Here is a 57,671-nt window from a genome sequence, read left to right as displayed (position 1 = left end):
GAACTGGCTATGGAAATGTGGCGCCGTAATGATATGATACGCTTTGGACAGTTTGAAAAATCCTGGGGCATTAAAACAGATGCCAACCCCGCCAAGCGGATTTTCCCGATCCCAAGACCCGAAATGCAGTTAAACCCCAAGCTGATACAAAACCCTGGGTACTAACAGCCAATATTTTAATCCCCCAGTCTTGTAAAGATTGGGGGATTAATCTTATTATTAGCTTTGAAACTTCCACTATTCAAAAGATGAGATCAATACTATTTATTATTTTTTCGGTACTGCTGGTTAATTCGGCAGAGGCAAAAAGCGGCATTATCAATATTAAGAAGGTTGGTGCCGTAGCGGATGGTAAAACAGATAATGCGGTTTATATCCAAAAAGCAATTGATATGGCCGGTAAGGCCGGCGGGGGTACAGTATTGATACCAGCAGGTACTTTTATTACAGGAGTTATTCATTTAAAATCAAATGTTGAGCTGCGCTTAGCCGCGGGAGCGGTATTGCTGGCATCGGCAAAACGAATAGTATACGGCCCTGGCAAGGCTTCTCCATTAATTTGTGCCGAAGGACAGCAAAACGTATCAATTACCGGCAAAGGGATTATAGATGGCAATGGTGATGAATTATTAAAGGATATCTATAAAATGCTAAAAAGCGGCACTTTAAAAGATTCGGAATGGCAAACTTATAATGATTGGCACCAGATGCGCCCTCAGGAAGATAACCGGCCTAAGTTGATCTTTTTCGAAAAATGTGATAAAGTAAGTATTAAAAACATCACTATTAAAAATGGATTGTGCTGGATACAGGATTACAGAAACTGTACCAACATGGTTGTTGATAGCATCCGCGTTGTTAGTAACACATTTTTAAATAACGATGGAATTGATCTTGTTGACTGTAAAAACGTAAAGCTTACCAATAGTTTTTTCAATGTTGCAGATGATGGGATTTGCCTTAAATCTTCAGATCCTCTTGGCGCCTGCGAAAATATATATATAGCCAACTGTAAAATTCGCTCAAGCGCGAGCGCCCTCAAAATGGGTACAGCATCATTTGGCGGCTTTAAGAAAATAACCGTTCGTGGCATCTATGTGTATGATACTTTCCGGTCTGCCATCGCCATTGAATCTGTAGATGGGGCTGTTATTGAGGATATTGATATACGTAATGTAACCGCAAAAAATACGGGGAATGCCATATTCATCCGCCTGGGTAAACGCAACAAGAAAAGCCCTCCGGGTAAAATTAGTAATGTATTTATAGCAAATGTGAAAGTTGAAGTGCCTGCAGGAAAACCGGATGCAGGATATCATATGGAAGGGCCGGCCGAGTTGTTTCCTCACAATATATTTCCATCCTCTATTATGGGTTTGCCAGGTTTTAATGTAACCAATGTAACCCTTGAAAATATTGATATCAGCTATAAAGGCGTTGCAAAAAAGAGTATAGCTTATTTCAATGCAGATTCCCTGATCAAAGTACCCGAGAAAAGCGGCGATTACCCTGAGTTTTCGATGTTTGGAGAACTGCCTGCTTCTGCCTTTTATGTAAGGCATGCCGAAGGTATCACATTTAAAAATATGCGGATAAATCATGTCGGCGAGGATTTCAGGAGCCCATTTATTTTTGATGATGTAGATAAGTTAAATCTTAGTAAAATAAATGTGATCAACTCAAAGGTGGTTCCTGTGATTATTTTAAACAACGTAAAACACCCTTCACTAAACGACCGGTTTATGACCGAGGCTAAAAATACACTTATAAAATAACCTGGCTTAAGGTTATATAATGATGCATTGGCCCCAATAATCGCCTACCACCATGAAAAAAATATACAAGCTTAAATATTTACTTGTTGCCTTTATTTGCTGTATTTCAGCAAAAACAAAAGCACAGCTAAATGTTAATTCATCTTATGCGCTTATCAGCAGGGTTATTCCGGCACATGCTAAAATGTTTGTGGTTGAGGCATTGGAAAACAATAATTCCAAAGATGCTTTTGAGGTTGAAGGAGCAAAAGGAAAAATAATTTTAAGGGGTAATAATGGCGTTGCCGTAGCATCGGCATTATATTACTATTTGAACGAATACGGCCATTGCCAGGTAACGTGGAATGGTACAAATCTGAATTTACCTCAACAACTCCCCGTTCCTGATCATAAAACAAGAAGAAACAGCCCTTATGATTATCGCTACTATTTAAACTATTGTACCTACAGCTACAGTATGAGTTGGTGGGACTGGAAAAGATGGGAAAAGGAGATAGACTGGATGGCAATGCACGGTATCAACATGCCACTTGCTATTACCGGCCAGGAATATGTTTGGAACAAGGTTTACACAGACCTGGGCTTTAGCGGGGCCGATATGCAGAACTTTTTTAGCGGACCTGCTTACTTTGGCTGGTTTTATATGGGGAATATAGATAAATGGGGAGGCCCTTTACCGCAAAGTTGGATAAACGGCCATAAAGACCTGCAGTTAAAGATATTGAAAAGAGAAAGAGAATTGGGTATAAAACCGGTATTGCCCGCATTTACAGGGCATGTACCTGCCTCATTTAAAACACGGTTTCCGCAGGCAAAGCTTAAAAAAACTAACTGGAAAAACGGATTCGAGGACACCTATATACTGGATGCTAAAGATCCCCTTTTTGCAGAAATTGGTAAACGGTTTATTGAAGAACAAACCAGGATATATGGATCAGATCACCTTTACTCTGCAGATACGTTTAATGAGAACGAACCGCCTTCCAATGATCCTGCGTTCCTGTCAGAATTAAGCGCGAGGGTTTATGATGGGATGAAAGGCGCCGATCCTAAGGCCGTTTGGGTTATGCAGGGCTGGTTGTTTTTTAGCGACAAGGAGTTTTGGCATGATGAACAGATAAAAGCTTTGCTGAGTGCTGTGCCCAATGAGCACATGATCATCCTGGATCTGAATACTGATTTTGAACCGATATGGAAGCGTACCAATGCTTTCTATGGCAAACCATGGATCTGGAATATGCTTCATAATTACGGTGGTAATATCAGTTTATTTGGCAGGATGGATGCCGTAGCAAAACAGCCTGCAACAGCCTTGCATGATCCGCAATCAGGTAAAATGGTGGGGATAGGTTTAACGATGGAAGCAATTGAACAAACGCCTGTTTTATACGAGTTAATGATGCAAAATACCTGGCAGGATGTACCTGTTAACCTTGATGAGTGGTTGCCCGGGTATATTTATAATCGTTATGGCATGCAAAGCGCCGATGCGCTGGAGGCCTGGAAGGTATTGAGAGGAACGGTGTTTAATGGAAAGGATATTCGGGATGGTGCGGAATCAATCATTACCGGTCGGCCTACGCTTGATTCTGCTGCAGTTTGGACCCGCACAAAATTAAATTACCGCCGTGCAGATCTGCTTCCCGCCTGGGATAAATTAATTTCAGCCGCCGCGGTTTGCCAGAATAGCAGTGGTTTTAATTACGATCTGGTAGACCTGACGCGCCAGGTATTGGCAAATTACGCCCGACCCTTGCAGGTTAAATGGCTTAAAGCATACCAGGATAAAGACATCGGCGCATTTAATAAAGCGGCTGCTGATTATTTAGCATTGATTACTGATATGGATAAACTATTAGCAACCAGAAAAGACTTTTTGTTGGGGCCATGGATAGCAGATGCCAAAAGCTGGGGTACAAACCCCGAAGAAAAAAAGCTTTATGAACGCAACGCACGCAACCTCATCACGCTTTGGGGGGATAAAAATAGCCCATTGCATGAGTATTCATGCCGGCAATGGAGTGGTTTACTGAATGATTTTTATAAAGTGAGGTGGCAGAAATTTTTTGAGGTGCTTAATAAATCAATAAGTACTAACAAAGAACCGGATCTTAAAGCGTTTGATAAAGCGATAAGTGAATGGGAATGGAGCTGGGTTAACACAAGTAAAAGCTACCCTGTTCAGGCTGCTGGCAATAGCGTAGTTACGGCAGAATTGCTGTATAAAAAGTATAGGAAAGTAATGGCCGAAGATTTAAAATAAGAATATCATGAACAGGAACGTTGAACCTGGTAAAGTAGTTAATAAATCGAAGCCGGCCCGCTTAATGTCGCTTGATGCCTTACGGGGTTTTGACATGTTTTGGATCATGAGCGGCGAAGGAATTGTTCACGCCCTGGCAAAAGCAACCGGATGGCCGCTGTTTATGTGGATGTCTGGCCAGTTGCACCATACGGTATGGAATGGCATAACTTTTTATGACATGATTTTTCCCCTGTTTTTATTCATAGCGGGCATCTCTATGCCTTATTCTATGAAAAATAAAATCAACCAACATGGGGTCAATGATATCCTGCTTTTACCTTCCAAAGTAAAATGGGGGATCTATAAATCCATGATCAGACGCACTATAATTCTGATTTTTTTGGGTATGGTGGTCAATGGTCTTTTAAAATTCAATGGATACGAAAATATTCGCTTTGCAAGCGTATTGGGCAGGATAGGTCTCGCCTGGTTTTTTGCCGGCTTGATCTATTTGAATTTTAATTTGAGGGGGCAGGTTATTTGGTTCGGTGTTTTATTACTGGGTTACTGGGCGGCTATGACCCTCATTCCTGTTCCGGGGTATGGAGCAGGGGTATTAACGATGAACGGCAGCCTGGAGTCATATATCGATCGTTTACTACTACCTGGCAGGCTTCATGATAAAGTTCATGATCCTGAAGGGATTTTATCAACTATCCCCGCCATCGGAACGGCGCTAATGGGGATATTCACGGGGCAGTTTTTAGAACAAGAATCCACTGACTGGCCAATGTGGAAAAAGGGAGTGGCTCTTTTTTTTATGGGATTGGCCTGTATAGCTTTGGGTTTATTATGGCAAACAGTTTTCCCTATCAACAAGCGACTTTGGACAAGCTCCTTTGTTTTATATGTAGGGGGATGGAGCCTTATGCTTCTTTCGGTATTTTATTTGGTGATTGATGTTGCAGGATATCGTAAATGGGCGTTTCCATTTGTAATTATAGGCCTAAACTCCATACTCATTTATCTTGCATCAGAGGGGATGGTTGATTTTCAGCATACAGCGAACTATTTATTAGGCGGCGTGGTGAAAATGGCTCCTGAAAAATGGCGTGCGGTATGGTCGGCATCGGCCATCACTTGTACGCAAATAGGTTTGCTATACTTTTTATATCGATCTAAATTATTTTTGAAAATTTAGATCGATATAGTGGGTACATCATTCCTTCATTCCACTTTTAACTAAGGGAATCACCTTGGTTCCTATCAACTCAATGGCACTCATCAACTTTTCATGAGATAGTCCGGCGTTATCCATCTGGAATGTAAACCTCGAAATACCACCCAGCGCCTCACTATGCCGCAATATCTTTTCAGCAACCTGTTCCGGGCCACCTACAACCAAAACACCTTTCGGACTGATCAATCCGTCAAACTGCGGCCTCGTTACCGGCGGCCAGCCACGTTGCCTGCCCAGTTTGGTCCAAAGTTCCGCGTAGCCGGGGTAATATTCGGCAATTGCTTGTTCCGTGCTGGCTCCTACATATCCCGGCGAGTGCAAACCCACTTTCAATTGCTCGGGTTTAAACCCGGCCCGCGCGCCGGCTTCCCTGTACAAATCTATCAACGGGCGGAAACGATGGGTTTCGCCGCCGATAATGGCCACCATTAATGGTAAACCCAGGGTCCCTGCCCTGGCAAAAGATGCAGGTGTGCCGCCAACCCCAAGCCATACGGGCAATTGAGGTTGTAGCGACCGCGGATAAACAGGCAGGTTATCAAGTGCCGGCCGAAACTTACCCGTCCATGTCACAAACTCATTGTCGCGGATCTTTAATAGCAGGTCCAGCTTTTCTTTAAAAAGCGCGTCATAATCATCAAGGTCGAAACCAAAGAGGGGATAGGCTTCGATAGAAGAACCGCGGCCAACAACCAACTCGGCCCTGCCTTTAGAAATGAGATCCAGCGTTGCAAAACTTTGATATACCCTTACCGGATCAGCAGCGCTTAAAACCGAGACCGCGCTGGTTAATTTTATCCTGCTAGTTTTTGCTGCTGCTGCTGCGAGGATAACAGCGGTTGCCGAGTCCAGAAACTCTTTTTTATGATGTTCGCCGATGCCAAAAACATCCAGGCCAACCTCGTCCGCAAATGTTATCCTTTGCAGCAATTGCTCCATAGCGTCAACACTGCTCAACCTGTTGCTTTGGTTTGTGCCATACATTGCTGAAGCAAAACTGTCTATTCCTATTTCCATTATTTTAGTATTTAATTGGCATTGCCTTTTTATCCTATTTCAACCTTGCAGCCTTACCTATACCCTAAAGTAAGTTAATAGTGCTAAGTAACAAAAACAATAATAAAATGGACAAGGCCTTAGTAGCAGGAGCGACGGACCCCTTTAGCTCAGCCATGGCAACCACACAACGTCCTTTTTTTACATGCGAATTTTTGAAACTTAATTATTGAGTTTCTTGCTTATGTTATTCATTATCAATAGATTTATTGAACCAAACCTCTTCTCATGAAAACGTTTTTTACAAAGCTTCTCCGTTGGATCACGCCAAATTTCAGGTTGCTGTTTTTGCTTTTTACTGCCGGGCTTTTTATAACAGCCACGCTTACCCAAAAGGATAAGTACCTGGTCATTACAGCGCATGCGCCCAAGGCAATCTTATCCTGGGAAACCAATTTAAACAATTTGGACAGGGATAAAATGTTAAAGGAATGGGGTATAACCTACAAAAACCTACTCGTGTATAAAAATACCGATACACCAAGGGTAGTAAAGGTAACCGGGCTTGAAACGGTGATTGCCCAAAATCAAGCCGACTATGCCTTTATAATATTTTATGTTGGCTTTTTATTGTTGTTAATTTCCCGTTTAATTCGGGTAGAAGGTTACAGCCTCAGGTTTAATTGGCTATTTATCGCTTTAGCGCTTTTTACTGTTTTAGGTGGCATTCTTGACTACATAGAGAATTTTGGAACATCCAAAATAGTCCATCTGTATATGGCAAACCCCAAAAATCCATTACCTGATGCAAGTATAGTTGGGTATCCATCCCGCTTAAAATGGATATTACTCATAGCAGTAGTAGCCATTATCCTTTGGCAGTCTATTATTCTCGATCTCGCTTTGTTATGGCTCGGAATGATCACCAATATTCTAAAAAAAGGAACACAACTATTTTGGCGTTGGAGGGTGATGCTCTTTACCTTATTGATTGTGTTTGCATTGCTTTATATCAGCGATCAGGGACAGGATCTTTTACTTTCTTTAAATGCCGAAAAATTGGGCGTATACCTGTTCCTGTTTTCTACATCCATTATCGCTTTGTTATGCTGGTATTTACCTAAAATTCTTGAGTATGACGGAGCAATGAATTATGTTCAATTCTTTTTTAAATCAGTCGATTTTAAGGTAGATCCGCTAACCCACAAAAGGCCAAAGGCCGAAGTAGATTTGAGCCGCCTGCTTGGTGCAGCCGGTTTTCTTATTCCGGCGGTAGGGATTTTCAAAGTTATGGACAATTACCACATGGACTATTGGTTTTCGGGTATACCTCCTTTGGCTATATTTCTGCTGATGTTGATTGTGTACAGGATTATTTTAGAGCATCATTGGATAGATGGTTTTTATAAGAATACTAACGGCGAGATTAACTGGATAAAATATGGCATAACCATAATAGTATTGTTCATTCCGATGGTTATTTGGGGGATGGATAAAAATAATACACAACCTTATGCCATTGTTCATCTTGCTTTAGACTTAATCATATTATCAATTCTTTTTTTAATCACAACCACCTTGCGCACCTGCAGTGGTATTATTAAAAAATGGCCAATTGCACCTTTTATCACGTTAACTGGCCTGGCTTGCCTGGCGTTCTTTATCGCCTGTAATTTTCCGTCATTTCTGGCCAGGTTTATTTACAGCTCAAGGTTTTATACCATGCCCTTCGTGTTTTTCGCGGTAGCCGGCTACTTGTTATTCTTTACCTATTTGCTGTTTATCGGAAAAAAAACGGGCGTTACCTGGATAACCATTTTATTGGTTATCACTTTTATCGGTGCTTCAAGCAGCGTAACAAATTACCATGGTATAGCAGTTTTAACAGATACAACTCATTGCAAAACTAAAAATGGAGTTGATACATCCTGCGTGAAAACAGCCGACTCCTTAAATACTTATGCCGAAAAGTGGCTGCGTGGAAGAGAACAGGAAATAGACAACTATTATAAACAGTATAAAAAGAGTTATCCTGTTTATTTTGTGAACGCGCATGGCGGGGGAGTCCGCGCAGCGGTTTGGACAACCATGGTAATAGGCACATTGGATAAAGAGATGCGGGCCGATACCGGGAAATTTAATAAATTGGGTTTTCAGCATTATGCATTTTCTTATTCCGGCGCTTCGGGTGGTACTGTTGGGTTAATGTTGTTGGATGCGTCAAGACATGCTCACCTAAAAGACCTTGCTAATGACCAGTTTTTTTATCCACACAATTCATGGTCCTTATATGGTACAGATAATTTAACATCAGATATTATTGCCTTGTTGGGCCGCGATATGGTTTATTCCAGTTTTGGATTATCGGGCATACCCGATAGGGCAAGGCTAATGGAAATGGACTGGGAACAAAATGCTTTACATCGTAACATCGATTTAAAACTACCATTTATGTCTATGTGGTATGATAGTAAAACGGAGCTTCCCTTACTGTTTTCAAATACCTATGATATTCCATCCGGGAATAAAGGAATTATAGCCCCGGTGTTGTTAAATTCAAAAGACTTTCCGTCGGCTATATTCCTGGAACAGGAAATTCCCGGCAGGGGGGATATGCGCGTAAGTACTGCAGGGTTTCTGAGTGCCAGGTTTCCTTATGTAAGCCCCACAGCCAAATTGAATAATAACAGGCATTTTACAGACGGAGGTACTATTGAAAATTCAGGCGGAGAAACCTCCCTGCAAGTGATAAAAGTGTTTGAGAGCGTACGGGCAAAATTGATAGCCGACAATCACCCTATACTCAAAAATATAAGCATCAATATCTTGGCGCTACCTAACAGTATCGCCGGTATAGAGTCTCCTGTATACGACAAAAATTTTTATGAACCACTCGGGCCGCCATTGGGCGCACTTAACGTTGGAAGTGCAAATAGTGTTAGGGCAGAATTAATCAACTGCCGGTTGCCAACAAAAACCAATGGATATACCTACGTAAGTTTTCAGCCTTCGGCGTACAAATTTAATGGAAAACCATTCTGGCCTGTGCTTCCCTTAGGGTGGCAGATATCGAATGCCGCCCTTGAAGCGCTGGAACATAGTGCAACCATGCCTTCGTCAAAATTGGATACCATATTTAAACGGTTTGGGGTGAAAAGGATCAAGCATTAGACTTTCAACTTCATCCTTCACTCAAAAATTGACGTTTTAAACAAAGTATATTGACGTTTTAAACAAAGTTGCTTCATGGAGGTATGGTTAATTTTGTCTTATAAAAAATTTAAAAGATGAAATTAACAGACAATTACAACGGGGCTTTACAGCAACCCATAAATTCCGGGTTGGGCGCAACATCCTCCGTGCACGATGTTATAAAAGGAATTGATCTTAATGGTAAAACAGCTATCGTAACCGGCGGATATGCTGGTATAGGATTGGAAACAGTGAAAGCTTTTGTAGCTGCGGGTGCTCAAGTAGTTGTACCGGCCCGGGATATCCATAAAGCTGCAGGCAACTTAAAGGGCGTGAATAATGTGACGATTGAGGAGATGGATCTTATGGACCCGGAATCTATAAATGCATTTGCAGAAAAGTTTCTTTCTACAAATGATGCCCTTCATATCCTTGTTAATAATGCAGGTATTATGTGGGTGCCATTGCAACGTGATAGCCGGGGTTATGAATCGCAGCTTTCTACCAACCATTTGGGGCATTTTCAACTAACGGCAAAACTTTGGTCGGCATTAAAAAAAGCAAATGGCGCCCGGGTGATTAATGTATCCTCATACGGCCACCAAATGGCGCCCTTCAATTTTGATGACCCAAACTTCACTAACCGGGAGTATGAAACATTACAAGGTTACGGACAATCCAAAACAGCCAATAATCTTTTCACGGTTGAACTGGACTATCGTGGCAAAGCTTTTGGCGTACGGGCTTTTTCCTTGCATCCCGGATCGATAATTGGTACCGACCTTGGACGTGTTGCTCCTATGGCTTTATTTCAGCAAATGGGCACTCATGATGCCAACGGAAATATCTTTCCTGAAGTAGCAGTTAAACTTAAAAATGTTGCGCAGGGAGCAGCAACGTCTGTTTGGTGTGCTACCAGTGCACAGTTAAATGACATTGGCGGTGTATATTGCGAGAACGCGGATATAGCTGAACTGGATGAAGGAAACATTGAACATAATTATGATGATCCTTTATCCCTGAGAGGGGTAAAGGCATATTCGGTTGATGCTGAAAACGCGAAAAAACTATGGTCATTATCCGAAGAAATGACGGGTGTATTATTTCCCGCTAATTGATAGGTACTGACCATGCAGATTTGGTTAACAAGTCGAATACATTATTCGGCTCGTTTTATTTTGTAAATTTACTGTTGAATCAATGGAGTTTGAAACAAAATATATTACTGCCGATATTAAGCTTTCGGAGTTTAATGGCAAGGCCTTTAAAACAGAGGTGATGTTTGAGCATCATATGCTGGTTTGGTTCATTTCGGGCGAAACAAAAATTATCCAGGCTGATGCAAGCTTTATTTTCAATGCAGGTGATGTTTTTCTTATTCCCCGTAACCAATTGGCTACTGTTATCAATTATCCAAAAGATGGGCACCCGCACAAGGCTGTTGCCATGCATCTTACCAAAGAGAGGTTAACGGACTTTTACGCCAGGCATAAGGCGATTGGCAAGGTACAGCCGCTTAAAAAAGTATATAGGTTTTCAAAGCATCCATTGTTGGAAAGTTGCCTTGCATCGCTGATCCCTTATTTCGACCTGGGCGAAAACCTCCCTTCAGATATAGCCGCGATTAAAATTGAAGAAGCTATCAGCATATTAAGAACAATTGATAAAAGTGTGGACGGTTTACTCGCTAACTTTGAAGAGCCGGGTAAAATAAACCTCACCGATTTTATGGAGCGCCATTACATGTTCAACATGACATTGGATAGGTTCGGGTATCTTACCGGCCGCAGCCTGGCAACTTTCCGGAGGGATTTTAAAAAGGCCTTTAATACAACACCACAAAAATGGCTGACAGAAAAGCGGCTGGAACTGGCGCATTACCACATAGCAGAAAAGCAACGAAAACCCATTGATGTTTATGTTGAAGCAGGTTTTGAAAATCTTTCCCATTTTTCATACGCGTTTAAAAGTCACTTTGGGTATCCACCCAATACCTTGCTTAATAAAATAACATCATTAAATAAAACTTTCTGATTAACAGTTTGTTAAATGGGTAGATCGATTTTTAGATATGGTCTTGTAAAATGAAAACCCACTTTGTCGCATTAACGCCAGTTGCGGAAAGTTTTATCAATGAACAAGCAGTTGCGGAATAAAACTACCGGATTTTAGTTTTAAATTACCGGGGAAATGTATTGGCCGTTTTTTTGAATTTTTAGTTGCTCAATACAACAAATTGGAATATTGCTTGTTGCGTTTATCATGTCAGAATCTCATCCGATATTTTTGCCCATCCCTTTGGTAGGAAACAAGGGGGAGTATACCAATAATTATTTGGCAAATATTTTATATAATGAATTGCCTGTCGCTGTTTATACTTGCGACAGTTTGGGCTATATTACCTCATACAATATAGCCGCAGAAAAACTTTGGGGCAGAAAGCCTGAAATTGGTAAAGATCTTTGGTGTGGTTCCTGGAAAATATATTATTTAAACGGGAAGCCTATGCCGCTTCATTTGTGTCCGATGGCCCGGACGCTTAAAGAGGGCGTTGCCATTGAAGGCGAAGAGATCATAGTAGAACGGCCGGATGGTACAAGAGTTAAAGTAAAACCCTGCCCGGCCCCTGTTTTTAATGAAGCGGGCATTTTAACGGGTGCTATAAATACCCTGATTGATGTAACACGATTAACCGAAGGAGAAGAAAAACAGGCTATGCTTGCTGCTATCGTCAACTCTTCTGATGATACCATTATCAGTAAAACATTGGATGGTATCATTACCAGCTGGAACCCGGCGGCGGAAAGAATGTTTGGTTTTACGGCAAATGAAGCCGTTGGTAAGCATATTTCACTGATCATTCCTCCTTCCCGTATCAAAGAGGAAGAATTTATTATCGGACAAATAACCAAAGGAAATAAATTAGATCATTTTGAAACTATTCGTGTAGCGAAGGACGGCCATGAAATTCCAATCTCCATAACGGTCTCGCCGATAATAGGGAGTGGCGGCAAGGTTATTGGCGCCTCAAAAATTGCACGTGATATAACGGAAAGAAAAAAAGCTGAAGAAAAACAGTCTATTCTGGCTTCAATTATTGATACTTCTGATGATACTATTCTGAGTAAAACATTAGGGGGGATCATCACCAGCTGGAACCGGGCGGCCGAAAAAATGTTTGGTTATACAGAAGCTGAGGTGTTAGGTAAACATATCTCCCTTATAATACCGCCAGTCCGCATGGGCGAAGAAGAATTTATAATCGGCGAAATTATCAAGGGGAACAGAGTTGATCACTTCCAAACCATCCGGATTGCAAAGGATGGCCATGAGGTCCCCATTTCACTATCAATATCTCCAATAACAGACAGCACCGGAAAAATCATTGGTGCCTCTAAAATTGCCCGTGACATCAGCGAACAGCAGGCTGGTCATGAGGCCACGCGGACCTATACCAAACGATTGGAGGTCATCAATACGATAATAGAAACCATTTCGGAAGAACTGGACCTGAATAAGATCATACAAAAAGTAACCGACGCAACAACCGAGCTAACCGGTGCGAAATTTGGCGCGTTCTTTTATAATACCGTTGATGCGAAAGGCGAATCAATGATGTTATACACACTTTCGGGTGCGCCTAAGGAAGCTTTTGAAAAATTTAGCATGCCCCGCAATACAGCCGTTTTCAATCCAACTTTCTCTGGGCATGGTGTTGTAAGATCAGATGATATTACCAAAGATCCCCGTTACGGGAAGAATACCCCTTATCATGGTATGCCTGAAGGGCATTTACCCGTTGTTAGTTATTTGGCGGTGCCGGTTATTTCCAGGGGAGGGGCTGTTATAGGCGGTTTGTTTTTTGGACATCCGGAGCCTGGGAAATTTACAAAAGAACATGAAAATCTTGTATCGTCTATCGCAGCGCAGGCTGCCATTGGTATAGATAATGCCAAATTATACGAGGAAGCTAAGGTTTTGAATGATAAAAAAGATGAATTTATTGGTTTAGCCAGCCACGAATTAAAAACGCCGTTAACAAGCATAAGCGCATATTTGCAAATTCTCCATCGTTTAGAAACCAACGAAAACAGCAAGAGGTTTGTGGATAAGACAATGCACCAGGTAAAGAAACTTATAACCCTGGTAAATGACTTGTTGGATGTATCTAAAATTGAAGCAGGAAAAATGCAGCTGGCCACAGAAAAATTTGAGATAAAAACTGTTGTGGAGAATGCCATTGAGCTGATACAACAATCCAACATCAATTACCAGATCATATTGGAAAGTAAAGTTCATAGTTTAAAAATAAACGGAGATCCTCATCGGATTGAGCAGGTACTCATTAATTTGCTGACCAACGCCATCAAATACTCACCAAAAGCAAATAAGGTGGAAGTATTTCTCAGCAATACAAAAGATCAGGTAACAATTGGTGTAAAGGATTACGGATTGGGTATTGCCGCAGATAAACTTTCGCAAATATTCTCCAGGTTTTTCAGGATTGAAGGTAATGACCCTGGTATATCAGGATTGGGCATAGGACTATATTTAACTAGCCAAATAGTCGACAGGCACAACGGTAAAATATGGGCTGAAAGTGAACTTGGGAAAGGTAGTACTTTTTGGGTTACGCTTCCTATTTAGAGGACGTGAGCTGAGAATATTATGAAAATGATTACAAGGGGCGGGCATGTTGAATGTCTGCCCTTTGTTGTTGTATGGTAAGCCGGTGATCCTTATATTTTGCACACCACGACTGTCGCAATCAGTGCGATCATGACGGTGAAGAACCAGAAAGTTGTGTTGTTTTTCATAATCTAATTTACCTGTTTAAGAGAGGATTATGGTCAGGATTGTGTCAAACCCTTCCCCTGATATCTATTTTCATTTCTTGGGGATGATTGAAAGGAAGGAAGTAAGGATTCACCGGCGGACTTAGTTTTCGGACAAACGGGGCAGCGGAACTCTGGGATCCGGTTACCGGAATTTACAGAGCCGGTGACGATTCAACATAGAAATATAAAGTAACTTCATAGCTTTGAATTAGAGACTCAAACAATGGTTTTACAGCCAATTTATACAGTTAGTAAATAAAAGTAGATCGATAACCACCCTATCAAATAACAGTACCCAATATGAAAATAAAACTAATACTTGCATCCATTTTATTGTGCTTTACGTCGTTTAAACCGGTTGAAACTACATGGACTGCCATTGGTGATTCGATTACTTACCTCAATGACCACCTGGACGAAACTGGAAATAGGGTGACCAAAGGGTATCTGACCAGGGTAGTAGAGCAACTGCCAAATATCAAATACATTAATCAGGGGCATAATGGTTGGACAGCTATTGGAATAGCTAAAGAAATTGACAACCTGGGGCTCAAAAAAACAGATGTTTATTCGGTTTTACTGGGCACAAATGATTGGTGGGCTGGGTTACCATTAGGTAATCTTGATGATTATAAAAATAATACAGGACTTAATACCGTATGCGGCGCTTATCGTATCATCATAAATAAAATAAGGTCGTTAAATCGAGATGCCAAAGTTATACTCATTACGCCATTGCAGCGGGGCGATTTTATTTACATAGCCGACAGTCATAATAACGCCACCGGGTCATATAACGCCAAAAATGGTCAGGAACTTTCGCAATTTGCCACGGCTGTGAAGGAAATAGGCAGCTATGAACATTTTAAAGTTGTAGACCTCTATAATAAAAGCGGTATAAGGATAAGTAACGTGGTGAAATTTAAAAGGCTGAAAGATCCCTTGACAGGAAATTATAAAAATTACAAATATCCTGATTATAAAGGGATCACTTTTAATCCGTCGACAGATGAATATCCTTATCCCCCCGAGGCAATTAATTATACCTACGATGGTCTGCATCCATCTGATAAGGGAAATAAAAAAATTGCCGATATGTTATCTAAAGAGATAATGGAAAACTAATCTGAATAGTTTCAATAGATTGGATTCACGCCCGGATGCTTAACTCATCAGAGCTTTAGTTTGTTTCTGGTTTTAATCGCATCTGTTAATACTTCAGGATTGCCGTTAACAACTCAGATCGGATGTTTCGTGAGAATTTGATATTTATAGTTTTTGGAAAAAACTGCAAATCTCATGGCATGCTTTTACTGTTCCATTTTCACCATTTATTTCCCCGGCAACTTGTTTTGCCGCAAGTGTATAATTGGGGTTTTTCAAGAGTAGAAGGAGTTGTTGTTGCAGATTTTTAACGGTTAGATTTTCTCTATAAATAACTTCACCCATGCCCAATCTTTTTACCCGGAATACATTATCTGGTTGATCATGGCTAAAAGGTACTCCTATCATTGGTTTTCCTGCCCGCATAACTTGAGCTACTGTTCCAATACCACCCTGATTGACTATTACAGAACATTTGCCAAACGCTTGATTAAATGGAATATAGTCGCTAACATAAACGTTTGAATCAAGATCAGAAGGGATATTTACATTATTATTCCCTTTTAAGATAACTGCACGGGTATTTATACCCTTTAGGGCTTCAAAGCAGATTTCGTAAAAATCTTCTGCTGTTTGTACTGCTGCCGTTCCCAATGTAAATAATATGGGCTGCTCACCTTCGTTAAGGAATGACTCAAGGGCCAGATTAACTGAAGAGTTATCATAAAAACAAAAGCCGGTAATGATATTATTTTGTGGCCAATCCGGTTGTTTTTTGGCAATAACAGATGAAAACAGGGAGAGTGTTAAATAAGGCGAGTGCAATTGTTCGAAAACCGGATCTCGGCCTTTAGGAAGTTTCAATTGTTTTCTAAAGGTATCAACAGGTTTGCCCCAGGATTTAACTACTTGCTTTGTTATATTGATAAACAATTTATTTGCCCCTCTGCCCAATTGAGGTAAATGTTGAAAAACAGGCGAAATCGGAAATACGGGTGGATCATATGATGATAAATAAATATTGGGCGATAGCGCACAGGATATCCACGGCATTTTTAACTTTTCCGCCACGATTGGCCCGGCATAGCAAATAGAATGTGTGATTAATAAATCTGCGGTTGATGCTATGGAAATTAAATCTTCATAGCTTTCTTCAATATGCCCGTAAATTACTTCTTTGATTATAAATTCACCGCCTCGTTTTAAATCCATCGCTTTTTTGGCGATTTCTTCATTATTAATATAATCAGAAAACAATGGCCTTACGAAATGAAAAGATAACCCGGTTTTTTCAACCGTGTCTTTATAAATATCACTTGTAGCAATTATTACGTCGAACCCGAGTTCTTTTAATTCTAATCCAATTGACAGGTAGGGGTTAAGATCCCCTAACGAACCAAAAGTGTAAATTACTATTCTCGACATATTAGATATATTATAGGCAAAGGTTTTTATTTAAAATCGAGCATTCTAAACACCTAATATATTAATATATCTACGCTTTTTTCACATATCACCATTCAAAAAGCTACTTTCAATAATTTTCACATATGAGCATACATTGCGGGTACTGGGGAGGCGCCCAGCTCCCCAAATCTATGCATATTTCTCTCCAAACTTACTCTTCATACAAGCTACAACCTGTTTAACGCCTTGCTGCTGATCCACGTTACCACAAAAAAATCCCGATCATTATAAATAACCGGGACTAAATTATTAACAAGACAAAACTAAAGCCCAAAGCATAAATACCATTGCTTCGGGAATAAAAGGGGCATAATAAAATAATAAATTTTAAGCCCGGAACAACTCTTCGATGCTATCTTTCGATGTTTGATTAATTTTTTCCATGTGGTATAAACATGAATATCAAAATCATAATTGGTATAATTACAACGAAGAATACATTTCTAAGTTGTACCGTATCGGCGTCACCGAGGATAACTGCTTTAAAAGATTTTGCCAAAGTTTTCATTTTATTTAATTAGTTTAAGTTTTAATATTTAAAAAAGTAGAGGAGGATTTTTCCAACTGCCAATTACAATTGAAACGAAATAGGTTCTATTAATTGCCGTTATTGAACTTTGCTATTGGTATTCACAGATTACGCCGGTTAGCATCTGCATTTAAGGCATTATGTATGCTAAGCTTGCGACGCCATATTAATTGCGACAGGTTTTCAGAGGGATAGCTTAACGAAGAAATTATAAAAAAAAGGGGAATGCAGGATTTGTTCTTAAATGAGATTAATACCCTGGCTAAGCAAGTTTGTTCTTATTAGGGAGCGTCTATAATTAATCTTTTATAAAGTCTGTTCTTTTATTTTTTCAATTATTGAAGTTGATGAATACCCCTCAACCAAATCAATTGTTTTTACCTCTCCGCCATTTGCAATAACCATTTCGGCGCCTACTATATTTTCAATTGAATAATCAGCGCCTTTAACCAATATATCGGGCATTAATGTGCTGATTAAATCAAGAGGCGTGCTTTCATCAAATATTACCACCGCATCCACAAAAAATAAGGCGGCTAATAAAGCCGCACGGTTATTTTGATCGTTTATTGGCCTGTCATTTCCTTTAATAAGTTTTACTGATACATCTGCATTAAGCCCTATAACCAATTTATGACCTAATTCTGCAGATTTAGCCAGGTAAGTGATGTGGCCAATGTGTAGAAGATCAAACACACCGTTGGTGAAGACAACTTTTTTACCTTCGCCCTGCCAATACTTTATTTGTTTTTTGAGTGGGGTAATTTGGCTTATTTTATCAAGTAATGTTTTTTCAATACCAATTTTCATATTCTAAAGATTGTTTTTGCCAGAAGTTGGTTGGTAACCTTCAAATATTTTTTTTAGGGCCACGGTAGTCATAGGTTTAATTATATAATCTTTAACAAAAGTATATTTCTTGGATTGTGATATTTCGTTGGGGTCAATTGATGAAGAGATGACATATACCAGTATTGATTTGCTGAATTTTTTATGTGCTTTCTCAAAATGTTCTAAAAAATCCCAACCATTCATGATCGGCATATGCAAGTCAAGAAATATAATATCGGGTAGTTCATCGGCATTATCCTTGTTTTTGTCTAAAAAATCAAGGATCGTAAAGCCATTATCACTATGTTTTATCTTGTCAAGATCCAGAGAGATATATAGTTTCAGCATTCTATTCACGATAAAATGCTGAATCGGTTCATCATCTATGATTATTAAATTCACATAATTTAGGTTAGTTAGGTTTAATTATTGAACTATTCGTATTGGTTTTTAATTACGTAACCTAATTCCTTTAACACTCTTTCCTTCTGGAACAAGGTAATATCAGATGTTACCATATCATTAACCAGCATTTTTAAATCATACTTAATCCTCCAACCTAATTTTTCAATAGCTTTGGTAGGGTCGCCAATTAAAAGTTCAACCTCGGTGGGGCGAAAGTAAGCTGGGTCTACAGCAACTACTTCTTTTCCAATTTCAACTAAGTAATCTATATTGCTGCAAGAGGTTACGTATCCTCTTTCATTAATACCTTCTCCTTTAAATTCAATTTCAATACCAACTTCATTAAAGGCCATTTTTACAAATTCCCTTACAGCTGTGGTTATACCAGTTGCAATAACATAATCTTCAGGTTTTTCCTGTTGCAAAATCAGCCACATAGCCTCAACATAATCTTTGGCATGTCCCCAGTCACGGCGGGCGTCAAGGTTTCCCAGAAATAGTTTATTCTGAAGCCCAAGTGCAATTTTTACAACTCCGCGGGTAATTTTGCGCGTTACAAATGTTTCTCCGCGAAGTGGACTTTCGTGGTTAAAAAGTATCCCGTTGCAAGCAAACATGTTATAAGCTTCCCTGTAGTTGACGGTTATCCAATAGGCGTATAGCTTAGCTACAGCATAAGGTGAGCGTGGGTAAAACGGTGTGGTTTCTGATTGTGGAACTGCCTGCACTAAACCATAAAGCTCTGAGGTTGAAGCCTGGTAAATTTTGGTCTTTTTTATAAGCTGAAGTATTCTTATAGCTTCTAAAAGCCTAAGTGTGCCAATTCCATCTGCATTTGCCGTGTATTCCGGCGTATCAAAACTAACTTTAACATGCGACATCGCACCCAGATTGTAAATCTCATCAGGCTGCACTTGTTGTATAATCCGTATCAGGTTTGTGGAGTCTGAAAGATCTCCGTAATGCATGATGAAATTTCTGTTTTCGTCATGCGGATCCTGGTACAAATGATCAATGCGTTCGGTGTTAAATAGCGAACTACGCCTTTTTATTCCATGTACCTCATAGTTTTTTGATAGTAACAATTCGGCAAGGTAAGCACCGTCCTGGCCGGTAATACCTGTAATTAGGGCAATTTTCTTCACTGTGATTTGATTTAGATTTAATGAATTATAGGTTTTTTGACGAAGCGGGTTGCCTATTCCAAATGAAATTTGGTTTAGTGCCGGGATTTTAAATAATATAAAATTTAAGCGGGGAGTAAGGGTGTAACTTATAAAGTTATACCAATACAATAGATGCAACCAACCGAATGTGGTATTAAAATTAAGGCGTAATTAAGTTATAGTTTTCAACCCCATAATGGTGATAATGGAGTGGTTTAAACCGGGAATTACCTGACTTTCTCGATATGCAGAAGGTTTTTTGGTCTGGAAAAAGAAATTTCAGACTCACTAAACAAGTAGTTTGAAGAAGAGTATTCATAAATCTTAACATCAGTTAAGGATACTGTTATAACATCCTTGCTTTCTGTAAATGATACTACTGAACCATAAAAAGTAAGGTCACGCTCTATGTCTGTCACATAGATTTTGCCATCGATGGGTGAAGTCATTACAGAAGAACCATTAAATGAAAAATACGGATACCGTTCCACTTTTTGTTTTTTTTCTGTATACGTACCATCCAGCCAATGGTTATACTTTTTATTAGATATTTTAATTTTTTTTCTGATGCTTTTTTTGATTTCTATATATGCTTACAAAACACGTAGCTAAAATTCATAAAATCACTTTAATTCCAGGTACTCAAGCGATTGACGATCTTCTTCATTGACCTTTATTGGTCGGTCCTCTAAAATGCCGAGGATCTTTTTAAGTATGCTATTTTTATTTAAATGGTTCTCGGCATATATTCGTCCATTTGATTTTACAAGGGAGTTATCAAGTGTACAACATGATAGAATTGCATTTTCAAGTGATCTTAAATTTTCCGATGGTATAACTACACCCATCCTGTTATCATTTATAATTTCAAATAAATTTGTTCCCGGTTCGGCTGTAACTAAAGCCAGGCCGCCTACTGCTAATATGGTTGTTAATTTTGATGGCATAACCAAATCGCTTGCGCTCTTTTTTTGAAGAACCAGGTGTATATCAGCCATGTTTAAAAAATTATTGAACATATCGGGTTCCTGTAAAGGCACAAAATGTACATTATGGAGTTTCATTTCCCGGGCACTTTCTATAAGTTTTTCCTTATAAGGCCCGGTACCGCAAATTACAAACTTTATAAAGCCCGATGATTCAAGTTGTTTGGCAACTTGAAGTATACCATCCAATCCTTGTTTTTCACCAATACTGCCAGAGTATAATACTATTTTATCTTTTGGATTAAAGCCCCATAGTATTTTCAGTTCGGCGTTATCATATAAGGGACAATAAGTGGCTGTATCAACCCAATTAGGGAAAAATAGTATTTCCTTGTCTATTTTGTTTGATACTTTTTTTAACATCCCGGCAGATATGGTACTTACAAAATTTACTCTTTGCATAATTTGCTTTTCAAGTGCAAAAAGAGCTTTGAACGCCGCCTTTGATTTAAGTATTTCCAGATCGCGGGCTGCTTCTATCTGTAAGTCCTGGATATGATAAATTATTTCACCTCCTTTAAAAAAACGATATATCAGCGCCAGAAAACCTAAATGAAAGGGGGGAGCTATGCAAAAAATATAATCTTTTTTTGGCTTAAATAACAGGTAAATAATCATTACCAACGACGATAGAAAGAAACTGAATTCCTGAATAAGTCGTTTTAAGCCACTTGGCTGTTCGGGAACGTACATGGGGCATCGGTAAATATGTAATTTACCGTTCTTTAACGTCTCTCTTTTATAAAATCGGTTTTTATAGGGCTTTTGTATTTTCCAGTATGGATAATATGGAAAAGCGGTCACTGTAGTACAATAAAAATTGTTTTCAATAAGCCAATCAACCATTTCACCTGTGTATTTCCCTATGCCGGTAAGTTCTGGTGAAAAATTAATTCCTATTATAAGCACACTTTTTTCTTCTGGGGCCAACATGTCTAATAATTTTAAAAGTGTTATTGAGTATTATGATATTGTTTATTTTGTTTGGGAAAACAGGTGAAATCACGCTGATTTTTTTGCGAGGCACATCAAAGAGAGCGCACTTGCATTGGCATATGGATTTCTTCCGGAAAGTAAGTTGCCTAATTGGTATTTAAGTTCAGGCAAACCTTTTTTTCCAGCTAATACTTCCTCACCAAGTTCATGGTTATGCGGGAAAACGCTTACACGAAAACCAAGCGGTTCAAGTGTATCAGAAAACAGAGCGTTGGAAACGCCATGCCCTGGTTTGTGATGAATTTCGCAGGCCAATCCCCAAAATTGCTGGCTCTGCGTTTTATGAAAGCCTCGACCGGTGATCCTGTATATTAATTTTCTGCTGTTCCATAGTAGTTTAGCTATACCCTGGTAATCCCATGCGCTTAATTGCGGGTCATGGTCTGTTATCAATATTCCACCGGGTTTTACTAAACGTGCTGCCTCTGCCAAAACAGCACCCATGTTTTCGCAATGGTGCAGTGCGGCGTTTAAGGTAACAACATCAGCAAATCCGGATATAAAGGGTAGGGAAGTGGCATCAGCCAATACACTGGTGTATCCCAGGTCATTTGCTAATTCAAGTGATTTTGGCGCAACATCAATACCGATTAAAAGCTTTGGTTTACCTTTTAATGTTGCATAAATATTCCCTGGTCCACAACCAATATCCACAACAATTTTATCATCCCAACTCCCTATGGCGGCCAACCATCTTCTTTTAAATGAATCGCTCCGGTGGCAGTAGGTTAAATATTCTTCGGCCCACTCAGGCTCATTAAAATAATATGCATTGGCTTTTATTGCCTCTGATATTTTATCAATAGTAAATTCAATATATTTATCATGGTGTGTATAATTTGCACCTGCTTTTAAAAAAGAAGTAATTGGTAAAACCTGGTACGCTTTCATAATTTAATTGGATTAGGTTTATGAACTGAATTTATTTTTTGTAACTCTTTCTATAACTGTTGCGTATAATGGTGTAGATTATTTACAAATCCCGGGGCGAGTCTTAGATGTGTAAATGGCTTTAAAAAAACTGGATGACGTGTAATACTTGGATAGATAACAGCAAAAAAAATAGGTTATGCTTTACTTTAAGGGAGACTTATTTAAGTTCCAGCTTTATTGAAATTTCTTCTTTTTGAATTGGAGGGATAGCTTTTATCTTATCTTTTCGTTTCAATAAAACCTCTCTCATTTTTATTGTAATCATGTGTTCATAAAAAGAGAGGTTTACGCAATATATTAATCCGGGTAAGCCTTCAATAAAACCTAAGTTGAAGACATAAGCCTGTATAAATCTTAGCAATGGCCAACCGGGCACTTTACTGAGCCATGATTTAAGTGCCGGGTTACGCGAACTGCCATGCTTGCTGAAAATGTTTTTAAATGGCGGCTGGTTATCCAAACGGGCAATAGCTTCCAATGTTGAATAGCGATTGTGACGTTCTATCCAATGCGACCATCCTTTTGAAAAACCAAAATGAAGATATGGCTCTTTTAAATATTCAACTTTGCCAATTACCTCATCTTCTTTTTGGCCATGACCAAAATCGGTATAGTTTACCCTGCCTTTTCTTATAAGTCTTAATTGCCATTTAGGAAAGTTATCTGAGTTTTTAAGCCATTTTCCTTCAAGCATCATTTTCCAGCAGCAATAGAAGCCCGCAATATCATCACCAGCGTTGTTGATAGCGGTAAGTACCGCTTTTTTAAATTCGCTGGTGGCCACTTCATCCGCATCTAAAAAAAGTATCCAATCATATTTGATTTTAATATTTTCAAGTGCAAAGTTTCGCTGTTTTCCAAAACTCTCAAATGCGTTAACTGACAACTTTGCTCCGTATGATTTTGCAATTTCACAGGTCTTGTCTGTGCTTAATGAATCAAGAACATGTATATCATCTGTCCATGTTAATGATTTTAAGCATATAGGAAGGTCAGTTTCCTCATTTTTTGTTAGAATTATTACTGATACCATTTTTTATAAAATTGAATCAAAGGATATTTTAAAATTTTCTTTTTTAGGAATGTTAAGATTTGTAGGAAGACCGGTTAAGTGCTGAGCCAACCGTGCCGCAAAAGCCCCTAAAATAAAAGTGGGATTAGCCTGGCCTGATGTTGGAAAAACAGAACTGCTACATACATATATGTTATTAGTACCCCATACTTTTAAATTTTTGTCAACAACACCCATATCCGGTGAATCGGCAATTCTTGTAGTTCCGGACTGGTGAAGACCATCTTTTGACATCTTTTTAATTGCTCCAGGTAAATCCTCTTTACTAAACCAATAACTTAGTTCGCCGCAATTACAATCCTTTAACCATTTATCAAGTGCCTCGTGTAGTTTTATTACCGAGTCAACATCGGCAACTGTAGGCGAGTAGTTTATAATTAAGCTTTCACCATCTGATCCAAGTTTCATATAGTTGCCTGCAAAAGGGATCTGCTCTGCGTGAAAATGAAGTGCATATGTATTTTGCGGACTATACAGAAATATCCCCGGTAGTTTACGCTTAAGGCAATATCTTTTATAAAATATGGATGCCGGTTTTAAAAGTGAGTTTGGCAATCCTCGTACTATATTACCTAAATGTGCAGGTACCTTGTTTACTTTGCCTTTGGTGATGGAATGTGCTATAGCCGGCGGCGCTAATTTTTTGCCCAGTACCGGCGTTATCATCGCCATGTACATGAATGACATTGCCCCGCTTTTATGTTTAGGGTCAAAATATAAAGGGTTATCAAGCCAGATAGCTGTATTTAATAAATTGTTTTCTTTTAGAAACGTTGTATCAAACTGAAAGCGACGCCTGGTATATGAACCATCAGTATCTCTTGAAAATGAATAATCGGTTTTTTTAGGATCGCCCGAAAAGCGTACAGAAGCTATTTTTCCGGATATATGCCCCTGGTAATATTTACCCAAAGCAAAAGGCGGGGCTCCTAATTGTTTAAATAATTGACTGTTACGTAGTAGTATACGAGTGCTTTCCTGTGCTCCGGCAGCAAGTATAAATCTGCCTGCAATTATCTTTTTTAGTTTTTGTGTTTCAACTTCCCTAATTATTAAAAAAGAGATGTTATTGTTTTCATCAGGTTCGGCAAAGTCCCTCGCTTCAAAGCCTTGTAAAACCGATAAGTTTTTTTGCGCTTCAATATCGGCGCTATAACGTTTTCCAAATCGGGTTGGCATACTGTAACGTTCCAGTACGGCATCTGTAACTATACCCTGTTTAAAACCATCGGCAATTGGTTTATGATTTAGATTTGATGAGCCAGGAAAGGTAAACTCTGGTTTGCCGCATTCAAAATATTTAGCGGCAACAGGTACATGAGCCTTAATTTCTTCAAATATGGATTCGTCCCAGGTGCAGTTGCCGTTTAAAATAGGCCGGTCAATAAAATCAATGTCATCATACATAACACACCTGCCGCCCCAGGTGGCTGATGTGCCCCCTAAGCCTTTGTTTGTACACTCGGATGGAATATGGTGATTTTGCTGATTTTTAACGTGTATTGATTTATCGAGATTGTTTTCACCAGATTGTTGTGGGGAGCCATATTCAACTAATAGAACACTGTTTTGTGGATTTAGGCGAGCGTACTCTAACGCGACAATTATACCGGCGGGGCCGCTCCCTAAAATACAGATATCATAATCTGGCAGAAGATTGTTTGCGTTCATACCTATGCTTCTTTTAATGGGGCTAAAAAATTGGTTCGCTTTTTAAGTGGTATTGCCGGGTGACCTCCATAAACCGTCCATGGCTCCAGGTCGCGTGATGTTACGGAAGCGGCTCCTAAAACACTGCCCTCCTTACAATATACACCAGGCAGCACTACTGCCTTTGAACAGATCCATGTATAGGGGGATATAACTATTTTCTTCATGATATAGGTAAAATCGGCCGTATTATAATCATGAGTTGCTCCGCATAAATATGAATTTTGCGATAGGATAGCGTGATGACCCAAATAAACTCCTCCGGGATTATAGATCTCAACACCGGGGCCAATGGTTACTATTTCTTCGGTTTCCAACAACCATGGGGCCCATATTTTACAGGAGGGATAGATAAAGTTTTTTTCTCCCAGCTTACCTCCGAATGCCCTTATTACTAAAACACGCCATTTATGCATTGGGTTGGGGGTCCATCTGCATAATATAATCCAGGTTATGTTCCAGGCAAACCTTTTTAATTTATTACCGAACGAAAATACAGGACGTAAATATCCATCCTCACTATCCGTGCTGTGGTATGAAAGCATAAGTAAATTTTTGTTTTATTTGATTAGTAGCTTAGGCTTGTTTTAAAAACCTCCTGAAAACGGCTTATAACCGTGCTTACCGCAAAATGCTTTTCATAACAACGGCGGGCGTTATATCCCATTTTTTTCTTATCTGTTGCAGATAGTTTATTCCACTCGTGCAGCAATTTGTAGGTTCCCTCATGAGTATTATCGGCAACCAAAGCTCCACCTGTTTCTTCAATTTCGCGCCAGATGTTTACCTGGTTGGATATTAAAACTGGCTTATTACAGGTTAACGCTTCAACTACGGCAATACCAAAATTTTCCTGGTGACTTGGAAGTATAAAGGCTTCACAACCATAAAATGCTCCCCATTTTGCCGCTCCTGTTAACATGCCCGGAAAATGCACCAGTTTATTTAGTAAAGCCGACGCCAATACTAATTGCTGTAATTGTGTTCCGTATATAGTATTCAATCCCGGGCCGGCAATGATAAGTTTGGGTATAGTATTTGGTTTGCCTTCGCCAGTACGAGCAATTTGATGCTCAACCATTTTTTGATAGGAATTAATCAATAGATCAACGCCCTTTTTTTCATTGATCCTACCTAAGAAGAGTAAATAAGGGCTGTCTTTTATATCAGGAAATTTACTGTTATAAGCCAATGTCATTGCGGTATTGTAAGCTGGGGGCGCTTCAACCCCCAGCCCTACAACAGTCTCCATTTTAGGTGTATATGGCCAGAAAGGCTCACGTGCAAGATGAAGCTCAGTTTCGCAGGTAAAAAGTATTTCATCGGCTTTATTGATAGTGTTTTTTTCAATTAAGCCCCAATAAACAACATTTCGTAACGCTTTTATTTTACGGCCTTTAGCACGTTGAAAATAGGGGTCGAGCATCCCGTGTGGCATAATTAACAACCTTGGTAATTTTACCGCGGGCACAGTTTTTTTTAACCTGCCAAAGGCTTTGGTAACCGCGTAACTGTGATAGAGCCAAAGACCGTGAACTATAACTACATCAAAACGCGCAATGTTTTCTATAAGCCAGGGGAGTAATTTTTTGCTGTAATACCATGCGTTTTTGGCTGGCCCTAATGCATGCTGTATATAGTGCCCGTTACTGTTAAAAATAACCTCGTCCAAACAAACCACTTCGTTATCAATCCCCGATTCCTGTAAACCACCGGCAATTATTCTTACTGCTTCGCAAACGCCTCCTGTTTTAGGATCCATACTGCTTATAACATGAAGTACTTTCATATCTATAAACTAATTGGTAAAACGGCGTTAACTTTTGTTTTTTTCATATCCACAATTTCCATTACCGCTTGTTTAACTTCGTTTACTGTTATTGATAGGATGCATTTTTTTTGCTGAACGGAACATACTTCCAATCCGCAACCGGCACATTCCGGTAGTTTGTAAAGTATTTTATTATTATTTCCCCTTGGAAACCACTGGCCGGGCATATTCCGTGCGGAGTAGATACCAACACATGGGATGCCGGCGCAGGCAGCCAGGTGTATCGGGCCGCTGTCATGACCGATAAATAATTCAGCTTTTTTTAGCAATGCGGCAGATATTCGGGGTGTGATTTTGCCACATAAGTTAACTCCATCTCTACCCCATGCTTTAAGGCACTCTTCGGCCGCATGTTCATCATCTTCGGCACCCAGGATAATTAATGTCCAATTTAATATTACTCCTGAAAGTTGCGCCAGTAATGCTTGCCAGTTATCAATACCCCAATCATTTGCCTGGTTTTTGGTCCCCAACGATATAGCAAAAACCGGCTTTCCCTGGGCCATTACATCAATATATTTGTTTGCAGCATCAGTTTCGGTTTTTTTAAGATGGAGATCCCAATTATTAGGATCATTAAAATCAACATCGCCTAATACTTTTATTCTCCTGGCTAATCTTTTAGCTTCCCATTCGTCTATTCCCGTTTGGGGATCAACGCAGATCTCAAAGTCTTCCTTTTTTAAGCCATCAAACCCAATAAGGTTAGTAATGCCGGCAGCCCTAAAAAACAAGCTGTCTCTAAATAGCGCTTTTTTTGAACGGGTAGGGGTAATGCTTACTACAGTATCAATTTTAAGTGCCCGTATTTGCCTGATAAGATTAAAAAGTACGATGATACTTCTTGTGCCAACCGGGTAATTTATAGTACGGTTAAAAAAGTATTCAGTTCCTAAAATAGTTTCTATGGCTGCTGCTTTAGTCATTACCGGCTTATTGGTCAGCAAAGTAATATCTGCAAGGGGAAATGAATTCTTTATTTTATGGAAGCTGGGTAAAGCCATGATGGTATCACCAAGGCTGCCAAGGCGGTAAATAAGTATCCTGTTGTTTTTTGAAATACCCATATAATGTTTTTATTATTAATGCTTTAAGCTTTAAAAACTGGGACTGATACTTAGCCGGCTAAATGCTCTGATAATCCATGTCGGCTTTTTCAAGCCAATCTTCAAGCTCATTGTACATCACGGGGGCGGTACCAACATGAGCAACCACACAACCCGCGGCAGCGTTTGCCAAACGGGCGGCTTCCGCAGCATTTGCGCCGCTTGCCAATGCCGCTGTTAATGTTGCTATAACGGTATCACCGGCTCCGGATACATCAAAAACCTGGCGGGCAACTGTAGGTAAATGTTCCACTACTTCGCCGCGATGGCTTATAGCCATGCCATCGGCTCCCAGTGTTACTATCAAAATTTCGGGGTTGTAAATATCATGTATGCGTTTGCATATTTTTTCGAGCGGATATTTTTCACCGGGCGAAGGTTCTGGCAGTTCGGCAAGTTCCAGCGCTTCTGATCGGTTTGGAGTTAATAACCCAACTCCCCGGAATGAAAGACGGCGGGCTGGTTTTGGATCAACAGCTACCAGTAAATCAGGAAGTGTTTTGGCTATTTTTAATACCGAATCCATTAACGACTGGGTGATAACGCCCTTCGCGTAATCAGATATGATCACTGCATCAACTTCTGATAAAACCTGGCTTAACATTTTTTCAAAATTGGGGGCTGTGTCAATGCTGTAGCATTCGCGCGTATCTTCACGATCTATGCGGCAGAGCTGTTGTGAATGTACAACAACACGTGTTTTGATAATGGTTGGAGCCTGGAAAAGTAACTCAGGCTGCACATATTTAACGTTTTTGCTTAATAGTATGTCTACCAGTCGCTTGCCGGCATCATCCTGTGTGCAATGGCCCATTACATTGGTTTTTACACCCAGGTTTGTAAGGTTAAGGGCAACATTGGCAGCGCCACCTGCCGTGTAGGTATCTTTTGTTACCTGCACAATTGGAACAGGCGCTTCCGGTGAGATCCGGTGGACGTTACCCCACACATAGTGATCAAGCATAAGATCACCTAACACCAATATTTTAACATTGCCAAGTTGTTTAAGTAATAAGGATAAATTCATGATCATGGGGTTAAGGTGTTCCAATCTGTAATGTCAAGTTCTTCAAGCCATTGATGCAGGATCACGGTGTGCAGTTCCTGGATGCGTGCGGTAGTATTGCTGGGAATTATAATTTCATGGTTACAAGTACCTTTTATAGCACCTCCATTTTTACCACCAAGGTAAATTGTTGTGATGCCTTGCTTATGAGCCTGGTTAAAAACCTCGATGATATTCGCGCTATTGCCGCTGGTGCTAAAGCCAACAATTACATCGCCCGGTTTGCCAAGTCCTTGTAATTGCCTTGAATAAATTTTGTCAAACCCATAATCGTTACCTATACAGGTTATCGCGGTAACATCGGCATTAAGGCAAATAGATGGCAAGCTGCGGCGTTCGGCCTTGTATCGTCCTACAAGTTCTTCAGATAGATGGAGTGCATCTGCAGCACTGCCGCCATTGCCGCAGGTGATTAACTTACCGCCGTTTAAAATGGCGTTTTTGATAGCTAAACCGGCTGCGTTTATACTATCTTCAAGTATTTTGCTTGAATATAATACATCAATCAATTCGTTTACAGATTCTGTGTAGGACGATGCGATCATATTTTTTAATAACATATAATAGGGGTATAAATTTTGAATGGATTATGCTGTAGATTTTATGGAGTTGCTGAGCGTGTTACTGTGTTTCCATAGTTTTCACCAGCCATAGTTTGCGGTTGGGTGTGCGTAAAGCTGCCAGTGTAATACCACCGAGTATAACATCAAAGCCCAGGGATGTTGGCTGTGCCCATTGACCTTGCATAATGGCCAAAATGCCAATGCTGCATATCATCCAGGGTAAAAAGTCGTTTGAAGCAATTTTACGGAAACTATCTATGGCCAAATTGTATACAAATGATATCCGGATTATAATTACCGAAAAGCCCATGATAATCCCCATTTCGCCTATCAAACGGCCCCATTCTCCTTCGGATATCAGGTACACCGTATGATCGCCGGCAATAAGCATACTGCCAACACTGGTGCCCATCCCTAATCCGTAACCAAAAAAAGGTTTATCTGCCGATTCAATTATTGCGCCAACCATCCCACCTAAAAAACGGTCAACAAACACACCCGATACACCGCCCTCCGTTTCATTGGCACTGGTAAACCTATGTGTGAATACCTCCATGGGGGTAGCAAAAAAGCTTAATTGACTTAACACAGCAAAAGTTATAATGAGCACTACCACAGCCAAAACCATTTTGCCAAGGTATTTTGGGTTACGCGATATGGCTATTAATGAAAATAATAAACATGCCAGCACCAGTGATAATAAACTCCGGCTAATTGATAGGGGGATAGCTATTAATACGCCGAGTGTAGCGCCTATAAGTACAAGGCGGTTGATGCTTTTAGGAGTGAGCCAAAAATAAAATACGTAAGCGGCAGAAAAACCAAAAAATAAAGCAGTTCCGTTGGTGAAGGAAAAGGTTGCAGGTGGACGAAAGAATCCCATTGCTCCGTCAAAACCGCCGCCTTTCATATCGCCGCCAACACCTCTATTTACCCATGCAGTTTGCGGACTATAAAACTGCATGGCAATTAATATAGCCATCGGAATAGTTATCCATATAGTTGCTTTGCCTATTTTTATGACATCGTTCCTATCAAACACCCTGCCTATAACAAACATTAAAGGGAAGTGAAACATTAAAATGCGGGCTCCGTAAATGGCTACCGCAAAGTTGCCGTGGCCAAATGCCAGTGCTGTAATTATGCCCAACGCACCAATAACAATCATGCCGTTTACATATAAATTAACTGGGAGAAGATTGCGTTTCCATGCAAGTAAAACCAGCCAAAGTGCTAACGGGTCACGAACTACAAGTAAAGGTGTTGATAAACCGGGCAATACCCATTTACGTAACGCGCCTTCAAAAATTAAGAGTAAAAAGTAGGCCCAGATTCCTTGTTTAAGTAACAGGTTGGGATCTTTACGTATAATGGGTTTTGCTAAATGAAACCTTTTTGAACGATTGTTGCCCCCCAATTTCATTGCGGCAGGAATTTCAATTGTGGCCATAATTAAATATTAATGGGTTGTGTTAGCTTAAATATTCTGTGATAGAAGAAACTATCAGGTTTCCATAGTTTTCCCATGTGTAGGAGGCCGCTTTTTCGCGGGCCATTTCGCCCATTTGGGGTATCAGATTGCGGTTATCTAAAAACCATGAAATTTTTTCGGCAATAATTTCGGGCGAACGTGTGGGAATCAGAAAGCCTGTTACACCTTCTTCAATTAAATCGGCACCGCCCGTGTTTGGCGTAATTATAAGGGGCAATCCCTGGCTCATTGCTTCCTGCATAACCAGTGCCCGGCCCTCCACAATTGATGGCAGGCAAAATACATCACATGATCGCATCAGCTCCAATACCTGGGAATGTGATCTGCCCGGCTCATACGTAAAATCAGGCAGTTCATTGCGGTAAAATTCCATTGGGGCTAATAACGAACCCATTACAACCAGTTCGATATTTTTGTTATTCAGCTTTTTTATTGCCTTAAACAAATCGCCAAGGCCTTTGCGCTGCCCCATTGAACCTGCAAATAAAATGCGTAAAGGGGCGTTGCTCTTTTTAGTTATGCTTAGTACCGGTTGTTTATTCATGATATCCAATGCCGGTGATCCAAAGGGAGACATTATTGTTTTTTTGTTCGACCAATAGGGTATTGAATCCATAACAAAACTTCCCGGCCCAACCACAACGTCGGCAAGTTCAAGCTCCTGTGTTTTACGCTCAAGCTTAGCCTCCGAGTCAAGGATTCCTCCCCCCAGCGTTACTGCCCATTGTGGCAGGCGGTCCGCTTCATAACTTAGTAGTTTTTGTACTGTTTCCCAATAGGCAATTGGCAAGTCATAAATACACTTAAGTCCCAGCTTTTTTGCTTGTTTGAATGTTGCCAGCGCGCCATCTTCGTAGGCATACACGGCATCTGCTTTTCCCTTTTTTGCCAGGCTTAATAGTTGTTTTGCACAAGCCTTATCCAGATCACGGTAAACTGCATCAACAGATGCCCAGCCTTTTTCATGCTCAACACATTTGCCAAATCCTAATTTGGGCAAGGCCATACGGGCAAGTTCAAGTGCAGGCCTGGTATGTATGCAGGCTGTTGGTAGCGGGAATGATCTTCTCAACCATTCGCTGCGCGTGCCGGCAGGTAAAAGTTTAAGCCATAATGAATTGGGTGCGGCAGCTAATGTTGTGTTAAATTGAGCAAGCATATCAGCCTTAGCCAGGCTTGCCATAACAGCACGTACATTACGATTACCGGTAGGATGAGATAAAACTATTTTCATAAAACTTTTTGAAAATAACACCGTATAAAATTGTAAATAATGATCAACTCTTTATCCAGGTGTGCATGTCAAGAGCGATAGCTTCCCAACTTCTGGTTAGCCAAAACCACTGGTGTAATAGCAGCCGGCGTTTTTCGCCCTCGGTGGTTGAGATGATGTTAAGATTGTTTATCAGTTCATGAGGGCGAAATATGGCATAGCCCGGTGGTTCATCTAACAATAATGGCGCTTCGCAAATTACGGGTACAGCATGTGCTGATAGAGCTGCAAATGTGCCTGATTTACGTAAGCTATCTGCATTTTGACCTACAAGGGCTGCCTCCGCGTTTAGCATCATGGTTGAAACCTCATCGTGTTTGAGCGCGCCCATTTGTATTAAAAAACCATCCCCGAAAGTGGAAACAGAAAGATTCAGTTCCTGGGTAGCAAAATGATTGTTTTTAGGGCCTATAGCATATATCTTTTTGATCACGCCTTTTTCATAAAGTTCTTTAATTAAAGGCAGGTGTTGTTGTAATGTCCATAAACGGGTATGTGCTAAACCAAAAATTATCCACTCGCCAGGTTTTCTCGCGCTTTTTAAGCCATACTCTTTATCAAAAGGTAAAATATTTGCGCCTACCATACTTAGCCTAACTTTTTGGCTAACTGTTATGGATTCAATCTTTTGCTTTTGTTCATTAGTAACTACCGTGATGCCATCAGATAATTTGCATATTAATCGTATGGTATATTTTATAAAAACATTACGTAAACGGTGATGGGGTTTAAGATTTTTGCTGCCATCCCATGTTTCATGAAAAAATACGAATACGTGATTCTTTTCAGACGCGTTTTTGAATTTTCTTAACGCAGTTAGCAAGTTAAATGGTAAGCCCAGTTTTGAATAACTTGTTGGTGTATAATTAAGCAGCAAATCAACAGGGGCTTTGTCTTTTATACATTGTTCAACCAATAACCGCCAGTAAGCAGTTGTTAATGATAAAGGCTCGTCAACAATTTCTTCCGGGAAATATTCAACTCCTATTTTCACCGAAGTATAATATTTGTTTAAAGCCAAAGCTGTTTTATAGGCATGGTCGCTTACTCCGCAAACTCCCGGTGGGCAAGTGGGAGCAATTATAATTAACTGCTTGTTTATGCTATTATTCATTTAAAATGATAAATTAATTTCTTTGAGCTTAATTGGAATAAAGTATTTCAGATTCTACTTCGGGTTCAGGCAATGGTTTAGTTATTGCTGTTTTTATTTTCTTCTTTTTGATAAAGTGTTTCTCCCATAAGTGATATGAAAAATGGGCAACTATAGATGTCAATATCATTATCAATAGCAATTCCAATAAACTTTTACCGGGGAATGGGCTTACTTTGTCCCGGATGGCAAACATTGCAAATACTAACAGGGGATGGTAAACATATATGCCGTAAGAAATTTTACCCAGGTATTGTAAGAGACGTAAACGTGTAAATAAAAATAAACGGGCATTTTTTCGCTCAATAATTGCCGCAATAATGGTAGCACTGGTAAAGTTGAGTAACGAATAACCCCATATCCATTGATAGGCAGATGGTAAATTACTTGGCCAGCCCAATGATGCCAATGAATACGCGGGTATGGTAATAACAAGCAGTAGGCCTGCTGTTACAGTGAGCGCCATGCTTAAATATACCCAGAGTGGCTTACTTAATACTTTTCTGACTTTTTCATTACACAATAGGGCACCTAAAACAAAGGCGTCAAGATGTGAAAAAGGCAATACATAGGGTGCCAGAGCTTCTGCTTTGGCATTTCCATTAAAACCCACGAGGTATTGAATATGGTTGCAAATAACGTAGGCTAATATCCTGATAACCATTGCTAACGGAATTAACCAGCAAAATACCATTGTAGCGCTTTTTTTAGGTAACAACCATAAAAAAAGCGGCCATACCAGGTAAAATTGCCATTCAAGCGATAAACTCCATAAATGGCCATAAACCATATGAAATGTGTAGCCGTTAAATAACCATCTAAAATTGAGTGTATAAGTAAGCAGCCATGGCCATTCAATATCCAGCGCCTCGGGCTTTTTTAAAAACAAATAGGATATGCCGAGTATTAAAATGTAACCGTAATAAAGAGGAAATAAACGCAATACGCGGCGTTTATAAAAATCTTTAAAAAAAGCGATCATTCCTGTTTGCGCATATTGTTTTTTACCTTTTAAAATTATACCGGAAATTAAAAATCCCGATAACACAAAGAAGAATTGAACGCCTATCCACCCTGCAGGAAAAAGCAGGTAATGAAAGGCAATTATTGCTAAGGCAGCCAAAGCGCGTAACGCATCAAGCTGGGGGTTGTGTTTCATGATATGTTGCTATGGGTAACGTGAGGGGTAAAACGTTTATTTTCTATTAAACACAACATGTAATAATAACCGCGAAGATCAGGCATTGATTTTTGCCCAATTAACTACTTGCTTTAAGCCATTGTTTAAGGAGTATTTGGCTGTAAATCCTAATTGAGAAATTTTATGGGTGTCTGCCCGCCAGTTGGCCGGGTCGCCCTTTGGTACTTCGCCATTAAAGTTTATTTCAAGCTTAATATTTAAATGTTTTATAATGCAATGAGCAACTTCTGCTACTGTACTTTCAACACCAGATGCCAGGTTATATATTGTGAAAAGTTCATCAGCAGGTTGATTTAACACAGCTAATACCGCCTGGCAAAGATCATCAACATACAAAAAGTCTCTGCTTTCCTGGCCTGTACCAAAAAGTTGAATGCTTTTTTGGCCTAAAGCCCCGGCTTGTATGGCGCGCTGACTTACATCATATATAAGCTGTTTACGCAAACCCGGACCGTAAATAGAAAAGATGCGAAATATTGTGGCTTTCAAGCCCAGGGCTCTTGAATAATTGGCCAACAATGATTCGGCAGTTGCCTTATGTATTCCATAAGGAGATATAGGTTGTACCGGCGTGCCTTCTGTTATTGGTAATGTTTTAGGATTGCCATACACGGCTGCGCTTGAAAAGAAAAACACATGAGCCTGGGGTTGAGCCTTAATTAAATACAAGGCTAAGCGTGCAGTACCAGGCAAAAGACTTGAAAAATCCCCATAGGGGTCACTTACTGATGAGGCTACAGAGGCACCGCCTGCCAGGTGGCAAACTGCTGTTACATGATGCCCTTTAAGTAATTGTTCAAGATCGGCACTTTCAAGTGATGAAGTTGCAAAACCGGCCCACAGATGCGGGCGAAGGGGGGCTCTTAAATCGATACCGATAAGTTTATATCCCTCCTTAATTGCTTCATCAGCAAGCCAGGTGCCCAAAAAGCCCGAGGCTCCGGTTATCAATATGGTTTTGGTTTGATTCATGAAAAAAATATTTGGGGATTATCAAGGCATTCTTTCCAACGGGAGGCCATTACGCCGGGCGAAAAGTTTCGCTCGTAATATTGCCTCAATCTCTTGGGGTCAAATAGATTGTTTTGTATGTTACTTACCAGTAAAGCCAAACCTATGGTTATGTTATCCTGGGTTGGCTGAACCAAAATAGCTTCCGAATTGCCTATGCAACAATCGGCAATGGCGCCAATATTGGTGGCCATAAATGGTAAACCGTAAGCCATTGATTCTAACAAAATAAGTGGCAGGCCTTCCATTTCTGTTGATGTTAAAACCAATGCATCATATGATGCCATCAATTCGGCACCTTCCCGTTCACCGGGGTAGCCACCTAAAAACTTTATCTTCTTTTCAATATTAAGTTCTTTTGCAAGCTGTTTTAAATCAGCTTCTTTTTCGCCTTTTCCCCATAAATCGAGGGCTAAATTGCTTGAGTTTGGTAACGTGGCAAGTGCATTAAACAATAATGGCAATCCTTTATTACCAGCCAGTCTGCCAAAATAAGCCAGTTTAATTTGCGTTTTGGGTTTGCTATCCATTGTTTTTAAAACACCCTCAACAGGTGGTTGCGGAAAGCATGGGAGCCAGTTTACATCAGTAGGATTATCAAGAGTGGCTTTCCAGTAATTAAGCATTGAAGGCGCCTGAACGGCAATGCCATTGAATTTTTTGCGGCTCTCGTTCCAGATTATTTCTTCCTTTGATCTGTTTGCTATAAAATCCTGTGCTATTTTGAAACAATTGTCGGGTAAAAAAACGGATATAAAATTGGCTGAGTTTGATAATCCAATGCTTACAAAAATATCGGGATGGAAGAACTTAGCAGATAAACCTGCAGAAATTAATGACAGGTATTTTTTGATTTTTTGAAATGCTCCAGAAACCTTGTGCTCAATACATCCTATCAAAATATCCTGTCCAAAAGGCTGCTCTTTAATGGTTCTATCTGTTAAATTAATAATCTTAACATCATATCCTTCTTGTTTAATAAAATCAAATAACTCGCGATAGGCGGTTTGGGCACCTCCCAGGCCATCTGTATGGCCAATTAGTAATATTTTTTTTCTGTAGGGAGTCATATCGAATACTGTTTGAGCAATTAGGTTGACAAATTTTGCACATGGCTAAGCCAGGTAGCACGTTAATCGGGAAGTTATTTTTGATTGTATTTGGAGCCTTATTTTGCGTACGCGATGACTGCAGCTTTGAGGTTAGATTTAGGCTTTAAAGCTTTTTTAGCTTTATATGCAGTTACAACAGCACCGGGCGAAGATGCCTGGTAAATACCAAGTTTTGGCATTTCGTGTTCAATGTAGGTTTTATCCTTTTCTGAAATTATAACCGGAATTCCTCTTTCCATCCAGGCTATTGCCGATCCGCTTTTATCTATTCCATCAACCGGGCTTGTTACTACGCCTATATCAACAAGCTGCATACAATGGTTAATCATGCCAGGCGATAGGGCACCTGTTTGCCAATAAGTTACGTTGCGAATCTTTTGAGCCATATCGCCTACATTTTGGCCCCGACTATGACCGATTGCCAAAATGCCGAGATTTAAACCTGCAGATTGCGCTGCTATACTTGCAGTGTTCAGCAACTTATCTAAACCGGGGCAGTTATAAGTTGTGCCAAAAAAACCTAATACAAGCCATTTTTGAGGGGTTGATATTAAATTGGAAAGATTAGCAGACTTAGTTAGGTTTTTCCAATCACTATCATTGCCAAACTCATTTGTGGGGATGTTTCCAAATATTGGAACCACCGTTGCGTTGATTCGTATTGTTTTTAAGAAAAGTAAATAAGGTTTTATACTTGTAAAAATTGTGTCGGGATTTAAAACAGTAATGAGTGTTTTCAAAAACAATTTTTGTAAGTTGCCAAGCACTTTTTCTTTAAAACCCGCATTTACTGCCATACCACACCAAAGTTCATGAAGCATTATTTGTAACCGGGTACTGCCAATTGCTTTGCGAAGGTTAAGTAAAATATCTAACGGAAGCCCGTATTTATGAAATCCAAAACCAACATATTGTAAGCTTATAACATCGGGCTTAAAAAGATTTACTTGCTTGCTTAAATAGTTGTAGCGATCAACAGTATTTAAAGATATGGGCAGGCGAAATACCTGGAGTTCTATATTGTCAAATACTTGTACATCGGTTTCAATAACACTGGTATAACTATCCTTCAATGCAATAGCATTTACCTGGTGCCCGGTCTTGATAAGTTCACAGGCCAGCCGGCGTACATAATCGCCAACACCATCACTGCCGATTTCCAAAGAGCTACATATAAAAGTGATTTTCATTTAGTTTGTTGCTTGTTTCCAGAAACGCTAACCACATTAAGTTAAATTGTAAAGCACAATCCTTTTAAACTTGGTGAAAAAATGACGGGATATTAAAAGCCCGGGTTTTTTTATCATTAATGCGAAGTAACTTGATAGCCTGCTTTTTAACTTTTTATGTGCATTTTCATATTCCCAGTTACTGATATGTTTTTCTGGAAGCAATTGATAGTTTAGGCCTCTTAACAGTTGTTTTCGGTTAGTTTTAAACATTGGGTTTTTAAGCAGTAACATATAGTGATCTATAAGTTCATCTGCCTTACTATCCCTGATTACCAGTGTTTTTGAATTTTCATGATATCTGAAGTGAACCAGTATATCATCGATGTACATTACTTCATTAAACAGCAAGAAGTAACTTGAGAAAAATATCCTGTCGAAATAGTAGGATGAACTTTCGGAGAATTTACCCGTAGCTTTTATATTATCCAGATCGCACCATATCCCCGGTTGGTGAAATGTGTCTTTTAATGATAAAAACTTGTCTATTGACAGATCTTTATTTTTTATAATATCCTTAAAGGCAGGATTGTCATCGTAAAAATTAAAAACGCTACCCGCCACTGTACGTCCTTTTACAAAAGCGCCGGCTATGTTTACCAATGCTTTTGGCGATAGGTAATCATCACTGTTTATCCAGTTAAAAATATCACCAGTACATTTTTCAATTCCCTTATTAATGGCGTTGGCCTGGCCTTTATCTTTTTCGCTTACCCAAAAAGTTATCCAGCTTTCATATTTTTTAATGATCTGTACCGTATCATCAGTACTGCCGCCATCAATGATGATATATTCCAGGTTGGGATAGTTTTGTAACAGGATGGAGCGGATGGTTTCTTCAATATAATTACCCTGATTATAGCTTGGGGTAACTATGGATATTTTGGGCCAATGCTGTTTTGAATCGTAAGTATTTAAAACTACCTCTTCATCCCATGGCCATCCTTTTTTGGATGTAATTTGTGGCAATTGGCTAAGTAGCGACATTTTCTTCATTTGTTATTTTAACATTTTTAATCATTATGATGCTATAAGCCATGTGCATAATCACCTCAAACGAGGCTACATAAATATTTAGTAACAAAATTCCGTGCAGCGTTGAAATGTCAATTAACGATGCGGATACAGCTATGGCAGCTATGCTAAGTGGAATAAGGATGATAGGTTTTATAGCCCAGCCACGATGAGTATAAAGGGAAAAGGATGACCCGGCGATTAAACCAAGGCAACTGCCGCCTATGTTTAATACAACTTCTTTTTTAAGATTGATATATGCTGGCCCTAATACCCATAATATTTGAGCCGAGAATTGCCAAACCATCACAATTAATATGGCCATGAGTGCAAACAATACTACCTGTATTTTAAGGTAATTACTTAGCAATACTTTCCTGTTATTGGGTAAGCGTGCAAAACGGGGCGATATGAGTGTAGAAAAAAGCACATTAAAAATGCCCAATACCATAACTAACCTGCCCAAAGCACCTACCTGCGCAACTGAAGTGGTTGATCCGAAAATTGAGATGAGCCAGATAGTGATTTGCCCGGAAGCACAGTAATATATAGCACCCGGTAAAATTCGTTTAACAAATTCCAGTATATCTTTCCTGATAGCAGGATCTGGCTGTTGTTTAAAATTGGCGTAATTAAATGATGTTTTTCTTAATTGTAGGTTTGCCCAAATTTGTGGTAAACCCGAGGCAAGTACAGCTAAATATGCCCAGGGAAAGGTAAATATAGTGAGGCCAATAAGTACTAATCTTAACGCGTTTGTGCCAACTTGTATTTTTTGAAGCGGTGCAATATCCTGTTTTAGTTTTGGCGCCACCTCCAGCAAAGTACCAGACAACGATGTGAAAAATGCAGGTATAAGAGATAGTGTGATTAATATAGCCATTAACCAACTTGCACCATGATGCAGTAGCAGATACAGCAAGATTGGTATGGCTACGATAAGGCTACCAACGGCAAACTTTTTTCTGAGATCTAAACCGGTAGCTATAACCAAACCAAGTTTTTCGCGATCTTTCCAGATTTTGCCACCCTGAGACATAACACCGGTTGAAATACCCCCATCTGCCAAAAGTATCATGGTGCCCAGCATGGTGTTAGCTAATGTATATAGCGCATATTCTTTTGTAGGCAATAACCTGATAACTATAATGGCGCTTAAAAATCCAATCAATTGCACAATTAGCTGGGCCGAACCTGTTATGGTGATCAACTTTCCCCATTCAAGCGCCTTAGTGTATTTGGATGTAGCCGGTATATTTTGAGTAATAGCTTTCATGATATTTATCCAAAGTGAATTTGGATATTTTAAGTTGGGATTGAGATTTGATAAAGCAGAACTTGTTAAGGCCCTGCTTACTTAAAAACTATGACTACTAAGCTCTTTGCTTTTTTAACTTTCTGTTTGAATAATAGCTATTGTCGTACTTGTAACCATAGCCGTATTTTGCTCTTTGGATACCGTTGAACACTATATTTAAGTTTGGAAGCTTGTTTTCTTTAACTATTTGTTTGATGAACTTTAACTCAGATTTATCAGTATACCCTTGTTTTACAAGGTAAAGTGTAACATCGCATACCCTTGATAGCAGCATAGCATCAGTAACTAAATGCAGGGGAGGGGTATCAATTAAAATATCATCATAGTCGGTACGAAGCTTGTTTATCAATTGATCAAGAACAAAGCTGTCAAGCAATTCTGAAGGATTTTCAGGTATAGTGCCGGCACCAATAATAGTTAGGTTTGGGTAGATGCCAGAGGGCTGTGTAATTTCATCCAGTGACACTTCATTGTTTAAATAATTGCTTAAGCCAGGATAATCAGCATGGAGATTAAAAATGCTGGATATTTTAGGCCGGCGCATATCAAGTTCCAGAATTATTACCTTACGGCTTGTGGCTGCAAGGGCTGCACCCATATTACTGGTTACAAAACTTTTGCCTTCGCCGGCCACGCTTGATGTAAACATGGTAACCCGCCCAATTTGGGTACCTGGGTGCAACATTTGAAGGTTGGTACGTAATGACCTGAATTGTTCGCCGATGGCAAAAGCATTTTTTTCAAGTACCAAAATTGTATTTTTGCCTCTTTCCTGGTTTAACTCACAAATAACGGAAGCATTGGTTATTTTCTCAATTTCGGCACGGGTAACTACTTTGTTTTTTATGAGATCGCGCCCGTATATGCAGGAAGCCGGGATACCCAAGCCCAACAGAAAAGCAAGTACATAAGGAACTTGTTTTTTTGATTTTGGCGATACGTAGTAGGGATCCTCAATGGTGTGAATGCCGGTAAGCGTTGATGCATAGCTTAATGAAACTTCCTCTTTTTTCTGTAATAAATAAACGTACAGATTTTCTTTTATGCTTTGCTGACGTTTAATGCTTATGTACTGTCTTTCCTGCCCCGGAATATTTTTGATAGAGGCTTCGAATCCCGAATTATTATTTTTTAATTCCCGCTGTACCGAAACGAGAGAGGCTTTTATTCCGTTTATAGTTTCCTTAACCGCAATTTTTGTAGCCCTTATTTGTCTGTTTAATGGCTCAAATATTGGGTTTTGCTCGGGTGTGGTGGCTAATAACCTATCACGTTGTAACTGTAATTTTGATAATTGATCAACAAGGCTTATCAATCCAGGGTCTGAAATACCAAGTGTCGCTGGCACATTTTCGGCATTACTATTTGAATTTACATAACGTTCAATCCCTTCAATAACATTAAGCTGAACATTAACATCATTTAAACGCGTATCGTTTGTTTGAACATTATCCAGGTAAAATTTAGATTTTGAAGATATATCTGTTAAACCAATGCTGCTTTTAAAACCCTCAACATCCTTTTCAACGTTATTCAATTCGCCGGTTAATGATGATAACCGGTCATCAATAAACCTAAGTGTGCTTTGTGTAACCTTGTTTTTATCTTCGATGCTTGAGATTTTATACGCTTTGATAAGCTGGGTTAAAAATTCTTTTCCTCTTTCAGGAACTTCATCTTCTAATTCCATTTCAATAATCGGTGCATCTTTATTTAAGGTGACTAAAACAGTACTCTGATATAGCGTTACAATATCTTCTGGATTTTGAATGTTTACATTAATTGTTTTACCTATATAATTATTGAAATTACTTGTTTTAGTAAGTGTCCATTTGCCAAGGCTGTTGTTTAACGGCGTATTAAATGAGTATGCTGGTGATTCGCTGTTTTCTGTTTTTAAATAAAATGTATTGGCATCTTTAATATAAACAGCAAATGATTGATCTTTTAAGCGGCCTGAAGGTTTGATCAGGTTAAAGGTGATAGGTGTAGTGGCATAAATATCTTTACTGCTGTAAGCCGCTGTTTCCTTATAGTTTACCCATAACTGAAGATCATTAACAACCTGGCGGATAAGTGGCCTTGATTTGATCATCTCAAGTTCACTTTCAATATCTTTTGATTGTCCCGCTATATCAATTTCGGCAAGGGCTTCTTTTGCGTTATCGGCCTTTTTTTCATCCTTTACAGCAAGTTTTGCCCTGATATCATATACTGGCTTTGTGTTTTTAATGCAGTAATAAGCAATGCCCAAAGCAATTGCTAAACTAACAACAAAAAATGGCCAGCTATTTAAATACTTGGCAAATAGTCCACGTACATCTTTTGATGTGGTTTCTTCATTGTTTTCAAAGGCCGTGGTGAGGAACAGGTTCTCGTTTTTCATACCTTAATTTTTTATTACGCTTGTAAGCACAATTGTTAACACCGATAGGGCAGAAAGTATTAAACTCACAGTGCGGTAACTTCTGTCACCCGAGTTAGATTTGGTCTTGTCTGGCTGAACGTAAATCACATCATTGTTTTTTAGATAATAGTATGGTGATTTAAACAGGCTGGCCGAGGTAAGATCAATGTTTACATATTCGCGCTTTCCGTTAAGTTCACGTATTAGGAGTACGTTGTTGCGTAACCCCGTAATATTAAGATCTCCGGCTAAGCCAAGCGCTTCGGTTATTGTTACGCGCTCATTTTGAATTTTGAAAACATCCGGCCTTGCAACATCGCCTATTACCGATATTTTGAAATTTAATAACCGTACGTTTACTGATGGCTCCTTTAAATAGGTAGTAAGTTTTTTTTGTATTTGCTGTCTTATCACATTTGTTGTAAAGCCGGCTACCTTGATGCTACCAACAAGCGGTAACTGGATATTGCCATCCAAATCAACAAGGTAACCGGTTTCCTTATTGCTTTCGTCTTTCCAGGCTTCTGGATTTAAGCTGCTAACGCTGATGCCTAAAATATCTTCGGTCTGTATAGTAAGTGGTGAAAAGTTATCGATGTTGTCATTTAAATTACTTGACCTTTTTAAATCCTGGAAGTAGGGGATGTTTTTATAGGAGTTACAGGACGATAGGATAATAAATACCATAATTAAAATTATTGGCGATTGGACTTTGAAATATATTTTCATATCAAAATATGGGTTATCATGTATATAAATATCCCCAGATAATTGGAACTAATTATCCGTATTAGAATTGGGGAAGGGTTAAACTGAAAATTGGAGATTTAATTGAAGGTTTTAAGGCTGTTATAAAGCTTCGCCATTTCACTTACAGTGATTGCTTTTTTTGTAATTAAAGTATACTTAGTGTTGTTTAATGGTAATAGAACTAAGTATTTTGTTAGTAATTTTTATAAAAGTATGTCAATTATTGCGCTTTTGATAATTGAATGTTCAAACTGATACAAAGTGTGAAAATTTGTATCACAGATTCATATACGGTTGTGATGATGTGCGAAATTCAGGTTTAGTAACCTGAATTTTATAAGGGTAAAATCGCTCTTTTGATTTTAAAATGCTTTGTTTTAAGCTTAAATGGGGGTTTTAATTGTAAATCGACGGATGATGGGCTTTTCCCTTTAATGTGCATACAGTTATTTTTATGCCTGCTAAAAAAAACAAAGCATTGGTATCAACAGTAACTAGAGGGGGGATATCAAATGATTTAACAGACTTCAAAAAAGGGGGGAGCACTATTCATATATTAATTGATCGTATACATCAATTTCGGGTTTATGTATCATGAATGCCGATATGCTTAAATCTACAACTCTACGAATAATATTTAATGAATAGCGTGCAATATTGCTATCGGCTAAGTTAAAAATGAATGATTTTAAATATGTTTATATATTGTTATGGGTAAATTAATCAATATAATAGTATTTTAATTATAAATAAGCTGAATTTTGGTTATTTTTGTGTTTTTAATATAATATTACGGATTTAGTTTGTTTTTAAATTTTATTCCTATAAGTTATAAATAAGTTGAGCAATAAAATTTAATTGGTACGATAATTTATATTGATATTATAAATAACCTAGCCGTGGAAAAAGAACCAATAAAATTAAAAGAATCCTCAAAAAAACAATGGATGGTGGTGTATACCCGATCCCGGTTTGAGAAGAAGATAGATAAAAACCTAAAAGAGCAAAATGTTACCTCTTTTTGCCCGGTGGTGAAATCTCAGAATAAATGGGCAGATCGCATGAAAACGGTTGAAACCCCCCTTTTTTCTTCTTATTTATTTGTTAAAATAAACCCTCTTGAATTTACCAAAGTAAGAGGCGTTTCAGGTGTTATAAACTTTGTAAACCATTGCGGTAAACCCGTGATTATAAGTGACTCAGAGATAGAAAGAATTGAGTTAATTCTCTCGAAGTATTCGGATGTTGAGTTAGTGAACCTGAACAACTTAAGTATTGGCGACAGGGTTAAAATAAAGAACGGCGTGCTCTTAAACGTAGAAGGTATAGTGAATAGAATAATGGGTAAACTGGTATTGATGACCATTGAGCCGTTGGAGTGTGCCTTAGTAATTAAAGTTGGGCTTGACCAGATAGCTTTAAAAGAAGTTGAATGATTGTATTTTGTAGGTAATTTTAAATTATTGATATTAAGTAATTTGTATTTTTTATCAGTGTGTAATTTATTAATAAACAATATTGGCATTTAAAACCACTACTTAGCGATGGAACTACATCATGGGCAAATAATTGAGAAAGTAATAAGGCGGGAGGGGTATAGTATTAGTGAGGTGGCAAGGTTTACAAAGGTTAACCGGCGGTCTGTTTATTACTGGTTTAATCAGCAGTTTTTGAAAGCAGAGATTATATACAAGATAGGCATGTGTTTAAAGCATGATTTTTCGGTAGAATTCCCTCATTTATTCAAAAGTGATGATTTTAAAAAGATGTCTGCCGAAGTAAAATTTGTGAATGCAGGCAGTGAGGTAATTAACGAGCCGCAAGGCTCTGCCTACTGGAAGGATAAATATCTGGAGCTTTTAGAAAACTATAATGAACTTTTAATTAGGAATGCAGAAGAGCATAAAACTGAAAAGGAAAATATTCTTCGTATGGTTTTACCGGATACAAATTTAAAATCTAAATAAAAATAGTATAGGTAAATATTAATTTACAGCGTATATTGTTTTAAGAAATAGATTGAGCTCTCGCATGAATTTTAGTTGAGGTCTTAACTCTTCAATTGTTATTTCAGGATTTTCATTGTCTACAACAGAGTCTGAAATAGAATTAATCATTGTTTCAAATCCATCCTTAGTAATGTCCATAAAGGAAGAACAATGCTCCAGGAATTCTTTCAGTTCTTTTAAACTAATACCAAAATCAACGCCGTTGACATTAACGGTTTGATTTTCTTCCAAACTTCTTTTTCTTTCAACTATCATTTTTTTGGATGCCAAACTTACAAATTGCTCAAAAAATATTTTTTACCTGCTATTACGCTGTTTTGAATTGAAAATCCAATTGAGCAACTTTGGGGTATTTTACGATATAGAAATTGATAAAGTTTCATTTTTTTTGTTTTAGATTTCATTTTGCTAAACTTATGTATTCTGCTCAGATGAATATGATTTAGAAAAAAAAACACCCTTTTAACTCATCTGTTATAGATAAATACCAGAGTTGAAAAAAGAATACAATTCCCTATTGTGTAAGTATTTGCACAATATGTTGCGTAAAATCAACAGTATTTATTTTTGATTTACCATTAATTTTTATGTTGCTATTAAGCACCATGTAAAAATGTAATAATCTTGTTAAATTTATTGATGCTCAGTGTAATAGTTTAATTAATATTTTCGGAGATAAAAGCCTCGTTTAATTCAAATTTTGCTTGTTTTTACTTGATTTATTATTAAAATTAATATTATATAATAATATGCACTAAATCAAAATGGAAACACATACCAAGGCAATCTTGAAAGAATATCTTCAGTTAATAATTTTTTATATAGGTGGTTTTATTCAGGCTTATGTACAATATTACTAAAATTATGCCATATTGTTTATCAATGGCTAATAGAGATTTAAAATAAGATGGACAAAGTAAGTATAAATCTAAATGTAGTTTTTTTGCACGTACGGATCCGCGAAATTGGGAATAAGTCATCATTTTGCTCAAATGATAAAGGGTTGATAACTCCGTATTATTTGCCTGCATAAAGTTTCGACGCGGCATAGCGAAGACAGGGATAAACTGCAGAAAATTTATGTTTTATACACAGAGCGATATAAAACATATATCAATACTAAAGCGGTATAGATTAGTAACTGATTCATTTTAGGCTTGGTGTACTTGTTTTTAGGCATAGCTATTCTTTAAGTTTGCAGGGTGTTTCAAATCAAGGCTCTTCCTTTTCATTTCCGCCTGGCCGAAAACGTGGCCGATGCGCTGCGCAATACGCTGATTGTGCTGTTGCCGATTGTGGTGTTTTACCATAGCCACCGGCAGGCGGGTATCGGTATGGGTGTTGGCGCATTGCTGATCAGCCTGACGGATTTACCGGGCAACCGGCGCGGCAAAGCGCTGACAGCTCTGCAAAGTTTGCTGATCTTTTTCGCGGTGTCATTGATCTTTTCGGCAAGCCTACACTCGGCGTTGCTGGCTGGGCTGGTATTGATCACGCTGACTTTCCTGCTGTCGATGATGGCGGCCCTGGGTGGCCGTACCGGTGTGGCGGGCACTATGGGTATTGTGCTGATGGTTTTTACGTTGGGACTGCGATCGCAGGAGCCGTTGTGGTTCAGCGCTTTTATCGTGATGGGCGGGGCCTGGTTCCATCTCGTGAGCCTGGTACAGGTATTGATCTGGCCGTTCCGCTCATTACACCAGGCACTGCGCGAGGCCTTATCGGCGACCGCGGATTTCCTAAAGGCTAAGGCTGTTTGTTATGACCCGGCTGTGCCCCTGGAGGAGGCTTACCGGCAAACAATTGCCCTGCATTTGCGGGTTTCGGAAAAGCAGGAGCTCGTGAGGCAGTTATTGCTCAGCGACCGTCCGGGCGCGCAGCGGTTGCTGAACACTGCGATACGGGTGATAGGCTTGTATGAACAGGTAACAGCCATGCATTATGACTATGTAGTTGTGCGCGAGCGGTTGGAAACGAGTGGGGCGCTACCGCTGACCGCGGAATTGATCGCTTTGCTGTCAGAAGAAACGCGCGGGCTCAGCCGTGTTGTGCCGGTATCCCGGCCGCTGAACCCAACGCTGAACGATTCCGCTTATTTGCAACTGAGCGACCGGCTATCCCTCATGGCAGCGGGGCTGCAGCAAGAGGACGCGGCTGTTATCAACGGGATACTGATCAATACTGCCGCGATCCGCCGCTTACTGGCCGAAATCGTTTTGAACGAGGGGACGGTAATGGAAGATCTGCCTGAACCGGGCGCTTTCTTGCCAGAGGAGGGGACGTACGCCTCGAAGTTCAGGGCGCATTTAAATTTCCGTTCACCGGTACTGCGTTTTTCGCTGCGGCTCACCTTATTGTTTGCGGCAGGGTACCTTGCTACTTTATTTTTCGCCCCGGATCCTTATAGTTACTGGCTGCTGCTAACGATCGTGATCGTGGCCCGGCCCCGGCTGGCGCTAACCTGGCAACGAAACCTGGAGCGTTTGTCGGGTACTTTGGTAGGTGTTTTACTGGCGGGCCTGGCGCTCCTGCTAATCAAGCCAGTTATGCTCTTACTGGTTATCGCAGGGCTGGGATTATTGTGCTTTTTTGCCTGGAACCGGTCTGCCTATGCCCGGAGCGTGACCGGTATTACGGTTTGCGTGGTAATCTGCCTGAGTCTTTATCATGGGCAGCCGGCTGTAATCGCGACTGCCCGGCTCTGGTATTCACTGGCGGGCTGCGTTCTGGCTTTTGCCGGGATCTTCGTTTTTCCCGTCTGGATAAACGCCGAGCTGGAGGATCTGGCGCGTGCGGCGGCGGCGGGAAACCAGCTGTTCTTGAAAGCCGTTCTGGAGCAGGCTACGCAACAGGAGGTCTGGCTGGCGCGAAAGGAAGCTCATTTGAGGCTGGCACGCTTTTCGGAAGGTTTGCGGCACGCGCGGGTCGAGCCTGGCAAAGCCGACTTACCCCGATTGGAACACATTCAGGTACTGCATTACCGCATCAACGCCGTGATTATCTCGCTGTTTTTAGCCCCGCGACCATCGGGCCTTGAAAAAGCAGAAAGGGCATTGGCCCGCCTGGAAGATTATGGGCGACGGGAAAATCTTTTTTTATCAGTGCCCCAGGACAATCGTTTATTATTAAAAGGCGCTGATCTTCTGGACGCGCTGGTATCCGAACTGCTCCGGGCTGGCTGAGCCAGCATTCCGACTATCTCCCGGCCTGTTGTTTTACCGGCCGGGTACAGGGGAATACTACACTCAATTTATAAAGGAATTTCACGGGGAAGTGGATAAACTACTGGGGCAGGTGGCAGCTAAATCAAAAACTTATCAGCAGCGTTTACGTAAAAAAGTTTTTAAAAACTTTATGTATGCGCTATTTTTTGATGCTGATTTGCTCCTTGAACTACACTGCATTTGCGCAGCAACCCGCGGCGAGGCCCGGTCAGCTTCAAACAGCAAGCGAAAGTGAAAAGGTTCGATTGTATAACCACATCAGCCAGTCCTATGCGGCCACACAGCCAGATTCTGCTGTGTATTATGCGCATGCGGGTATGCGCCTGGCCGAAAAACAGAATGACCGCCAGGGCCAGGCCTCTCTGTTGCTGACTCTGGGGTATATCAATACGCTGCACCATCATACCGACCTTGCCCGGAGCTTTTATAACGAGGCGCTGGGCCTGTACCGCCGGCTGCATGATGTGGCCGGTGTTGCCCATACCTATGATCAATTGGGGGCACTGGATGGCGATACGCAAAACTTCGGTGCAGCCTTAAAATATTACCAGGATAGCCGGGACAGCAGCGGGTTGATCGAAACCTATGTGGACCTGGGCAACAATGCGGTAGACAAAGGCGAGCACGAAAAGGCCCTGAGCTGGTACCTTCGTGCCCTAACCCAGTATGAGCATCGCCGGCAGGAGCCGGAAGCTTACTTTGTATTACTGGAAAATATCGGCAAGCTATACCAACAGAAAGGCGATAGCGCTACCGCGCTGCACTATCTGCAGGAAGGCGTCCGCAGGAGCAGCCGGCAGGGGACGCGGGACGGCGAAGTCCGTTTGCTTAATGATGAAGGGCGGCTCTTTACGCAGGACCATGAGGAAGTAAAGGCACTCGCATCATATAAACAAGCGCTAAACGAAGCGAAGAAATATCGTCAGCCGGATGAGCAGGCCGAAGCGCTGATCGGGATTGCGGGTGTGCTCCAAAAACAGGATGCCGGCGCAAGTATTAAAGATCTGCAGCAAGCATTGAATATCGCTCAAAGCCTGCACGAGCCGAAACTGGAGGCTCGTATCTACCAGGCCCTGGTCGCAGTTTACCGCCAGCAAAAAAATTATGGTGAAGCCATGACCGCGCTTACGGAAGAACACCACCTGGTGGATAGTCTGCTCGGGGCGGATACGGTTAAGGAGATCGCCGCCCTGGACAGCAGCTATGTGCTGGAGCGTTCGCGCGAGAAAACGGAAGGCCTTGAAAAGGTGAACCGGGTGGAAAAAGCCGAATTGTGGCTGGCCGTGGTATTGGCCGCGTCGGTATTGCTGATCCTGATCCTGTGCTGGCTTTATCTCCGGAAAGTTAAACGGCTAAATACACAACTGCAGCACTTGAATGAAGAATTGCGAAATTCCAACCGGGTGAAGGATACGCTGTTTTCGGTGATTGGTCATGACCTGAAAGGGCCGGCCGGCAGCGCCGCGCAGCTTTTTGAAATGATGGAGACCGAAGATTTTACGCAGGAGGAAATGAAAGGCATGATCAGCGAGCTGCGTAAACAGACCACGGCATCGCTGCAATTATTGCAGGCGCTGTTTGAATGGGGTAAAGCACAGCTGCAGGGTATCAAGGTGAATCCGACGGATTTTAGCGTGCAGCCCGTTGTAGAGCGATGTATACACTTGCTAAGTCAGCAGGCGGCGCAGAAAAATATCCAGCTCATGGCCAACCTGCCCGATGCACTGAAACTACACGCGGATGCCGACCACTTTGAATTTATCATCCGCAATCTGTTGTCCAACGCCATTAAGTTCAGTTATGAGGGCGGCACGATTACCATTGGTGCGCGACTGCCTTCGCCGGAGGAAGTGGTCCTGTCGGTTAAAGATAATGGGGTGGGTATCAGTCCGGATCAGCAGGCTGTTTTCCTGACGAGTAACCTGAAGGTGAGCTTCGGTACCCAAAAAGAACAGGGCAGCGGCCTGGGCCTGTTACTGACCAAGGATTTTATCAAGGCCAACCATGGGCGTATCTGGCTGGAGAGTGAACAGGGAAAAGGTAGCACCTTTTATGTGGCGATGCCACCGGCGTAAGTGCCTGAACTCTTAGACAAGCTGGACCCAAACGTTTCAAACATCAATATTTTGATTTTTTATCTTTTTGATATGATTAAGTTGATGCGATCGTTAATCATATTTGAAATTCATAAAAAGTTCTTCGTTTCTCTACAATGATTCTTAATAGTTCTGCTGAAATTTGCTTCATCAAAAAAAAGAATATTTAATGTTTTAATAATAGCAGTCATGAAATATAGAAAACTGGGTAAAACCAACGAAAAGCTATCGGCTATAGGATTGGGCACCATGGGGATGAATCATGCTTATGGCGAGCCGGATGATAAAGAATCATTGGCTACCTTGAACCTGGCCATTGATTTGGGCATTAACTTTTGGGACACAGCTGATATTTATGCCAAAGGCGAAAATGAGAAACTGGTATCTGAAGTTTTGGTTCCAAACAGGGATAAAATTTTTATTGCAACAAAATTTGGGTTCAGATGGGATGACAATAAAATCAACTCATTTGATGCATCTCCTGCTTATATTAAAACAGCGGTTGAACAAAGCCTGAGGCGGCTGCGTGTAGATTATATTGACCTGTATTACGCGCACCGCGTAGATCCGCTTATACCTATTGAAGAAACAGTAGGAGCTATGGCCGAGTTGGTTAAAGAGGGAAAGGTTAAATATCTTGGTTTGTCGGAGGCCTCTGCCGCATCAATTAAAAAAGCTCATGCCGTACATCCGATTGCCGCGCTGCAAAGTGAATATTCTTTGTTAACAAGAGAAGTAGAAGCGGAAATACTTCCTTTGACCAGGGAACTTGGCATATCTTTTATTCCCTTTAGTCCATTAGCCCGCGGACTTGTAACTAATACACTCGATATCAGTACACTTGCAGGTAACGATTTCCGAAGAACATTGCCCCGCTACCAGGAGAAATATGCTGAAAACAACAAGAAACTGGCTGAAGGGTTTGCTGCAATAGCAGGATCTAAAAATGTTACTTCAGCCCAAATAGCGCTTGCCTGGGTTTTGAACCAGGGTGAACACATTATACCTATCCCCGGCACAAAGAAAACCAAATATCTGAAGGAAAACGCCGCTGCGGTGGACATAGAACTGACTACGGACGATTTGCAAACTATTGAAGAACTGCTGAAAAAATACCCGGATACTGGAGCAAGATACAGCGAGCACCATGCAAAAATGACTAACAATTAAGTATCATAAGCCTCGTTGCCATTGCATCGATTAACAAAGAGACAATGAAGAATGACAATCGGCTTTTGGAGTAAGAACCTATTTTGCAAACCCAGGCATGGTTGAATGCTGGCTTAACGTTATTTGACTTTAATATTCATATATCTTATATCATTAAAAATACGCCTGGCTATGCCGAACGATTGAAAGTGGAGAAACAGACACATGTATTCTGGAACAGACCTAACTGACATCATTCGTAACCCTTGACGGAGGCTAGGGAGGCAAACAGAATCTTTGAAATAAATTAAAAAAACAATTGAATTTCTTGTATTTGACTATTGTAATTAGTAAGTTCAGTTGTTGAAATGTTATGAAAACCGCAGTTTATGTTTTATTTCAACAGGGGCCATGTTAAGTGCCTTGCACGCCGGAAGCCCCAGAAAGCGAGTATCGGGGGACTTTCTTTTTAAAAGTATTTCGGTTCAGGGATATTTTAACCGGAATGATATTGTACCATCTTTTTATCTTTGCAATACATGAGTTTACCTTTGCGCATCACATTTGGAGATATTGATTATACTTACAAAGTATTAAGTAAAGGGATCAATAGGGAAACCACACAAATAAAAATCAGCCTTTTTAGCGAAGAGTTTACCCTGATTCGTAATCAACTCAATGAGTGGATTCCCGAAGAATCATCCATTGGCGATAATCAGGCCCTTTTAAAAGCCATTGGTCGTTCGCTTGCATCGCGTTACAGGCTTAAATAATAACCCAAATTCGCCAAGAAATAATAAAGTCCCTGTCAAACTCGATAGAGGCTTTCCCGATAGATTTTCAATTTAGTTATTGTGTCTTCTTTTCTGTCACTTCTTTGCGGCTATTCCGCTGAAACTGACCAGTAACTCATAGGTAAAGAACAAATTGATTCGGCTGGGGTAATAAAAAGATGTTTTTTCAGACGAAGTATTAATTAGGTCAGATAGTCCGGTTTTTTCGTTGTATTTTCATTTTTTAATAGCAGTTGTAACTAACACATTTGCTGGCCAATTATTTTCTCGTCATTCCCTATTGTTAAATATGAAAAAAGTCATTTATGTTATTCTTTCAGGCATATTTGTTTGCTGTAGTTTTACCGGCGTCGGACAAATTATTCAAAATAAGAGAATTGATCTTTCAGGGACCTGGTCATTTGCAATAGATTCTCTGGACAAGGGAGTTAAAGAAAAATGGTTTGTAAACAAATTACCTGAAACTATTCATTTGCCGGGTTCTATGGCTACCAACGGCAAGGGTAACGATGTAACCCTGAATACGCCATGGACCGGTGGTATGTGGAGTATGCAATGGTTTAAAGATTCCAGCTATGCCAAATACCGGCAACCGGGCAATGTGAAGATATCCTTTTGGCTGCAACCCAATAAATATTATGTGGGGCCCGCCTGGTATCAAAAAGAGGTTRATATTCCACCGGCATGGGCAGGACARCATATAGAATTATTTTTGGAAAGATGCCACTGGGAAACAACCCTGTGGATAGACGGTAAAGAAGCCGGTATGCAAAATGCATTAGGGGCGCCRCATATTTACSTGCTGGATCATCTGCTTAAACCCGGAAAACATATTATTGCATTAAGGATTGATAACCGGATTAAAGATATTAACCCCGGGGCAGATGCACACAGTGTAACGGATAATACGCAAACCAATTGGAATGGTATTGTTGGTGATATGGCGCTTAACGCCAAACCGGCGGTTTATCTTTCATCGGTTCAATTGTTTCCTGATGTGGATAAAAAGGTAGTAGTGGCGAAAGTGAGCATCAAGAGCTTGTCTGGAACTTTCGGCGCGTCGAAACTGATTTTCAGTGTGCGGGATAATAAGGGTAACGCCCATCAATATCTGCCGGTTCTTCAAAAAATGATTGCCTCCGGAAAAGATTCCACTATTGTGTTTTTTACGTACCCGATGGGAGCCCATCCGCTATTATGGGACGAATTTAAACCTAACCTTTATCGGATGAAGGTGACCTTAAAGGGGGAAAGCGGAACGGATAGCCAGGAAATTAATTTCGGCATGCGTAAATTCATTACCAAAGGAAGTCAGTTTACAATAAATGACCGCCCGGTTTTCCTGCGGGGAACACTGGAATGCGCTATTTTTCCTAAAACAGGTTTCCCGCCTACTGATAAAGGCGCCTGGGCGAGAATATTTAGAATATGCAGGTCATATGGGCTGAATCACATTCGGTTTCACTCCTGGTGCCCGCCTGAAGCAGCTTTTCAGGCGGCCGACGAAGCCGGGTTCTATTTATCCATCGAATGTTCCGCATGGGCAACGGTTGGAGATGGAAAACCCATTGATCGGTTCCTCTATGAGGAAAGCAACCACATTGTAAATGCTTTTGGTAACCATCCCTCGTTTTGCATGATGCTTTATGGTAATGAACCCGCCGGTAAAAATCTAAAAGAATACCTTACTGGCTTTGTTAAATACTGGAAACAAAAGGATTCCAGGCGGTTATATACCACAGCTTCCGGCTGGCCGGTAATTCCCGAAAGCGATTACAACAGCTCTCCCGATCCGCGTATACAAGCCTGGGGTGCGGGCGTTGAAAGTAATATCAATTCTAAATCGCCAAATAACGATTATGATTGGTCATCCATCATCAGCAAATGGCCGCAACCCACTGTGAGCCATGAAATTGGTCAGTGGTGTGTTTACCCTAACTTCAAAGAAATAAAAAAATATGATGGTGTGCTTAAGCCTAAAAATTTTGAAATATTTTATGATCGCTTAAAAGAACATCACCTGGAAAGTCTTGCCGATAGCTTTCTGTTTGCATCAGGTAAACTACAGGTTCTATGTTATAAAGCAGATATAGAGGCTGCTTTAAGAACTAAGGGGTTTGGCGGGTTCCAATTGCTTGATCTGCATGATTTTCCTGGCCAGGGTACAGCRCTGGTAGGTGTTTTAGATCCTTTCTGGGATGATAAGGGTTATGTTACAGCAAAGGAATACAGCAGATTTTGTAATGCAACGGTGCCGTTAATCAGGACAGCTAAGATGATCTATGAAAATAATGAAAAGCTTGAAGCRGAAGTKGAGATCGCGCATTATGGCAGTACTCCGTTAAAACAAATTACACCAACATGGCAACTGMAAGACRATGCCGGTAAAGTGTTATACAGTGGAAAGCTGAAAACAACYRATGTGCCTATAGGAAATGGTTTCAAGTTGGGTCAAATCAGCCAATCCTTATCTGGCATCAATCARGCTCAAAAGCTRGTGCTACAGGTARMAGCAGGGGGGCACATTAACTCCTGGGATATTTTTGTTTATCCTTCGCATCGTCCCGAACCTAATAAAARTATTTATGTAACTCAACAACTTGATGAAAAGGCTTTGGCCATGTTAAATAAAGGCGGTAARGTTCTGCTTACCGTGAAAARAGGGGCAATAAAGGCAGATATGGGTGGCAATGTTGTGGTGGGATTTTCCAGTATTTTCTGGAACACCTCATGGACTAACAACCAGCCTCCACATACACTGGGGATTTTGTGTAATCCCGCACACCCGGCATTGGCAAAGTTTCCTACGGATTATTACAGCAACTGGGAATGGCAGGATGGCATAAGTCATAGCTCCGCCATCCGGTTGGATAGTCTTTCAAATGAGATTAAACCCATTGTAAGGATCATAGATGACTGGTTTACCGCAAGGCCCCTGGGGTTGATTTTTGAATGCAAAGCAGGAAACGGTAGCCTGGTGGTTTCAGGTATTGATTTGCTTACAGATCAGGAAAAACGTCCCGAAGCTAAACAGTTGCTATATAGCCTGGAAGATTATATGAATACGCCAGGGTTCAATCCATCAGTATCTGTGAAAACAGAAAAACTTGCGGGGCTTTTTAAATAATCTTCCTTGATTTAAATGGCGTTATGCGAGGAGTAAATAGGGTATTAATAATTGGAAACGCATCCGATGATATGCAATTGCAGGATAATTTTGAGATCATCAATTAATTTAATTCCGTTATATGAAAGTATTAACTTATTCAGATTACAATAAAATGTGCAGAGCTGCTGCTGATATTATTGTTGCCCAAATTCAACTTAAATTCAACTCCCTGATATGTATTCCTTCCGGAGATTCACCGGCCGGAGTTTTTAAGTATTTAATAGCCGATGCCCAAAACGGCAAGGTAGATTTTAGCGGATGTTATTTTGTAGGGCTGGATGAATGGGTAGGTATGGGCAAGGATGATGATGGAAGCTGCACCAATTTTCTTTACGAAAACTTCTTTACGCCCCTGCAAATTGAACCGGAAAAGATGATGCTTTTTGATGCCAAATCAGCAAATCTGGATGCTGCATGTAAATCAATGGATGATTTTATAAAAGAAAGAGGTCCCCTGGATATTATGATGGTAGGCATTGGCATGAATGGCCACATAGGCCTCAATGAGCCCGGTACAGATTTTGATTTATATGCTCATTATTCGCCGCTGGCGCCGGTTACCGCGAGTGTGGGGCAAAAATACTTTAAAAAGCAAACCCACTTGCACCTGGGTATAACGCTTGGCCTTAAATATTTGCAGGAAGCAAAAATACCTTTGCTCATAGCTGCCGGAGTTAAAAAGGCGGAGATTATTGCACAGGCATTGGAGGGTGAGGTCACTAATCAATTACCGGCGTCCATTTTTCAAACGCTGCCATCAGCTTATGTTTTATTGGATAAAGACGCAGCGCAAAGATTGACATGATAGCATTTGTAAATATGTTGTAGTATTTGACAGCTTATCTTCGAAATAAATAATTTTAACATTTCTGAGCAATCGTATTGAAATTTTCATTTGGTAATTAATAATGCATAAATATTCAGACTCATTTTTCTCATCACTAAAAGTAGCTTCATGAAACGTAACTACTACATCGTAGCATTAATCATGCTCAGCTTTTTTGTTATCTCTTTTCTCACCAACGTTATTGGTGCCCTAAATCCCGATTTCATAAAGGGTTTTCACCTGAGCCTAACGCTGGCAGCTTTCTTACCATTTGCCTTTTTTATAGCCTACGGTTTGGTTTCTATCCCCACCGGGATGTTGCTGGAGAAGTACAAGGAAAAGAAGATAATGATTGCCGGGTTTATCGTATCCGCCGGGTTTATCGTATCCTTT

At 40.2% G+C, this 57,671-nt stretch carries 44 protein-coding genes (1 of these 44 running past the window's edge); 18 read left to right on the top strand and 26 right to left on the bottom strand.

Features of this window, described 5'->3' with window-relative positions:
• The 4 genes from AC1DYB_RS23895 to AC1DYB_RS23880 all read left to right on the top strand — a co-directional run.
• Positions 1 to 165, top strand: partial view of a RagB/SusD family nutrient uptake outer membrane protein gene (locus AC1DYB_RS23895; RefSeq protein WP_477438590.1) — the 3' end only. The gene continues 1,428 nt to the left of window position 1, outside the view; only the last 165 of its 1,593 coding nucleotides appear in the window; its start codon lies beyond the left edge, outside the window; the stop codon is at positions 163 to 165.
• A gap of 83 nt (positions 166 to 248) precedes the next feature.
• Entirely contained in the window at positions 249 to 1,775 is a 1,527-nt protein-coding gene (locus tag AC1DYB_RS23890; RefSeq protein ID WP_477438588.1) for a glycoside hydrolase family 28 protein, read from the top strand.
• A 52-nt stretch (positions 1,776 to 1,827) separates the two neighbouring features.
• A complete protein-coding gene (locus AC1DYB_RS23885; RefSeq protein WP_477438586.1) occupies positions 1,828 to 4,038 on the top strand; it encodes an alpha-N-acetylglucosaminidase in 2,211 nt (736 codons plus the stop codon).
• Between the two features lie 7 nt (positions 4,039 to 4,045).
• Positions 4,046 to 5,221: an acyltransferase family protein gene (locus AC1DYB_RS23880; protein ID WP_477438584.1), complete on the top strand. Its 1,176-nt coding sequence runs from the start codon at positions 4,046 to 4,048 to the stop codon at positions 5,219 to 5,221.
• Between the two features lie 18 nt (positions 5,222 to 5,239).
• On the opposite strand, the gene AC1DYB_RS23875 is transcribed toward AC1DYB_RS23880, so the two are convergent.
• A complete protein-coding gene (locus AC1DYB_RS23875; RefSeq protein ID WP_477438582.1) occupies positions 5,240 to 6,277 on the bottom strand; it encodes an LLM class flavin-dependent oxidoreductase in 1,038 nt (345 codons plus the stop codon).
• Positions 6,278 to 6,544: 267 nt separating this feature from the next.
• On the opposite strand from AC1DYB_RS23875, the gene AC1DYB_RS23870 reads away from it, so the two are divergent.
• From AC1DYB_RS23870 to AC1DYB_RS23850, 5 genes are all read left to right on the top strand, one after another.
• Positions 6,545 to 9,427: a hypothetical protein gene (locus tag AC1DYB_RS23870; RefSeq protein WP_477438580.1), complete on the top strand. Its 2,883-nt coding sequence runs from the start codon at positions 6,545 to 6,547 to the stop codon at positions 9,425 to 9,427.
• Positions 9,428 to 9,543: 116 nt separating this feature from the next.
• On the top strand, positions 9,544 to 10,566 hold the full coding sequence (locus tag AC1DYB_RS23865) for an SDR family NAD(P)-dependent oxidoreductase (RefSeq protein WP_477438578.1): 1,023 nt from the start codon (positions 9,544 to 9,546) through the stop codon (positions 10,564 to 10,566).
• A gap of 82 nt (positions 10,567 to 10,648) precedes the next feature.
• Positions 10,649 to 11,482, top strand: a complete 834-nt coding sequence (locus AC1DYB_RS23860) for an AraC family transcriptional regulator (protein ID WP_477438576.1) — start codon at positions 10,649 to 10,651, stop codon at positions 11,480 to 11,482.
• Positions 11,483 to 11,710: 228 nt separating this feature from the next.
• A complete protein-coding gene (locus tag AC1DYB_RS23855; RefSeq protein WP_477438573.1) occupies positions 11,711 to 14,095 on the top strand; it encodes a PAS domain S-box protein in 2,385 nt (794 codons plus the stop codon).
• 491 nt (positions 14,096 to 14,586) lie between these two features.
• Entirely contained in the window at positions 14,587 to 15,411 is an 825-nt protein-coding gene (locus AC1DYB_RS23850; protein WP_477438571.1) for an SGNH/GDSL hydrolase family protein, read from the top strand.
• A 144-nt stretch (positions 15,412 to 15,555) separates the two neighbouring features.
• Here the strand turns inward: AC1DYB_RS23850 and AC1DYB_RS23845 are convergent, their stop codons facing one another.
• From AC1DYB_RS23845 to AC1DYB_RS23730, 24 genes are all read right to left on the bottom strand, one after another.
• Positions 15,556 to 16,815 carry a glycosyltransferase gene (locus AC1DYB_RS23845; protein WP_477438569.1) on the bottom strand — a complete coding sequence of 420 codons (1,260 nt, stop codon included), beginning with the start codon at positions 16,813 to 16,815 and terminating at the stop codon, positions 15,556 to 15,558.
• A gap of 877 nt (positions 16,816 to 17,692) precedes the next feature.
• Complete coding sequence (gene rfaE2, locus AC1DYB_RS23840; protein WP_477438567.1) at positions 17,693 to 18,196, bottom strand: D-glycero-beta-D-manno-heptose 1-phosphate adenylyltransferase; 504 nt, start codon at positions 18,194 to 18,196, stop codon at positions 17,693 to 17,695.
• 3 nt (positions 18,197 to 18,199) lie between these two features.
• Positions 18,200 to 18,619 (bottom strand): response regulator, encoded by a 420-nt coding sequence (locus AC1DYB_RS23835; RefSeq protein WP_477438565.1) that lies wholly within the window; start codon positions 18,617 to 18,619, stop codon positions 18,200 to 18,202.
• A gap of 32 nt (positions 18,620 to 18,651) precedes the next feature.
• The gene (gene gmd / locus AC1DYB_RS23830) at positions 18,652 to 19,767 is read right to left on the bottom strand and encodes a GDP-mannose 4,6-dehydratase (protein ID WP_477438563.1); all 1,116 of its coding nucleotides are present in this window, start codon (positions 19,765 to 19,767) and stop codon (positions 18,652 to 18,654) included.
• A gap of 644 nt (positions 19,768 to 20,411) precedes the next feature.
• A complete protein-coding gene (locus tag AC1DYB_RS23825; RefSeq protein ID WP_477438561.1) occupies positions 20,412 to 21,707 on the bottom strand; it encodes a WcaI family glycosyltransferase in 1,296 nt (431 codons plus the stop codon).
• 69 nt (positions 21,708 to 21,776) lie between these two features.
• Positions 21,777 to 22,661 carry a class I SAM-dependent methyltransferase gene (locus AC1DYB_RS23820; RefSeq protein WP_477438559.1) on the bottom strand — a complete coding sequence of 295 codons (885 nt, stop codon included), beginning with the start codon at positions 22,659 to 22,661 and terminating at the stop codon, positions 21,777 to 21,779.
• Between the two features lie 199 nt (positions 22,662 to 22,860).
• Positions 22,861 to 23,736, bottom strand: a complete 876-nt coding sequence (locus tag AC1DYB_RS23815) for a glycosyltransferase family 2 protein (protein WP_477438557.1) — start codon at positions 23,734 to 23,736, stop codon at positions 22,861 to 22,863.
• A 3-nt stretch (positions 23,737 to 23,739) separates the two neighbouring features.
• On the bottom strand, positions 23,740 to 25,446 hold the full coding sequence (locus AC1DYB_RS23810) for a GMC oxidoreductase (protein ID WP_477438555.1): 1,707 nt from the start codon (positions 25,444 to 25,446) through the stop codon (positions 23,740 to 23,742).
• A gap of 2 nt (positions 25,447 to 25,448) precedes the next feature.
• A complete protein-coding gene (locus tag AC1DYB_RS23805; protein WP_295719204.1) occupies positions 25,449 to 26,030 on the bottom strand; it encodes an LbetaH domain-containing protein in 582 nt (193 codons plus the stop codon).
• Between the two features lie 23 nt (positions 26,031 to 26,053).
• On the bottom strand, positions 26,054 to 27,274 hold the full coding sequence (locus tag AC1DYB_RS23800) for a glycosyltransferase (RefSeq protein ID WP_477438553.1): 1,221 nt from the start codon (positions 27,272 to 27,274) through the stop codon (positions 26,054 to 26,056).
• 2 nt (positions 27,275 to 27,276) lie between these two features.
• Positions 27,277 to 28,383 carry a glycosyltransferase family 9 protein gene (locus AC1DYB_RS23795; protein WP_477438551.1) on the bottom strand — a complete coding sequence of 369 codons (1,107 nt, stop codon included), beginning with the start codon at positions 28,381 to 28,383 and terminating at the stop codon, positions 27,277 to 27,279.
• 58 nt (positions 28,384 to 28,441) lie between these two features.
• The gene (locus AC1DYB_RS23790; protein ID WP_477438549.1) at positions 28,442 to 29,449 is read right to left on the bottom strand and encodes a bifunctional heptose 7-phosphate kinase/heptose 1-phosphate adenyltransferase; all 1,008 of its coding nucleotides are present in this window, start codon (positions 29,447 to 29,449) and stop codon (positions 28,442 to 28,444) included.
• 2 nt (positions 29,450 to 29,451) lie between these two features.
• Complete coding sequence (locus tag AC1DYB_RS23785) at positions 29,452 to 30,048, bottom strand: D-sedoheptulose-7-phosphate isomerase (protein WP_477397908.1); 597 nt, start codon at positions 30,046 to 30,048, stop codon at positions 29,452 to 29,454.
• A 61-nt stretch (positions 30,049 to 30,109) separates the two neighbouring features.
• A complete protein-coding gene (locus tag AC1DYB_RS23780; RefSeq protein WP_477438547.1) occupies positions 30,110 to 31,501 on the bottom strand; it encodes a hypothetical protein in 1,392 nt (463 codons plus the stop codon).
• A gap of 22 nt (positions 31,502 to 31,523) precedes the next feature.
• On the bottom strand, positions 31,524 to 32,777 hold the full coding sequence (locus AC1DYB_RS23775; protein ID WP_477438545.1) for a glycosyltransferase family 4 protein: 1,254 nt from the start codon (positions 32,775 to 32,777) through the stop codon (positions 31,524 to 31,526).
• A gap of 43 nt (positions 32,778 to 32,820) precedes the next feature.
• Positions 32,821 to 33,930, bottom strand: coding sequence for a hypothetical protein (locus tag AC1DYB_RS23770; RefSeq protein WP_477438543.1), 1,110 nt, complete (start codon positions 33,928 to 33,930; stop codon positions 32,821 to 32,823).
• Positions 33,931 to 33,958: 28 nt separating this feature from the next.
• Positions 33,959 to 35,128, bottom strand: a complete 1,170-nt coding sequence (locus AC1DYB_RS23765; RefSeq protein ID WP_477438541.1) for an acyltransferase family protein — start codon at positions 35,126 to 35,128, stop codon at positions 33,959 to 33,961.
• A gap of 78 nt (positions 35,129 to 35,206) precedes the next feature.
• Entirely contained in the window at positions 35,207 to 36,142 is a 936-nt protein-coding gene (locus tag AC1DYB_RS23760) for an NAD-dependent epimerase/dehydratase family protein (protein WP_477438539.1), read from the bottom strand.
• On the bottom strand, positions 36,139 to 37,251 hold the full coding sequence (locus AC1DYB_RS23755; RefSeq protein WP_477438537.1) for a glycosyltransferase: 1,113 nt from the start codon (positions 37,249 to 37,251) through the stop codon (positions 36,139 to 36,141). Before AC1DYB_RS23755 ends, AC1DYB_RS23760 begins: the two co-directional genes overlap by 4 nt.
• Positions 37,252 to 37,349: 98 nt before the next feature.
• Entirely contained in the window at positions 37,350 to 38,483 is a 1,134-nt protein-coding gene (locus AC1DYB_RS23750; RefSeq protein ID WP_477438535.1) for a glycosyltransferase family protein, read from the bottom strand.
• Between the two features lie 36 nt (positions 38,484 to 38,519).
• Complete coding sequence (locus AC1DYB_RS23745; protein WP_477438533.1) at positions 38,520 to 39,509, bottom strand: glycosyltransferase family 2 protein; 990 nt, start codon at positions 39,507 to 39,509, stop codon at positions 38,520 to 38,522.
• Positions 39,496 to 40,812 (bottom strand): MATE family efflux transporter, encoded by a 1,317-nt coding sequence (locus tag AC1DYB_RS23740; RefSeq protein WP_477438531.1) that lies wholly within the window; start codon positions 40,810 to 40,812, stop codon positions 39,496 to 39,498. The genes AC1DYB_RS23745 and AC1DYB_RS23740 overlap by 14 nt, the downstream gene beginning before the upstream one ends.
• A 97-nt stretch (positions 40,813 to 40,909) precedes the next feature.
• Positions 40,910 to 43,240, bottom strand: a complete 2,331-nt coding sequence (locus tag AC1DYB_RS23735) for a GumC family protein (protein WP_477438529.1) — start codon at positions 43,238 to 43,240, stop codon at positions 40,910 to 40,912.
• Between the two features lie 3 nt (positions 43,241 to 43,243).
• On the bottom strand, positions 43,244 to 43,948 hold the full coding sequence (locus tag AC1DYB_RS23730) for a polysaccharide biosynthesis/export family protein (RefSeq protein WP_295719173.1): 705 nt from the start codon (positions 43,946 to 43,948) through the stop codon (positions 43,244 to 43,246).
• 962 nt (positions 43,949 to 44,910) lie between these two features.
• On the opposite strand from AC1DYB_RS23730, the gene AC1DYB_RS23725 reads away from it, so the two are divergent.
• Both AC1DYB_RS23725 and AC1DYB_RS23720 read left to right on the top strand, forming a co-directional pair.
• Positions 44,911 to 45,447, top strand: coding sequence for a UpxY family transcription antiterminator (locus tag AC1DYB_RS23725; protein ID WP_477438527.1), 537 nt, complete (start codon positions 44,911 to 44,913; stop codon positions 45,445 to 45,447).
• Between the two features lie 108 nt (positions 45,448 to 45,555).
• On the top strand, positions 45,556 to 45,978 hold the full coding sequence (locus AC1DYB_RS23720) for a hypothetical protein (RefSeq protein WP_295719169.1): 423 nt from the start codon (positions 45,556 to 45,558) through the stop codon (positions 45,976 to 45,978).
• Between the two features lie 18 nt (positions 45,979 to 45,996).
• Here the strand turns inward: AC1DYB_RS23720 and AC1DYB_RS23715 are convergent, their stop codons facing one another.
• Positions 45,997 to 46,275 carry a hypothetical protein gene (locus tag AC1DYB_RS23715; RefSeq protein WP_477397139.1) on the bottom strand — a complete coding sequence of 93 codons (279 nt, stop codon included), beginning with the start codon at positions 46,273 to 46,275 and terminating at the stop codon, positions 45,997 to 45,999.
• A gap of 947 nt (positions 46,276 to 47,222) precedes the next feature.
• On the opposite strand from AC1DYB_RS23715, the gene AC1DYB_RS23710 reads away from it, so the two are divergent.
• The 7 genes from AC1DYB_RS23710 to AC1DYB_RS23680 all read left to right on the top strand — a co-directional run.
• A complete protein-coding gene (locus AC1DYB_RS23710) occupies positions 47,223 to 49,202 on the top strand; it encodes an FUSC family protein (RefSeq protein ID WP_477438525.1) in 1,980 nt (659 codons plus the stop codon).
• A gap of 176 nt (positions 49,203 to 49,378) precedes the next feature.
• Entirely contained in the window at positions 49,379 to 51,319 is a 1,941-nt protein-coding gene (locus AC1DYB_RS23705) for a tetratricopeptide repeat-containing sensor histidine kinase (protein ID WP_477438523.1), read from the top strand.
• Between the two features lie 210 nt (positions 51,320 to 51,529).
• On the top strand, positions 51,530 to 52,510 hold the full coding sequence (locus AC1DYB_RS23700; RefSeq protein WP_477438521.1) for an aldo/keto reductase: 981 nt from the start codon (positions 51,530 to 51,532) through the stop codon (positions 52,508 to 52,510).
• A gap of 518 nt (positions 52,511 to 53,028) precedes the next feature.
• On the top strand, positions 53,029 to 53,262 hold the full coding sequence (locus AC1DYB_RS23695) for a hypothetical protein (protein WP_295719159.1): 234 nt from the start codon (positions 53,029 to 53,031) through the stop codon (positions 53,260 to 53,262).
• 310 nt (positions 53,263 to 53,572) lie between these two features.
• A complete protein-coding gene (locus AC1DYB_RS23690; RefSeq protein WP_477438519.1) occupies positions 53,573 to 56,410 on the top strand; it encodes a sugar-binding domain-containing protein in 2,838 nt (945 codons plus the stop codon).
• Between the two features lie 121 nt (positions 56,411 to 56,531).
• Positions 56,532 to 57,257 carry a glucosamine-6-phosphate deaminase gene (locus AC1DYB_RS23685; RefSeq protein ID WP_477438517.1) on the top strand — a complete coding sequence of 242 codons (726 nt, stop codon included), beginning with the start codon at positions 56,532 to 56,534 and terminating at the stop codon, positions 57,255 to 57,257.
• A 150-nt stretch (positions 57,258 to 57,407) separates the two neighbouring features.
• A partial coding sequence (locus AC1DYB_RS23680) for an MFS transporter (RefSeq protein ID WP_477438515.1) occupies positions 57,408 to 57,671 on the top strand: 264 nt, incomplete at its 3' end.

Source organism: Mucilaginibacter sp. P2_A4 (assembly GCF_056405015.1).
Note: the sequence above shows the minus strand (reverse complement) of the source record. Positions and strands in the feature narration are given on the sequence as shown.

Excerpts from the sequence above, each read along its gene's own strand:
- AC1DYB_RS23820 (WP_477438559.1), bottom strand. The coding sequence starts at position 22,661 with ATGAAAGCGTACCAGGTTTTACCAATTACTTCTTTTTTAAAAGCAGGT.
- AC1DYB_RS23870 (WP_477438580.1), top strand. The coding sequence starts at position 6,545 with ATGAAAACGTTTTTTACAAAGCTTCTCCGTTGGATCACGCCAAATTTC.
- AC1DYB_RS23730 (WP_295719173.1), bottom strand. The coding sequence starts at position 43,948 with ATGGTATTTATTATCCTATCGTCCTGTAACTCCTATAAAAACATCCCC.
- rfaE2 (WP_477438567.1), bottom strand. The coding sequence starts at position 18,196 with ATGAAAATTGGTATTGAAAAAACATTACTTGATAAAATAAGCCAAATT.
- AC1DYB_RS23785 (WP_477397908.1), bottom strand. The coding sequence starts at position 30,048 with ATGTTATTAAAAAATATGATCGCATCGTCCTACACAGAATCTGTAAAC.
- AC1DYB_RS23715 (WP_477397139.1), bottom strand. The coding sequence starts at position 46,275 with ATGATAGTTGAAAGAAAAAGAAGTTTGGAAGAAAATCAAACCGTTAAT.
- AC1DYB_RS23850 (WP_477438571.1), top strand. The coding sequence starts at position 14,587 with ATGAAAATAAAACTAATACTTGCATCCATTTTATTGTGCTTTACGTCG.
- AC1DYB_RS23780 (WP_477438547.1), bottom strand. The coding sequence starts at position 31,501 with ATGGCCACAATTGAAATTCCTGCCGCAATGAAATTGGGGGGCAACAAT.
- AC1DYB_RS23880 (WP_477438584.1), top strand. The coding sequence starts at position 4,046 with ATGAACAGGAACGTTGAACCTGGTAAAGTAGTTAATAAATCGAAGCCG.
- AC1DYB_RS23685 (WP_477438517.1), top strand. The coding sequence starts at position 56,532 with ATGAAAGTATTAACTTATTCAGATTACAATAAAATGTGCAGAGCTGCT.
- AC1DYB_RS23755 (WP_477438537.1), bottom strand. The coding sequence starts at position 37,251 with ATGACTCCCTACAGAAAAAAAATATTACTAATTGGCCATACAGATGGC.
- AC1DYB_RS23800 (WP_477438553.1), bottom strand. The coding sequence starts at position 27,274 with ATGAAAGTACTTCATGTTATAAGCAGTATGGATCCTAAAACAGGAGGC.
- AC1DYB_RS23890 (WP_477438588.1), top strand. The coding sequence starts at position 249 with ATGAGATCAATACTATTTATTATTTTTTCGGTACTGCTGGTTAATTCG.
- AC1DYB_RS23845 (WP_477438569.1), bottom strand. The coding sequence starts at position 16,815 with ATGTCGAGAATAGTAATTTACACTTTTGGTTCGTTAGGGGATCTTAAC.
- AC1DYB_RS23775 (WP_477438545.1), bottom strand. The coding sequence starts at position 32,777 with ATGAAAATAGTTTTATCTCATCCTACCGGTAATCGTAATGTACGTGCT.
- AC1DYB_RS23735 (WP_477438529.1), bottom strand. The coding sequence starts at position 43,240 with ATGAAAAACGAGAACCTGTTCCTCACCACGGCCTTTGAAAACAATGAA.
- AC1DYB_RS23740 (WP_477438531.1), bottom strand. The coding sequence starts at position 40,812 with ATGAAAGCTATTACTCAAAATATACCGGCTACATCCAAATACACTAAG.
- AC1DYB_RS23790 (WP_477438549.1), bottom strand. The coding sequence starts at position 29,449 with ATGAATTTATCCTTATTACTTAAACAACTTGGCAATGTTAAAATATTG.
- AC1DYB_RS23860 (WP_477438576.1), top strand. The coding sequence starts at position 10,649 with ATGGAGTTTGAAACAAAATATATTACTGCCGATATTAAGCTTTCGGAG.
- AC1DYB_RS23805 (WP_295719204.1), bottom strand. The coding sequence starts at position 26,030 with ATGCTTTCATACCACAGCACGGATAGTGAGGATGGATATTTACGTCCT.
- AC1DYB_RS23705 (WP_477438523.1), top strand. The coding sequence starts at position 49,379 with ATGCGCTATTTTTTGATGCTGATTTGCTCCTTGAACTACACTGCATTT.
- AC1DYB_RS23865 (WP_477438578.1), top strand. The coding sequence starts at position 9,544 with ATGAAATTAACAGACAATTACAACGGGGCTTTACAGCAACCCATAAAT.
- AC1DYB_RS23825 (WP_477438561.1), bottom strand. The coding sequence starts at position 21,707 with ATGTTGGCCCCAGAAGAAAAAAGTGTGCTTATAATAGGAATTAATTTT.
- AC1DYB_RS23770 (WP_477438543.1), bottom strand. The coding sequence starts at position 33,930 with ATGAATAATAGCATAAACAAGCAGTTAATTATAATTGCTCCCACTTGC.
- AC1DYB_RS23745 (WP_477438533.1), bottom strand. The coding sequence starts at position 39,509 with ATGTCGCTACTTAGCCAATTGCCACAAATTACATCCAAAAAAGGATGG.
- AC1DYB_RS23750 (WP_477438535.1), bottom strand. The coding sequence starts at position 38,483 with ATGAAAATCACTTTTATATGTAGCTCTTTGGAAATCGGCAGTGATGGT.
- AC1DYB_RS23765 (WP_477438541.1), bottom strand. The coding sequence starts at position 35,128 with ATGAAACACAACCCCCAGCTTGATGCGTTACGCGCTTTGGCTGCCTTA.
- AC1DYB_RS23695 (WP_295719159.1), top strand. The coding sequence starts at position 53,029 with ATGAGTTTACCTTTGCGCATCACATTTGGAGATATTGATTATACTTAC.
- AC1DYB_RS23855 (WP_477438573.1), top strand. The coding sequence starts at position 11,711 with ATGTCAGAATCTCATCCGATATTTTTGCCCATCCCTTTGGTAGGAAAC.
- AC1DYB_RS23875 (WP_477438582.1), bottom strand. The coding sequence starts at position 6,277 with ATGGAAATAGGAATAGACAGTTTTGCTTCAGCAATGTATGGCACAAAC.
- AC1DYB_RS23700 (WP_477438521.1), top strand. The coding sequence starts at position 51,530 with ATGAAATATAGAAAACTGGGTAAAACCAACGAAAAGCTATCGGCTATA.
- AC1DYB_RS23815 (WP_477438557.1), bottom strand. The coding sequence starts at position 23,736 with ATGGTATCAGTAATAATTCTAACAAAAAATGAGGAAACTGACCTTCCT.
- AC1DYB_RS23810 (WP_477438555.1), bottom strand. The coding sequence starts at position 25,446 with ATGAACGCAAACAATCTTCTGCCAGATTATGATATCTGTATTTTAGGG.
- AC1DYB_RS23795 (WP_477438551.1), bottom strand. The coding sequence starts at position 28,383 with ATGGGTATTTCAAAAAACAACAGGATACTTATTTACCGCCTTGGCAGC.
- AC1DYB_RS23760 (WP_477438539.1), bottom strand. The coding sequence starts at position 36,142 with ATGAATCAAACCAAAACCATATTGATAACCGGAGCCTCGGGCTTTTTG.
- AC1DYB_RS23720 (WP_295719169.1), top strand. The coding sequence starts at position 45,556 with ATGGAACTACATCATGGGCAAATAATTGAGAAAGTAATAAGGCGGGAG.
- AC1DYB_RS23885 (WP_477438586.1), top strand. The coding sequence starts at position 1,828 with ATGAAAAAAATATACAAGCTTAAATATTTACTTGTTGCCTTTATTTGC.